Below are 57,671 nucleotides of genomic sequence, written 5' to 3' on the forward strand. Positions count from 1 at the left end.
CTTTGAGTACATCGAAGTTGATTACAACAAGACAAGAAGGCATAGTGCTATTGGCTATCTCAGCCCAGAGAACTTTGAATTAAAAAATAGTGCTTAGCAAAGTGTCCACTTTTAGTGGTACGGATCAAATGATCATAAAGGTGAAAAAAAGCACATGCTTGAGTTTGATTAAACCCAAACCAAAACCAGTTCGCAGTCGCGAGGATGCCGCAAAGCAAAGCAACAATGCCCCGGCAAGCAACGCATTTCCAATGCCATTGAGTGCCTGTTTGATAGCGACAAAGAGTACACTGCCGCTTTCCATGCCAAGACCAAAGGCATAAGTCAGCACCACCAATGGTGCGCCAATTACAAGCCAGTATAAGCCTGCAGCAAGCACTAAGTTGGTGCGTAGTCGCCAAACCAAAAGGCTGACTAACCAAGCTTCCAACGAAAAAATTAGCCAAGCGTATGGGTGCCCCCACAGCCATAAGGTGTAGCTAGCACCAATGACACCGACTACGAGGGCAATGATAGGGCTGAAAAGTAACCCTGCAAGCAGCGCAAACACCGAAGAAAAGACAAAGTCTACGCCGAAAAACAGCGGCAACGCGAAATAGCTACCAAGCCAGGAAAGGAAGCTCAGCACACCGACGCAAATAACCTTTTGAGCGCTAGTCAATTGCATCCGATTTGCCGTAACGCTGTTAGCGGCCATGCTTAGGCTCCAACGGCTTAAATCCAGTTTGAACAGTAAATTTTAACCTAGCATAACCTATTTTTAACCTTCGGCAAGTACTGATAATTAAAGTTAAATTTACTCACCAAAAGCCGAGATACCAGTCTGAGCACGTCCTAAAATTAATGCGTGCACATCATGAGTGCCTTCATAGGTATTCACCGCCTCTAGGTTCATCACATGGCGAATCACATGATACTCGTCACTGATACCGTTACCGCCATGCATGTCACGCGCTTGACGCGCAATGTCGAGTGCTTTACCACATGAGTTACGCTTGATCATCGACACAGTTTCAACTGGGAGCTGATCTGCGTCCATCAATCGCCCAGCTCGCAGGCACGCCTGTAAACCTAAACTAATCTCTGTCTGCATATCCGCCAGCTTGCGCTGTACCAATTGCGTGGCAGCTAATGGGCGATTAAATTGCTTACGATCCAAGGTATATTGACGCGCCGCGTGCCAACAAAATTCAGCCGCGCCCAAGGCGCCCCAGGCAATCCCGTAGCGGGCTTTATTTAGACAACTAAACGGGCCTTTTAAACCGCTCACATTCGGTAACAAGGCGTCTTCTGTGACGGCCACGTCTTGCAGCATAATTTGCCCGGTGATTGACGCACGCAGCGCAAACTTCCCCTCGATTTTCGGCGCCGTCAGGCCAGGCATACCACGTTCAAGTATGAAGCCACGAATCTCGCCATCAAGTTTTGCCCACACTACAAATACATCGGCAATGGGCGAGTTCGTTATCCAGGTTTTGCTGCCGTTCAGGACGAAACCAGTATCAGTGCGCTTTGCGCTGGTACGCATAGCAGCCGGGTCAGAGCCCGCATCAGGCTCAGTTAAGCCAAAGCAACCTACCCATTCGCCGCTGGCAAGCTTGGGCAAGTAGCGTTGACGCTGCTGCTCACTGCCAAATTGATAAATCGGGTACATCACTAGGCTAGATTGCACGCTCATGGCGCTGCGATAACCACTGTCAACGCGCTCAATTTCACGCGCAATCAGACCATAGCTCACCGCATTAACCCCAGCACAACCATACGTTTCGGGTAACGTGGCGCCGAGTAAACCGAGCGCGCCTAACTCACGCATAATCTCGCGGTCAAACACCTCATTACGGTTTGCATGCAGAATTCGTGGCATCAATTTTGATTGGCAATACTGCGCAGTCGTCTTTGCAATCATCGCCTCTTCATCGGTTAGCTGTGCATGCAACCCCAGTGGGTCTTGCCAGTCAAATTGAACCCGTGCCATACATTCTCCCGTCATGTCGATGGATCTAAACGTGTTAAATATCCTGCATCTAAACCAAGCATGCTGTCACCTGAGTGTAACTGAAATGGCGTTCGCAAAACACTGACCTAGCGCAACTTAACCTCAGGCACCTAAACGTTTAAATTTTATGTAAAACCGGTGCTCCAGTGCGACATAGTTGATTGCTTTATAAGGGCTTTTAATCGTACCCTCGAAATTACTATTCGTTCTTTACGTTTAACTTTGAACGTACCTCGGCGTGCCACGGGTAGTGCAGGCTGATGAAGCGCGATACACTATGGCCTAAGTCACTCAGGTTGCTCGCCAATTATCCAGACAAGGAGTTGTTGTGTTGAAATTAAATCGTTGGGTGCTGTCATGTAGCGCAATCTTGGTTATTACTGCATGCTCGAAACAACCTGAACCAATAAGTTTTGAGCCTGAGCCCAATGAGACCCGTACATATCGGGTCGAATCCGACGTTTTGTTTAGCATGCAATCTGGGCGCAGCACCAGCTCTGAGCGCATTCGCAGCATGATGCTCACCGACTACCATGTGGGCGACACACTAGATCCACTACAACTCAGTATTATTCCCCGTTTTATGCACCTTGATTATCGCCAAGGCAGCTTCTCAAGTAGCGATGAACCTGATTACGGCAGTGAAGCGATTCGCGAAGTGATTAGCCAAGGCTTTACCCTTGAGTTGGACGCTGAACGTCAAGTGAAACAATTTGAGATTAATTACGACGTTGAGGGCGACGATAATTTGCGCGACAGCCGCCAAATTGACCAACTACTCGACTTATTTAAAGACGAATTTGTGCGCCCGGGTATTAGTCATGGCTTAATGTTGGAGCAAGGATCTGAATTAACCGTTGCGGGCAATGACGAAATGCCAGACATAACCTTGAGAGTCACCAGAATTACCGACACCCAAGCCTATGTCACGATGCAAGGCGAATCAGACGATATCCGCGCATTTGGTTTACTCGTGCTGGATAAAGCCTCGGGCTGGGTTGACCGTGCAGTGGTCATTAGTGACATCCGAGCCGTTGAAGGCAACCAAAATGCAAGCGTTCGCGCTGTCATGACCATGCTCAGCGCAGATTGGTCTTTTGACATTAACATGGATCACCTTAGTGACTACGAGTCTGGCGAATTGCCCGCTTTTGAGGGCTTCCGCCGACCCAACTCTGGTATGGATGGCAGCAAAGTATTTCCGTCCACCGATGGGTACATTGAAGAGTTTGATGAGTTTACTTTTTTAGCTTACGAACACGCAGGTGTAGAGGTTAACGATGTTGGACGCATCCAATTTAACGATGCCAAGGCATACACCGTTGATGGTGAAGCCCTCGATTTAGACCTTCAACTTGGTTTGGTAGGCACCTACGAATATGACAATGACAAATCTATGAGTATGGCCCGTGTGCTCCCGTTAGGCTGGCATGCCGTGCATGAAAAACTTGAGCAATTGGCATATATTGAAGTCAGCGCGGAGCGCTATGCGTATCAGGACAACATTGTCAGTATCGCGGTGCGTGACCATGAAACCGAAGTCACTTACGGCGATGCGCGGGCAAGCCTGGCCCCCACCGACGAGGAAGGTATCTATGCGTTGACCTTGCTACAAGGTGAACGTACCCACTTTGATTATTCCATAGCCACTGAAGCGCCGGTATTTTTCAGCTATTTAGCCTACAAAGACGGTCCCGAATGGCTGGAAGTTGCTGAGCAGCGTGTGCTTAGCATTGTGGAGCATGGCAGCTACCCGACCTATTACTATGTAGATTTGCGTGAAAATAAGCCGCGCTCAATTGAGCTACTGGCACTTACCGCTGAAGCATCACCGTCTGACGAGCCCGTAACTCTGCGTTTTTATCACCCCGACGCGGTACAACAAAACCCACGTGCGGCCGCACCACAGCGCCAATCATTATACGCGTCCGCGGAAGAAGCCCAGATGCGACAATATACGCAGCTGAATATGGACAGCTTTGAGTATACCCCGCGAGCACCGGATGAACTTGCATTTGAACCCTTTAGTCAAGCGCGGGCATTCTTAACCTTAAGCCCTGAGCAAGCCGGGTTATGTGAGTTACAGCAATCGCACGATGACATTCAACTGCAAGAGGTTACTAACCCGCCCGGCTTAAGTTTGTCACCTGGTCGACTTAACGATCCTGTGATTTTACAAGCGCGTACTGAGGACACAACGCGGGAATATTTTTACTCTGAGACACTCGAGATAACCCTTGAGTGCCCTACTCAATGGACGTGGGAAGCACTTACCTGGCAACCTGAAGAGCAGCCATGGCTGGTAAGCCTGAGCCAACTACCAGGGGTGTCAGCTGAGATGCCGGTACGTGAGTTACTGCGCCGGTTTGCATTTTTGTCTGCAACACCCGATGACAGTTCCGGCGAAACCATCCGAGCGCTGAGTTTGGGTATAGTGCCCCCGAATCCTGACGCCCTGCCCCAATATCGACATCCGTACTTAAGCGCTCAGGTAGCTGATTATTTGTATGAAGGTGAATACCTGCGTGTGGCTGGAAACGTGGCTACTATCATGCAGCTGGTTGCAGAGGGTGATTACACAACGGTGGCAATCAGCCATGAATTTCCGCCCCTACCCGATTTAGACACTACCTTTGAAGCCGCTCGCCAAGCCAAGGAGGCAGAGTAATGAATAACCTGCAAAAGCGTTACCTACCCTTGGCTTTGCTGACCATATCCTTATTCAGTGTATCGGCTTTAGCGACCAGCAATGGCGAACAAGACGATGAATCTATACGGTGGCTGAATGCCCAGTATTGCGAAGTAGACGAATCAGATGCTGAATATTACCTTGCGGCGTATCAAGCCATCGAGGGTGGCTATGGCGTTATCGTGCATTACGCCGACACCCAAACACCGCGTTTGCACGCACAAGCACGTAGCTTAGACTTATGTACGCCTGAATTCTTTGGCGCGTATCGCAGTTTTCGACGTGATCAGCAAGTGCTTGAGCAAGGCGAGTTTGACGAGCAAAGCCGACGCCAAGGTTGGGTGACTGTGTATGACACCAATGGTCAACTACAACGCCGTATTCCCTATCAAGATAATCAAGTAGAAGGCATTTATTCAACCTATGTCGACGGCGTGCTGGTGCGTGAGCAGAGCGTACAAGCTGGGCGCCGCCATGGTGTTAGCCGTGATTTCTTTGCTAATGGCGAGACACAGCGAAAGATTGAATTTTATCAAGGTTCGCGCCACGGCGAAGTCAAACACTGGAATGAAGACGGCGATGTTCTTCTCCACTCGCATTACCAACATGGTAAACGCCATGGTGCCGAAACACGTTATTTCAGCGAACCCCAGTACCGCGGTGAAGTTAGCTTTAGCGCACGTTATGAGGATGGCGTGCCCGTTAGTAATGAGCGGGATTACCATGCACCAGGCCAACTGCGCCAAGAGCGCATCTATGGCGACAACGGTAAGGTGACACAAGAAACACGCTTCAATCAAGACGGCGCTATTACTTATCAAATGCAGCCAGTTGATACCCCACACGGGGCTGGTAAAGAAATTAAAGAATTTAATGCCGATGGGCAGTTGACCCGCCATACCTTAGAAAGTAACGAAGTGAACTGGAACCTGCGCCAACGTTACAACGACGAAGGCGAATTGATTGAGCGTTTAGAGCGCAAAAATAATCGTACGCAAGGCGCTTTTGTGCGTTCGAGCTGGGGCGGAGAAATGCAGTATGGTCACTATGAAAACGGCGAGTTACATGGTGAATTCTATAGCGAGAATAGCTCCGGTGAACGCCTGACTGAAGGACAATACGAACACGGCAAGAAGGTAGGTGCTTGGACAGAGCGCGATACCCGCCAGACCGTGACCAGCGAATATAACGCCGAAGGTGAGTTACATGGCGTGCGCGAAGTGCATTCGCCTGAAGGCAACCTAATTACCCGTGAAACCTATGCCAATGGCGAATTGCATGGCGAGTACGTGCGCTACCAAGGCGATACTATAGTCAATCAAGGTCATTATGAACAAGGCCAGCGCCAAGGCGAATGGATATTTTCCCAGTTCAATTCACGTGAACGGATTGAAATGGGTGAATTTAAAGATAACCGTCGTGTCGGCGTATGGCGAACTTTGAATCGGCATGGTCATGTGGTGCACATCAACCAATTTGATGACCAGAGCCGTCCGCACGGTCGCCAAATTGATTTTCAAGACACTGGCGCCATCCAACTACTGACTGAATATAAGCACGGCATGATGCATGGCGTGCGGATGTATTTTATGTATGGCGAACCTGTGCACGCCGAGCGTTTTGAAGACGGCGATCTTGTTGAAGATTTAGGCGAACCGGACGAATGGGCCATGAGCGAGCACTTAAGTTATTTAAAACACGGCTTATGACAGTTATAATGCGCCCACCAAAGCACTCCATGAAATAGACCTTATAAGCTTAAGTGCCCTACATTCAAATACTTAAGCTTGGTCAAATGGTAAAGGCATAGCGCATGACATACTCTTTTTTTGATTTCCTCCAATTAATCGGCTCATTGGGTATTTTCATTTTCGGGATGAAAATATTCAGTGAAGGCCTCCAAAAAATGGCAGGAAGCCGTTTAAAAGGCATTTTAAGCGGCATGACTCGCAACCGCTTAACCGGCGTAGTCACCGGATTTGCCACCACCGCCATCACTCAGTCCTCGACCACAACCACGGTGATGGCAGTTAGCTTTGTCAACGCCGGCTTACTGACCTTTGTGCAGTCGACTGGGGTTATCATGGGGGCCAATATTGGTACCACCATCACCGCGTGGATGGTGTCCATTTTTGGGTTTAAATTCCAAATTACCCCGATTGCACTTGCCGTGATTGGTATTTTCTTTGCGTTTCTATTTTCCAAAAATACGCGCCTGCGCAACATTGCCGAAGCAATGGTCGGTTTCGGGATCATCTTTATCGGCCTTGAATTCATTAAAGGTGCGGTACCTGATATCAACACCAATCCGGAAATGTTTGCGTTTTTAGACAGCTTTACGGATTTTGGTTATCTGTCACTACTATTGTTTGTGCTGGTCGGCACCGTATTAACACTGCTGACCCAGTCATCCTCAGCAGCCACCGCGATTACCTTAGTCATGCTGTTTGAAGGATGGATTTCATTCCCGATTGCGGCGGCGATGATTTTAGGTGAAAACATTGGTACCACGGTGACCGCGAATATTGCGGCGCTCGTGGGTAACGTGCATGCCAAACGCGCAGCCCGTTTCCACTTTTTCTTCAATGTGATTGGCGTGATTTGGATGCTGGTACTAATCTATCCGTTCCTGCACGCTATGGACTTCGCGATTCAATACTTCACTAACAGTCCAGTATCGGTGATGGAAGACCCGGACAATAGCCGCTCTAACGCTACCTTAGCGATTTCCTTATTCCACACCACCTTTAACCTGTTGAACGTGGTTTTATTGTTCGCCTTTGTGCCTTACCTGGTGCGCTTTGTCGAACGCATTCAGCCCGACCGTGGTGGCGAAGACGACGAATATCACCTGCGCCACATCAGTGCGGGCCCAATGACGTCGCCTGGCTTTTCTGTCGAGCAAGCCAACAAAGAAATTCAGCACTTCGTTGGCGTGGTTGAAAAAATGCATGAGTCGGTCAATGAACTGCTCTTCGACCCTGAAGCCAAGAGCGATAAGCTACTCGAAAAAATAGCCAAAGCTGAGGAAGCAACTGACGAACTGGAAATGGAAATTTCCGATTATCTGGTGCGTGTCAGCGAGCACACCAACCTCGAACATTCAATGACGGAGCGTATCCGCTTCATGCAAACGATGATCAATGATCTCGAGCGCATTGCTGACATTTACTATCAAATTTCCAAGTTAGCGGAGAAAATGACCGAGTCACGCGCTAGCTGGCCTGAAGATGCGGCCGGAGAGATGGAGCAAATGCTGAAGGTTGTGCATGATGCGATTATGACGATGAAGCATAACACCGCATTATCACCTGAGCGCGTTAAGCTGGATCGTGCAATTGAGTGTGAAAATGCCATCGACCGCACCCGTGATGCGTTTAGAGACAACCATTATGCGCGTCTGGAAAGCGGCAACTACCCTGCACGCGCGGGTGTGACTTTCATGGACATGTTAAACCGTCTGGAGCGTATCGGCGACCATATCATGAACGTCAATGAATCCGCTGCTGGCAAGCGTTTAAAAGCCATGCGTATTGACGAAGATTAAGCGCTAGCTGAAGCAAGTGTGCGCCGAAAAGCTCGACCTCTGGTCGGGCTTTTTTATTTAAGAAATCGAAAAAAATCACCCAAAACTGGACATTTACTTTGCTATCCATATGCTTGAGGCTGTTACTTTTTATTAACGAGTGAATGTCCTATGCGGGCCAAGCAGCACCCCATCCGTTTCTTTATGCGTGTTAGCACAGTCTTATGGCTCGGGTTGGCTATTCTGATTACCTCGGCAACAGCAGCGGAGGTGAATTCACCAACCCGCAGTCCAGTTGTGGAACAGCCCCACCTGGACGCCCAATTGCTGACTGAGCATAGCACTGTGGCCGCAGGCGAGTCGTTTTGGGTCTCGGTTAAACTGGTGCCTGAGCAAGGCTGGCATACCTACTGGATAAACCCCGGTGATTCTGGGCTCGCCACGCAAATTGAATGGCAACTGCCTGATGGCGTTGAAGTGGGGCCTATCGTTTGGCCCACGGCGGAAAAGTACCGCATTGGGCCGTTGGCAAACTATGGCTTTGAAGGCCCAACTTATCTATTACAACGCATCCACATTGCTGCTGACTATAGCCACGACAGTCTTGAGCTATCCAATCGAGTCGATTGGCTGGTGTGCGAAGAATACTGTATTCCGGGCCATGCCGAGTTAAGCCTTCAGCTGCCGCTGGCTAACGAATCTGTGGTCGCTACCGACAATCAAGATAGCTTTGCCCAAGCCCGTAACAATCTGCCGGAGCCCGTTGAATGGCCGATTTTTTATGACGTTGACGGCAACACAGTCACCTTTATGGTGGAGCATGCCGACGCAGTGGCGATGGCAAATGACGGCGATTTCTATCTGTTCGCTGGCGCCGGTGAACTCGTCGAGCACGCAGAGCAGGGCCAGGTTGAGATATCCGATAACACCCTAATTGTACAACGCACGCGCAACGCCTATTACTACGGCGTCGATGGTGATTTCCCGGTTCAGTTGGTGAATTCGGAGCGCGCGGTTGAATTACGCGCGCGCCCGGTGGCCGAAAGTGGCATGCCAAGCGATAGCCGTCAAAGCAGCACTGGCTCGCCGCGCTTAGCCTTGGTATTAACCTTTGCGTTTCTGGGTGGTTTAATTTTAAACCTGATGCCATGCGTGTTTCCCGTACTGTCACTCAAAGCACTTGCGGTCGCGAACCATGCTGAACGCCGCCTTGCTGACAGCTTATGGTATAGCCTAGGTGTCATTGCTACCTTTGTTGCGATTGCTGCCCTACTCCTTGCGTTGCGCGCAAGCGGTGCTGCGTTAGGCTGGGGATTCCAGTTGCAAAGCCCTTGGTTGATAGCCCTCCTCGCATTATTATTTACGGCGATCGGCTTAAATTTAAGTGGGCTTTATCAAATGGCTACAAGTGTCAGCCGTCTCGGTAATATGGCATCCGGTTCGGCTCAATCAGGCGCTCGTCAAAGCTTTGCCACTGGGGTTTTGGCGGTGGTGATTGCCAGCCCCTGCACTGCGCCCTTCATGGGCGTTGCCCTGGGCTTCGCAATTGTGCAACCAGCGCCAATCGCGCTGCTGGTATTCGCGGTGCTGGGGCTTGGCCTAGCCTTCCCTTTCTTGCTGCTTGGTGTCATTCCAGGGGCAGCGCGCATTCTACCTAAGCCTGGCGCTTGGATGGACAGCTTTAAGCAGTGGATGGCAATTCCCATGTATTTGACCGTGGTTTGGTTGCTTTGGGTATTTACCCGTCAAGCTGGGGCGAACGCGCAGGCTATGCTGTTAGTTGCGCTGGTACTGATGGCTGCCAGCCTATGGCTGTATGGACGTCAACAAATGGGGTCGGGAAAGGCCGTTATCAACCGCATCGTATTACTGGTCATGTTATTACTAACCGCTGCAAGTGGCTATGCGGCAATCGCATTACAAACCACATCAGGCACGTCAGCAGCGCAAGCACAAAACCAGCATTGGCAAGCTTGGTCACCAGATAGCCTACACTCGGCACGCGAACAAGGCCCTGTGTTTGTTAACATGACAGCAGACTGGTGTATCACTTGCCTGGCAAATGAGCGAGTGGCATTGAACACTGACAGCACACGAACCCTTTTTAACGACTACAATATAACCTACTTAAAAGGTGACTGGACCTTACAAGACCCAGCCATCACCGAGTATTTAGCACAATATGGACGCAACGGTGTGCCGCTGTATGTAATCTACTGGCCCGGCGAAGACCCCCAAGTGCTACCGCAGATTTTAACTAACAACTTGGTGCGCGAACGCATCCAGTTACTCGCAGATCCCGTTTAAGGAGAACTTGTATGTTCACACGTAAATTAATCAAACGCCCAGTCGTTGCTGCTGTATTGGCTGCCTGCGCGTTCACGTTGACCGCTCAGGCGGCTGAAATCGGTCAAGCAGCCCCTGATTTTCGTGTGGTGGATACCGCTGGTAATTACCACACATTGAGCGACTTTTCTGGTCAAACTGTGGTGCTGGAGTGGACCAATCACGACTGTCCTTTTGTGGTTAAGCATTATGCCACCAACAATATGCAAAGCCTGCAGCAAGAAATGACCGCAGAAGACGTTGCTTGGTTAACTGTGATTTCGTCCTACCCAGGCACTCAGGGCCATGTTAGCCCAGAGCAAGCAGACGAGCTGACGCGCAGCCGCGGTGCTGCACCAACTGCCGTGCTGCTTGACGAACAAGGGGATATGGGTCGTGCGTACTCTGCCCGTGTAACGCCGCACATGTATGTTATCGATGGTGACGGTGTGTTGCGTTATGCTGGTGGTATCGACTCAATTGCCAGCGCCAATCATGCCGACGTTGAGCGTGCTGACCCATACTTTGCGAATGCCGCGCGTGCGGTATTGGCAGGTGAAGAGGTTGAGCGCAGTGTCACTCGTCCATACGGCTGTACAATTAAGTACTCTGACGCCGACTAACCGCAAGGCGTTGATAAAAAAAGGATGCCTTGGCATCCTTTTTTATTGCGCTCGATTTAATCATCATCAGGTAAGGTGACATTCAGCTCCAGCACCGACAAGTTGTCGTCAGTGTGCTCCAGGGTAATATTCACCATACTCGGGTCAGTATTAACGTACTTGGCTAACACCTGCAAAATATCGTTTTTCAGCTGCGGCAGGTAAGCAGGTAAGGCATCGCCTTGGCGCCGACGCTCAGCCACAATAATTTGCAGCCGCTCCTTTGCGGTTGACGCGGTGGACGGCTTACTGGTGCGAAAAAAATCTAATAATGACACTGCGCTACCCCCCGAATAAGCGTTTCAAGAAACCTTTCTTCTCCGCTTGCACAAAGCGCAGAGGACGTTCTTCACCAAGTAAGCGCGCTATCGTATCTTGATAGGCTAAGCCGGCATCGGCCTCGCTATCAAATACCACTGGCACGCCTTTATTCGAAGCATTCAACACCGCGCTGCTTTCAGGAATAACGCCCAATAAAGGAATACTTAAAATCTCCAGCACGTCCTCGACACTCAGCATTTCACCATCGACAACACGCTGTGGGTTGTATCGGGTCAGCAACAAATGTTGGCGTACAGGCTCCAAACCTTGTTCCGCACGGCGTGACTTGGCGTCTAATATGCCCAGGATACGATCCGAATCTCGCACCGACGATACTTCTGGGTTGGTGGTCACAATGGCTTCATCAGCAAAGTACAAGGCCATCAACGCACCATGTTCAATACCCGCAGGTGAATCGCAAATAATGTACTCAAAACCTTGCTCTTTGAGCTCAGTTAACACCGCTTCCACCCCGTCAAAGGTCAGCGCGTCTTTATCGCGGGTTTGCGATGCCGGCAAAATATATAAGTTCTCACAGCGCTTGTCTTTGATCAGCGCTTGCTTCAAGGTGGCCTCTTTGTTTAATACATTAACAAAGTCATACACCACACGGCGTTCACAGCCCAAAATTAAATCTAAATTACGCAGTCCAATATCAAAATCGATAACCGCTGTTTTCTTACCTTGCAATGCCAAGCCTGAGGCAATCGCCGCACTTGACGTCGTCTTTCCGACCCCACCTTTGCCCGAGGTCACCACTATGATGCGAGCCATGATTGTTGTCCTATTTTGTTATTGTTAAATTTGTAAGGTTTCAATTTGTAACGCGTCTTGCGACCTGCTGATTAACGCAGGCTGCTGCCAATAGTCTGGCTCAATTTGGTCACTTAACCAATAGCTACCAGCGATAGAACATAGTTCAGCTTGCAAGTTGTGACAAATGATATGTGCTTCAGTGTCGCCCTGAGCACCCGCTATTGCCCTACCCCGTAACGCACCATAGACTTGCACCGAGCCATCCGCGATAACTTCAGCGCCGTTACTTACCGCGCCCAATACGATCAAATCGCGGTCGCGCGCATAAATTTGCTGGCCTGAACGCACGGGTGTTTTAACTACCATAGCACTTTGACGTGCTGGCGTCTGCGCGTCCTTATTGGCATGACTGCTGGGTGCTTGTGATGGTGTTGGCTGGCTAGTCGCAGCGCCACCTTGCATGGTTGCGAGCCCCGCGCCATGAATTTGAGCTTTTAACGCCTCATGTTGCCAACCAGTGACCCCAACAATGCGCATATCAAGGGCTTCAATGCCACGCTTTAACGTTTCAAAGTCGACTTGATGCTCACTGCCGTCCAATTGAACGACCAAAGGCGCGTAACGAAAAAAGTTAGGTGCCTGAGCAATTTTCGCCGCAAGATATTCAATGGCTTGCTCGGCATCTCGATTGTCTAACTGTAGAACCGACAGGGTAAAACTGCTTCCTTTGAGCGATGGTTGGCTGCTCATGCTTTAATCATCTCCAAACGATGCTTGGCAGTGCGCCAAGCAGACAAACATGGTGGACAATCGCGCCCAGTTTGAAAAGCTTAAGTATGCAAAAACATTGCAAAAACAATGCAAAGGGAACGCTTGACACGTTGCAGCTTAGCATAGCTGCAACGAGTAGGCAGAAGATATGTAAAAGATACCGCGTGTTTGCTGGTTTATACAGCAGTCACCGGATTAAAAAGTAGCAGATGTGGCGATTGAATTAACGTTTTTGCGTTGTAGCTCTCGTCGTCGCTCTTAAAGGAATGCGCAGCCGCGCGCACAAACCTGAACCAGGTGCGTTATTTAGTTCGAGTACGCCATGGTGGACACACGCAGCCTGTGATGCAATCGCCAAGCCTAAACCAACACCCCCCGTGTCACGCCCACGGGCTTGGTCAGAACGATAAAAAGGCTGTGAAATACGCTCCAGATCTTGTGCTTCCACGCCAGGACCGTCATCGCATACTTCAAATATCGCCATGCCTTGTTGCTCATACACGTGTAAGCTGACTTCTGACTTGGCATATTTGAATGCATTACGGACTAAGTTCTCCAGTGCCATCACGCACAAGCGGCGATTCAGCATCAAGGGCTGAGACAGCTCAATATGCTGTGAATACGTCAAGTTCAGCGCGTCTGCTTCAAAGCGCGCGTCATCTTCAAGCTCAACGAGTAGCGATTGAACATCTAGCGGCTCGAGCCCATAGTCAAATGGACGCGACTTGATTTCCGCCAATTGCAATAGCTGCTTGATCAGCTCATCTAACTTCTCCACCTCACTTTCAGCACGGTCGATATAGTTATCAATTTGCTCAGGCCCGGCAGAGCGCGCTAAAGCAAGCGCCATTTGCAAGCGGCTTAAGGGGGTTTTTAATTCATGGGAGATATCGGCACTCAAACGGTGCTGGCTTTTAATCAGTGAATCAAGCTGGTCAGCCATGCGGTCAAAGTTGTCGTATAGGGTCCCGAACTCATCATGTCGAAAATGCGGGCCAATGCGATAATCCATCTTGCCACACGCCAGCGAAGCAAAGCCGTCGGTAATCCGTTGCAGCGGTTTAACGATACTGCGATAAAACAGTAAACTCATGGTTAGGGTCGCAAGCAGTGCCAGCCCTAATGGGAACCAAGCGGGCAAACTACGAATCCTGTCAATTAAGCGCGGGTAACGTTCACGCCAAAATAACACCAACACATCACTGCCATCCGCTTGGGTCACCAACTGCGGACCCGTAATCACATGGTGCGAAGTCAACACATCAATTGGGCCTAATTGCCAATCATGGGCACTTAGGAACTCTTGACCAGCTTGGGGCAACTCGCTGGTACTGGCGATCAGCGCCCCATCTAAGCCATACACCGCCCAATCCATAAAGCGGTCATCACGCGACTTGGTGATGTATTCATCGGACGTATTCAGATACTCCACCAGCAAATTCGCCACCGCAGCTATCGACTCGCGGTCTTTGCGGGGCAAACTGCGTTGCTCGGGCGCCACTGGAAACGTGTATGCCGCAACAGACGCAACTAAGTAAGAAATAAATAAGGTAAGCCAGAACCAGCCCAAGATTTTAAAGCCGAGTGTTCCAACGCGTAACTTGTCTAGCATGTTAAACAGTACCCTTTGCCGCGAATCGCACGGATTTGCACGCGTTCGCTCAGTTGCGCGATCTTTTTGCGGATTTTACTCATATGGGTATCTATACTGCGATCAAAGGGGGTTAGACGCCGCCCCAGGCACTCAATCGAAAGCTGCTCTTTGCTGACCACCTCGCCTTGGTTCTGCGCAAGCTTGAGTAGCAACGCATATTCCATCCCCGTCAGCGACACCGGCATGTCCTGATGCAATAAGGTTCGAGAGGCTAGATTAAAGCTCAAGTCAGCAACCACCAAATGCGCCAGTTCATCGTGCTGTGTGTCCACCTTATGCTGTGCTCCGCCAAGTAATTGAGAGCGGCGCAATAACGCTTTCACGCGCGCCAACAACTCGCGGTGATTAAACGGCTTTTCTAGATAGTCATCAGCGCCTAATTCAAGGCCGACTATTTTATCAAGATCGCCGCCGCGCGCGGAAATAATAATCACCGGCGTCGCCGCATGCTTGCGCAATGAACGCAGTACTTCGAGACCGTCGATACCTGGCAACATGATATCCAGTAACACTAAATCGAAATTTTGCTGGGTTAACAGATGAATCGCCCGCCGCCCGTCGGTGCAGCAGGTGACGTCAAATTGATTTATACGCAAATACTCGCTAACTAACTCAGCCAGTTCTTTGTCGTCTTCTACAAGCAATAATTTGGTCATGAGCGGATGCTGACACCGTTAGTGAATAAAAAGAACAGCTTTTGCATAACTTAACGTTTCTCTACGTTGGGCACTTTATAATTCCATTCCTTGTTTGTCTATGCGTATCAATCTGCTGCACAACTGTGGAAAAGGAGTGACCCATGACCGTCCAACATGCACCATCGCAAGTATCCAGAGGTGGCCGCCCGAGTCAGCGCCAAGCTATTTTGCAGCGCGCCATTGAGTTAGCTAAAACCTCCGGGCCTGAGAGCTTTACCCTTGATAGCCTATGCGAGTACGCCAAGATTTCAAAAGGTGGCATTTTATATCATTTCCCAAGTGTGCCACATTTAGTCAGCCAAATGTTTAACCTATATTTGACTGAGCTCGGGGTTAGTGAGAGCACGCGAAAAACCGCCGCGTACCCTCGGTTAAGCTTGATGGAAGCCACCGCGCTGCTCAATGATGCCCCGTTAGAGGCAAACTTTGAACGTTTGGTTGTGCATACCCTGTTTGCCAACCCAGAACAACTACCGTTTGCCGAGCCACTGCGTCGTGCCTACCAGAACGCTGATTCAGCGACGATACAAGCGTTTGAGCAGGCCTGTGGCGCACGTCTGTTGCGGGTTATGTATCCCTAACCTTGTTACTGGGCAGGCGTCATTAGCAAAGGCTATCGCCACCATCGAGAAAAACCTGGCAAACTGCACTGACAGTCATGCACCGAGGGTCTAGCCTTATATGCACGTTTAATGATGCATAGATGAGAGAAGGAGTAGACATGAAAGTCGCAGTATTTGGTGCAAACGGGCAAATTGGACAACACGTTGTTGAGCTTTTGCAGCAACACCCGCAGCACAAAGCCGTCGCCTTGGTGCGTAAAGAAAAGCAGCTTGCGGTGCTTAACAAGCAAGGTATCGACGCACGCTTAATCGATTTGAGTGCGCAAGTTGATGAAATCTCGAAAGCACTGGTAGGTATTGATGCGGTGGTATTTAGCGCAGGTTCAGGTGGCGACACCGATGGTGACATGACACTGCGGATTGACTTAGACGGTGCTGTGAAAGCCATGGAAGCGGCGGAATTGGCTGGGGCAAAACGCTTTATCATGGTCAGCGCATTGCAAGCCCACAATCGTGAATTCTGGCACCCTGATTTAGTGCCCTACTACGCAGCAAAACATTATGCCGACCGCGAATTATTACGCTCAAACCTGGATTACACCATTATTCGACCGGGTTTATTAACCAACAATGCGAGTACGGGTAACATTCACGCAAACGGCCAAATTACCGAGGGTGAAATTCCCCGCGAAGACGTGGCTAAAGTGATTGTGACAGCAATAGATAAGCCCAACACCATTGGTAAAGCCTTTGATATGGTGTCGGGCGATACGCCTATCGAGCAAGCTATTGAAGCGTTGTAAACCTGATTTATACGCCTAAAAGCAATCACCAGGCACGCGTACAAAGCCTTCCATTAGTACGCGTGCACTGCGGCTCATAATTGCCTTACTGACCTGCCATTGTTCGTTGTCGAATCGCGCCTCAGCGCCCACTTTTAACGTGCCTGACGGATGCCCGAAAGTGACAAACTTACGTGCCTCGCCACCGGCCGCTTGGTTGACCAGCGTTCCTGGAATTGCCGCGGCGGTGCCGATAGCGACGGCGGCTGTGCCCATCATCGCGTGGTGCAACTTACCCATCGATAAGGCTCGTACCAAGACATCAATGCTGCTTGCCTCAACCTGCTTACCACTGGAAGCAAGGTAACTTTGTGGTGGCGCCACAAAAGCGACTTTCGGCGTATGCTGACGGCTTTCAGCTTCATCTAGATGTGTAATCAAACCCATCTTCAAGGCTCCGTGAGCACGAATACGCTCAAACATCAGTAATGCGTCCGGGTCGGAGTTAATCGCCTCCTGCAACTCGGTGCCATTATAATTGACTGCGTCAGCACGAATAAACACGGTTGGAATACCAGCATTAATCATCGTCGCTTGCAAGCGCCCAACGCCGGGCACCTCAAGCTCATCAATCAAATTGCCAGTCGGGAACATCGAACCCTCTGCACCCTCTTCGTCTGCTGCGGGGTCAAGAAATTCTACGGTGATTTCCGCCGCCGGAAAGGTCACGCCATCCAACTCGAAATCACCAGTTTCCTGCACCTCGCCATCACGCATGGGCACGCGGGCAATAATGGTTTTACCAATATTCGCTTGCCAAATACGCACTTCGCAAACACCATCATGGGGAATTTTATCTGCCGCAACTAGACCATTCGCAATCGCAAATGGTCCAACGGCTGCCGATAAATTTCCGCAGTTGCCCGACCAATCCACAAAGGGCCGATCAATCGACACTTGACCGAACAAGTAGTCGACGTCGTGATCTGCCTGCGTGGACGGGCTTACAATGACGGTCTTGCTGGTGCTTGATGTCGCCCCACCCATACCATCGGTATGTTTTGCATAAGGGTCTGGGCTACCAATTACGCGCAATAACAAATTATCCCGCGCACTACCAGGTTGCTGCGCCGCCTCAGGTAGGTCCTGTAGGCGGAAAAACACCCCCTTACTGGTGCCACCACGCATGTAGGTGGCGGCAATTTTTATCTGTGCTGCATGTGTCATTCAAAATACCCTTTTCAATTCGCACTTATGCCTGGGTCGACTCAAGGAAGTCTTTCGCAAAGCGCTGCAATACACCCCCTGCACTATAAATACTGACTTCTTCCTGGGTATCCAGCCGACATGTCACAGGGACTTCAACCGTTTCACCATTCCTGCGGTGAATATGCAAAGTTAAGGTCGCACCTGGGGAAGTCTCGCCTACCACGTCAAAGGTTTCAGTACCGTCAATAGCGAGCGTTGTGCGCGTAGTGCCGGGCTTAAACTCAAGTGGCATTACACCCATGCCAATCAGATTGGTGCGGTGAATTCGCTCAAAGCCCTCAGCAACAATGGCTTCCACACCCGCTAAACGCACGCCTTTCGCTGCCCAGTCGCGCGACGAACCTTGACCATAATCAGCGCCGGCAATAATGATAAGCGGCTGCTTACGCTGCATGTAAGTTTCAATCGCTTCCCACATGCGTACGGTTTTGCCTTCTGGCTCAACACGAGCTAATGAACCTTGCTGAGTTTTACCATGGCTGTCTTTCACCATTTCATTAAATAGCTTCGGGTTCGCCAAGGTTGCGCGTTGTGCAGTTAAGTGGTCACCCCGGTGGGTCGCGTAGGAGTTAAAATCCTCTTCCGGCACGCCCATGCTGGCTAGATACTCACCTGCGGCACTATCAAGCAAAATCGCATTCGACGGAGACAGGTGGTCGGTGGTGATGTTGTCGCCCAGCACCGCCAGTGGACGCATGCCTTTAAGGGATGGCGCACTGGCTAACGCACCTTCCCAGTATGGTGGGCGGCGAATGTAGGTACTTTGTGGACGCCAGTCATACAAGGGGTCATTTTTCTCGCCATAGTCCACGCTTAAATTAAACATCGGCTCATAGATAGTGCGGAATTGCTCAGGCTTCACCGCTTGCTTCACAATCGCATCGATTTCTTCGTCACTTGGCCAAATATCTTTGAGGGTAATCGGTGTCCCATCCGGCATATGCCCAAGAGCATCCTTCTCAATATCAAAACGAATGCTACCAGCGATTGCGTAGGCCACAACCAAAGGCGGCGACGCCAAGAAAGCTTGTTTGGCGTATGGATGAATGCGGCCATCAAAGTTGCGGTTACCACTTAACACGGCGGTTGAATACAGGTCACGCTCAATAATTTCTTGCTGAATTGCAGGGTCTAACCGCCCGCTCATACCGTTACACGTGGTACAGGCAAAACCGACTAATCCGAAACCTAAAGCTTCCAATTCGTGCATTAGGTCTGCATCTTCCAGATACATTTTCACCGTTTTCGAACCCGGTGCTAAAGAGCTTTTAACCCAAGGCTTACGGGTCAAACCTAGCTTGTTCGCATTGCGCGCGATCAAACCTGCAGCCACCATATTGCGTGGGTTACTGGTATTGGTACAACTAGTGATTGCCGCGATAATGACCGCTCCATCAGGCATTTGGCCATCGACTTGCTGATACTGCCCAGCGATACCACGCTCACTTAACTGTGAAGCGGGTAATAATGCGTGGGGGTTGGAAGGCCCGGCTAAGTTTCTTTGCACGGAGGACAAATCAAAACGTAACACGCGCTCGTATTCAGCCTTTTGCATGTCTGTCGCCCACAGCCCAGTCGCTTTAGCGTAGTTCTCTACTAACTCAATTTGTTCGTCGGCGCGGCCGGTCAGCTTTAAGTAATCGATGGTTTGCTCATCGATATAGAACATAGCTGCGGTGGCACCGTATTCTGGGGTCATATTTGAAATCGTAGCACGGTCGCCCACACTTAACGCATCTGCACCCTCGCCATAAAATTCAAGGTATGCACCCACCACGCGCTCGCGGCGCAAAAATTCGGTAATCGCCAGCACCAAGTCAGTCCCGGTGATGCCTGGCTGTAAACGCCCAGTTAGCTCTACGCCAACCATATCAGGTAGGCGCATGTAGGACGCACGGCCTAACATCACGCTTTCGGCTTCTAAGCCGCCGACACCGACTGAAATAACCCCTAGAGCATCCACCATCGGCGTATGCGAATCGGTACCCACACAGGTATCAGGGAAAGCCACGCCGTCGCGTACCTGCACGACTGGGGACATTTTCTCTAAGTTAATCTGGTGCATAATGCCGTTGCCTGGAGGAATCACATCGACATTTTTAAATGCAGTTTTAGTCCAATTGATAAAATGGAAACGGTCGTCGTTACGGCGATCTTCTATCTGGCGGTTTTTCTCAAACGCGTCCTTTTCAAAACCCGCATGCTCAACCGCTAAAGAATGGTCGACAATCAACTGGGTCGGCACCACGGGATTAACTTTGGCAGGGTCACCACCCTGCTCAGCAATCGCGTCACGTAAGCCAGCTAAGTCAACTAGAGCAGTTTGGCCCAGAATATCGTGGCATACCACACGCGCTGGATACCAAGGGAAATCAAGATCGCGTTTGCGCAGTACGATTTGACGCAAGCAATCGTCCAGCATATCTGGATCGCAGCGGCGCACCAGCTGCTCCGCCAGCACTTTCGACGTGTAGGGTAGCGTGTCGTAACTACCGGGTTGAATGTCTTCTACCGCGGCACGGGTGTCATAATAATATAGGTTAGTACCCGGTAAAGTTGTGCGATATTGGCTATTCATGGGAATCACCTGAAATTGAAGAGTTGGGCAAAAAAGCGAAAAAGAAAGCGACAAAATAAGGGGTATGCCTTTGCATACCCCATTTGCATTAACGTGAATTAGCGCTCAGACAGTGCTGGCACTGGACGCGCCTCAGGTCCGGTATAATCGGCGCTTGGGCGGATAATACGGTTGTTGGCACGTTGTTCTTTCACGTGCGCAGTCCAGCCAGTCACCCGTGACATCACAAATATTGGGGTAAACAACTTAGTTGGAATACCCATATAGTGATACGCCGAGGCATGGAAGAAGTCTGCGTTCGGGAATAATTTCTTTTCCCGCCACATCACGTCTTCACAACGCACTGACACGTCATATAAGCGGCTATCACCAAATTCGTCGGCTAACTTCTTCGACCATGCTTTGATAATATCGTTACGTGGGTCGAATTCACGATAAATAGCGTGACCGAAGCCCATAATTTTCTCTTTACGCTCCAGCATCCCCATTAAGGTTTGCTCAGCGTCTTCTGGCGATTCCATATTTTCAATCAAGTCCATCGCCGCTTCATTCGCACCACCGTGCAATGGACCACGCAATGAGCCAATTGCACCAGTGACACATGAGTGGATATCTGACAAGGTTGACGCACATACACGCGCCGTGAAAGTCGACGCATTAAACTCATGCTCAGCATATAAAATTAACGAGGTGTTCATCACCGCCGCATGCAGCTCTGACGGCGCTTTGTCATGCAACATGTGCAGGAAGTGCGCGCCAATTGAGTCATCGTTGGTTTCGGTTTCAATGCGCACACCGTCGTGACTGTAGCGATACCAATACATAATAATGCTCGGGAACACCGCTAGCATGCGCTCAATATTGCGATCGGCTTCGCTGAAATCAGACTCGGTTTCCAGGTTACCCAAGAATGAACAACCTGTGCGCAGCACGTCCATTGGATGGGCTTCAGCAGGAATTCGCTCAAGTACGTCTTTCAGCGGCTGTGGTAAACCACGCATGGACTTTAAACGCGTGCGGTATTCAGTGAGCTGCGACTCTTTGGGTAATTCACCGTAGGCCAGTAGATACGCCACTTCTTCGAAACTTACTTTTTCGGCTAACTCTTTAATGTCGTAACCATAGTAGGTTAATCCTGAGCCTGTTTTACCTACTGTACATAAAGCGGTTTGTCCTGCGACTTGGCCACGAAGACCTGCACCTGTTAATGCTTTCTCTGCCATGATTGATTCCTCAAAATTTTTTAACGTTAGAATTCGTTGCTACCCGTTGGGGGTATTACTCGCTATTTATTGCTAAAAAGTGCGTCTAACTTTTCTTCAAACGCATGGTAGTTCAGAAAATCATATAATTCCGCGCGCGTTTGCATCTGCTCCACGACGTCTTTTTGATCGCCTCGCTCTAAAATATTCTGATACACGTTAAGCGCAGCTTTGTTCATCGCACGAAATGCGCTAAGCGGGTACAGTACCAACTCGACACCCACGTCTGCCAGTTCTTGTTTATTGAATAACGGGGTTGCGCCAAACTCAGTGATGTTGGCAAGCACAGGTACATTCAATGCATTGGTAAATGCCTGGTATTGCTCAAGGGTATGCACTGCTTCTGCGAAAATAGCGTCAGCACCTGCTTCAACACACGCCTGCGCGCGTGCAATCGCAGCGTCTAAGCCTTCTTGTTGCAACGCATCGGTACGCGCCATAATGAAGAACTGTTCGTCAATACGCGCATCCACGGCTGCTTTGACCCGATCAACCATCTCACCTTGAGACACGATCTCTTTATTTGGGCGGTGTCCACAACGCTTTTGCGCAACTTGATCTTCAATATGAAAACCTGCCGCGCCAGCACGGGTCATCTCTTTCACCGTACGCGCAATATTAAACGCCCCACCCCAACCTGTATCGGCATCCACCAATAAAGGTAAGTCAGTGGCGGCGGTAATACGGCGAATATCTTCACAGACATCGTTTAATGATGTCATGCCTAAGTCTGGTAAACCAAACGATGCGTTGGCTACCCCAGCACCCGATAAATAGAGCGCCTTGTGACCCACCCGCTCGGCCATCATTGCGGTATACGCATTGATGGTGCCAACGACTTGCAATGGATTCTCACTTTTAATCGCAGCGCGGAATTTAGCCCCAGGGCTGTTAGCATGACTCATGTGTAATACCTCTTTATAAAACGTAGCTTAAATTGGTTGAATTAACGCGTTTGCTGCAACTGCAGCGCAATATTTTGACGAGATGCACCAATATGGCGGCGCATCAATAGGTCGGCAAGTTCGCCGTCGCGATTGGCAATGGCGTGAATAATCGCTTTGTGTTCATCGAAGGCGCGCGACACACGTGGGCCATTCATGCCTAATTGAACGCGGTACATACGGACTAAAAAGTATAGTTCGTCGCACAAAATATTAATCAGATACGGGTTTTTACTACCTAAAATAATCCGATAGTGAAAATCTAAGTCGCCCGCTTCCTGATAATAGCTTTCACCTTCACGCACGCGCTGTGTGCGTAAGTGCTCGTCAAGCAACGCCTGCAGCTCCTGAATTTCATCATCCGCCATGTACTGCGCTGCCAAGCGACATGCCAAGCCTTCAAGTTCTTCACGCAACTGATAGAGCGAAATCAACTTTTCCGGCGTCAATGTGACCACTCGCGCACCGGCATTCGGTATGCGCTCAATTAAGTGACAACGCTCAAGACGTGCCAGCGCTTCACGTAGTGGCGCACGGCTGACCGCAAAGCGACGCGCTAACTCAGGCTCACTTATTTTGCTTCCTGCGGGTATCTCGCCCTCAACAATGGCTTCTTGAATCGCCAATAACAGCCGATCAGACGCTGTGACCGAAGGTCGTAATAGTAGTTGAGATGCAAGCATGGCAGCCCTTCAATTGTCGACACTTTTAAAATATACCGCCATCATAAAGCAAAAAAAGAGGTGTTTGAACACCTCTTTTTTAAAATTGTCGACAATTCACCTGTAAGCTTACTTTAAATCGCGAATTAAGCTGCGACCTTGAGTATGGCTTGGGTGCGGTATACCTAAGTAATCTGCTACCGTCGGCGCAACGTCAATTAACTTCGATGCCGGCGCTCGGCGCGTATCGAAGCCACCGCCATAGGCGCAGGTCACGGTTTGCATATAAGGGTCGGTAGACGCCAGTGAATGCCAACCCAGCGGGCTGGTTTCTGCTACGACTTCGTCGCCACGCGTGGTGCGCGAGCTACGATAGCCATAGGCTTCTGCCCAGTACACGTCACCGCCTGCTGCACCGCCGATGCCTAATTCAGGGTGCTGATCAGCACGATACACCCGCGTGACCACAGCCTCACCTTGGTCATCGGTTGCTGCAGACAAGGCCGCCATCACCTCGTCAATTACCGCGTCTTTATCTTCAGGGGCGACAATCCCCCCCCGCCAATCCGTGGTATTTATCGTCACCCAGTGGCCGGTTGGCGCGACTGCTTTACTGCGGCTTAAGTCCACCATGCCGTTTTCATCCAGCACCTGCAGGCCCGCTTGTTGTAATACGATATTCGGGCGGAATTCTAACCAACTACCACGCATACCATGGTCACCCGCCACAAATGTCGCCGCATTCGCTTCGCCTGCCAAGGCTTGTAAGTGCTGCACTCGAATATCGACTAATTGCCAAGCTTGGTTACGTAATTCGAGCAATTGAGCCGCTAAATTCTCACTGTAGCCGGGCCACTGTGGGTCAAAATAAGTCAACAAGCTATGGTCTATCGAATCACCTAGTGGGAAATAGTCGACCAGTAAATCAACCTGCTGTTGTTGCCAAAAAAAGCTACTGCCTTTATTAAATACCCGAGTTAATAACTCGGCGGTCTCTAAATATCTCAGTTCTGCAGTACCGTCGCCACCTTGCATACGGGTACGGCCAAAGCCTCCGCTGGTGTATACACGGGTCGCTGAATTGCCAAACCAACCTTGGACATAATCATCATACGCCTGCTGCACGTCGGCATGATTGGTCTGCATAATATGCATCGGGGTTAGGTACAACATAAACTCGTCACCACTTGACGCAAGTTCGAACACGCGTGCGCGCACAAAAGTACGCCCACTGTCAGTGTTGACGGTCAACGGGTCTGAGAAGTAGCGGGCCAATTCACGATCAGCAAAGTCCTCTGTTTCAGCATCCTGAAGCTTGGCAATAACCGCTTGTTCAATATCTGGGGTGGTGGCGATCGCGATATGATCGTAGCGGCTGCTGCCAAAGATCAAACCGTGCAAGGTGCCTGCGCGGGTATCAATGGTGAACGCGCGTGGCTCCATGGTGACGCCTAACGCGCCAAGACCGCGCCAGGTATCAAGGCTTTGCCAAGTGACGTCGTCTGCTGAAAGTACCAAGTGATTTTCAATTTGCTCGTTGTAGCCATTCATCACCTGAACATTGGCTAAGTCATAACCCGCGTTGACTCGCTCGTAGTCGCGCTGCTGTTGTGCTGTGCGCTCACCTGTGGTGGCTGGAAAGCCTGCACGTCCAGGCCCTTGAGTAGCATGGTGGCCACCCACGCTACGGCCAGCGTAACCAGCGGTGATCCAAATTGGTTCGGCACTCAGGTTGGCAGAGTCAAAGCCTGAAATAGTCGCCATCGCAGTATGCTGATCACGAGGTAATACATGGACTGCATTGGCAGTAATATTATTGATATTACCGTACGTACCAGTCCAAATCGCGGCATGCCCCGCAGCAGTCACCGATGGAAACATCGGCTGCGCGTATTCAGTACATGCGCCCGTGTCAAACACACTAAATAAACCCGGTGCTTGCTGCGCATTTAGATGCTGGCGCAAAATGGACTCGTTGAGTGAATCAATGCTGACTAGAATAGCGCGCTCTGCGCTTGGTTGAGGCTGGCTGGCGCACGCGGTTAATACCGCGAGAGCACTCAAAGTCATGGCGAACTTGGGCGATTTCAACATCTAAATACCTAAATTAACGGAACTGAAAACTCCGCTACTGTAGCAGATTTTTATGACACCCCGAAGTCAGTCGCCGCATATAGTTGCGATTAGTCGCGACACTTTTATTTTTGCCCGCAATCCAAGTATGCTGTGTCGTTATATTCCAACACGTCACTTTCAGCTGAGGACATTCAATGCAGTACCTTCACACTATGGTTCGGGTCAGCGACTTGGACGCATCATTAAAATTTTATTGCCAAGGCTTAGGCTTACAAGAAGTACGCCGCAAAGAGGTACCAAAGGGCCGTTTTACTTTGGTTTTTTTAGCTGCGCCCGAGAGTCCGGATGCAGAGTTAGAGCTGACTTATAATTGGGATCCTGAAACCTATGATGGTGGGCGCAATTTTGGTCATCTGGCTTTTCGTGTCGACGATATTTATGCGACCTGTGAGCATCTTAGCGCAATGGGCGTCACTATTAACCGTCCGCCGCGTGACGGCCATATGGCATTTGTGCGCTCCCCGGACGGCATTTCAATTGAATTATTGCAGCGTGGTGATGCATTGCCAGCACAAGAACCCTGGCAATCCATGGAAAATACTGGCAGCTGGTAGAACGTTTAATTTAGAACACTTAATTTAGAACACTTAATTTAGAACAATAAAAGCGATGCTATTTTGCGCTACCGTGGTCAACATCATCATTTGTTACCACGGAGCGCTGTATGAATATCAACCAACGAGCTTATCTTCCTCAATCTGCTTATTCCAACCAGTATATTCTTGCTGAAATAAAGCCAACTTCCGATTTTTATCAGGCATTTGGTGGTCATTCAAACTGCTATGAAACCTTACAGCGCCTATTCTTTCGTCTTGCGGAAGACGCAGGGCTTAGTCACGTGTACTTTATTGCTAACGATAAATTGCCTGTAGTGCGTTATTACCGTGAATACCTGTGCTTTCAAACCGAACGTCAAATGCTTATTTTTTATCATCCGCAATTTCATGAGGCTCAGAATGCCTACTTTAAACATGACTACGCGGCGAAAAAAATTCGACTGCTATTCTTAGCCGCTGGTGAGGGTATTCGCGCCAACAGTGCCGACTTTCATAAGCGCGTGCAGCGCCTGTTAACCAAATTTAAGGCCGAGTTACCCGACAGCCCGATTGATCTGAAAGTACGTGACCATCAGCACTTATCCTATCTATTGTTCAGTCGCGATAAAGGGGATAGAGCCACATTCGCACACAAGCTTAGAGCCCTAAGTGCACGTTATGAACGTCGCCACTGTCACCTGCCCCAGCCCTATCGTGAAATGAACTATGTGACAGCGACATTGCCACTCAGCCGCCAATTAAAACGTACCTTGCAGTTGCAAGGTCACAACTACCAAGCACTCTATGACCGACTTGCAAACACCGTGTTTGCAGCGTGTGAGCAACAACAAGTGTTGCGCTGTGCGATAGTCGCGAACGGTAAAACCCCCTTGGTGCGGCACCAGCATGTGGACAGCACCCAAAGTAATAGCGAGCTGCAAAAAGTGAGTTTCGACCCGGTTTCCGATGCGATTCAACGTGAGTGTTTTATTGATGCCGACCATTTGGCGGAAAACATTCATTTGATTATGGTGGCTGGGGAAGCCGATGAAATTGATCGTGGTTATGCACGCTTTATGAATCGCGTGACTCAAGCGCTTACGGACATTGCCGAAGCACTTGAATTACGCGCTAGCCATGACGATATAGTGGTGCGTTTCTACCAACACATCAGTTATGTGAGTTAGCCTTTATCATTCGCTGGCCGCTGTTCAGTGATGTGCTCAATATGACGCTCAATACCGAGCTCATTTTTAAAGTGCACATCAATCTGATTGAAGGCAATTTCAATGCCTGCGGCCTTAAAGCGTTTATCAATTTCGCGGTTCACTGCGTCAATGGTTGGATTTCTGTCACCCAACGCATTGACGTGTACACGAAGTTCATGGTCCAGTGTCGATGCACCAAAAGCGAGGAATAACGCCATCGGCGCTGGCTCATCTAAAATACGCGGTTCGTCTTTGGCGATTTGAAGCAAAATGTCGCGGGTTTTTTCAAGGTCAGAGCCGTAGGCAACGCCAACTCGAACGGTGATCCGAGTAATTGTATTACTCAGCGTCCAGTTAACGAACTGACCGGTAATAAACTGGCGGTTTGGCACCAAAATGTCACGTCTGTCAAAGTCGGTAATGACCGTAGCGCGAATACGTATTTGTGAGACTCGCCCTGACAGATCGTTCAGAGTAATCACATCGCCCACCCGTACTGGGCGTTCGAACAGCAAAATAAGCCCGGAAATAAAATTACCAAAGATTTCCTGTAAGCCAAAGCCAAGGCCGACGGTTAAACCCGCGGCCAGCCACTGTAATTGATCCCAGCGCACACCTAATGCCGCTAAAAAGGCAATAATCGAAATACTAATCAGAATATAATTAACCAGTGACGTGACGGCGTAAGCGGTACCTACCTGGAGCTTGAGGCGCGACAGTACTGTCATCTCCAACAGCCCAGGCAGGTTGCGTACCAAAATGAAGCCGATCAACGCAATCGTTGCTGCGGTCAAAATACCACCAAGGCTTAATGCCCCAGCCTCTCCATCAGCCGCCGACCACAGGAAACGTGTATTGAGGTAATCCAATGCTGTGGTTGCTTCTGACCAAATGCTGTACAGAATAAACGCGAACAGCACCATCAGGCCAAAACGAGCCAAGCGTTGAGATTGCGCTTTCGCCTGGCTTGCTTCTGCCGCCGCTGTCGCCAGTTGACGTTCGATGTCGTGGGTTTGGGCTGCACTGTCGCCGGCTTCAATGTCGGTCAATGGTAAGCCTTGCTCTGAACTTGAGCTTTGTACCTCATCTTCGCCCAACACCCGTGTGGTTGTAGTGCTCATAATGCGTACACGCTGCGCTTCTTGCATTTGCTCATAAGCAAAATCGAGACCACGCTGCACCCCTGATTCAGTCAGCATCCATAATGTAATGACATAGAAAGTCGCCAGATAGTAGCCGCTTAGCATCAGTGCCGTATAAAAGTATCCGGACATGACAATGAGCAATAGTGTCGAAGGCAACAGCAACAAGGCAATTCCGACCAGTCGATGGGTGAGCTTAGAACCATATAGTGGCGGTAGCTTATGAAATAGACTGATGATCAACCCAATCAGGTACAAGCTGGCTAGCGCCAACAATAATTGACCAAGCACATCATTGCCAATTTGAGTGGTCTGCTGACCACTGACTGCGAGAATAAAACTTAACGGCACCAACACAATACCGAGCCAAAATATAAACGTATGCAATGATTTGCATTGACTCGGCTGCCAACGGAAATAGAGCTGTGCAAAACCCTCAGGGCGCAAAATTCGTAGCAACAAGCTCACCACAAACAACGCACCAGCGACGGCATTGAGCGCGCGGTCAAGGTCAATGCCCTGTCCTACCGGTGCATTAATAAACTGTGCCGCAATTAATATCAGCAGTGACGTGGGTAGCGCCTTGAGCGCATGTAAACCCAATGCACTTGGAATCAACCAAGGTGACGATGCTCGGTTTGACTGCACATCCGCATCATAAAGCGCAAGGCGGGTATCAATAGCTTTGCGCTTTAGCATCACCAAGACCAACAAAATCACCCATACCGCCATTAAAAAGGTCAACTGCACACTAAGCTGCCCGCGTAGTTGGCTAAGGGCCTGTACGATACGCTGAATTTGATCCCTGGCTTGATTAGGAAACGTGACTGCCCACTGGCCGTCAAACGCACGATTACTTGGGGTCCAGAATAAGTACTCAGCTAAAATGGCTTCGAATTCTTGCATGCCACGGGTCAACAAGGTTTGCACTTGCATAAATTCAACCAGTAGGTTGATGCGCAGCTCTAACCCGTCGACCTGCTGTTGCAAGCTTTCCCGCTGATTGCTACTTAAGCTTTCATCACGCAGTTGACGTTGAGCGTGAAATAAATCCAAGCGCAATTGCGCAAGTACTTCCTCAAAGTCCTGGGTGCGAACTTGCTGCACATTGGCACGTGCCTCTTGCAAAATCAGGTGCAGCATTCGGCTGCCTTGCAACACCTCATATTGCGCATCCAAATCACTACGCTCTTGTTCCAACTGCTCCAACTCGCCTTGTAACACCGCTAAGCGGCTTTCCAGGCGCTCTACGCCAATCTCCGTCTGGGCATTCGCTGGTGAGACAATAGCGCTCAAAAGCAGCAGGCTTAATGCAACAAAAAAAAGGTAAACCGAGTGTCCTTGTGAGCGTAAAAACGAATTGAGCATGCACGTGTATCCAGTGGTTAGAAGTTTGTCGGGTAGCGCATTGGTACCCATGACGTCCGATAATTGGACGTCATACAATGTGTTAATTATACATACTGTACGCAGTGTAGCACTTTAAGTTTGCGTCAAAAGGTCTATGCTAGCTTAATCATTGCGAGGAGTTGATATGCCACTACCCTATTCTCACGCCTGCGAAAATAACAAAGACCCTATATTACAGGTGCTAAAAGAGATTCTTCAACCTGGTCAAAAAGTCCTTGAAATTGGCGCTGGCACCGGCCAGCACGCCGAATACTTTGCCGCTCAGTTACCTGAAATTGAATGGCAAGCCAGTGACCGAGCCGAGCACTTAGATGGGTTGCAGCGCCGCTTTGCACAAGCTGGATTAAGCAATTTAGCGGACCCCATTGAACTGGACATTAACCGACAGCAATTGCCTCGTTGCCAATTTGATCTCGTGTACACCGCCAACACGTTACATATTATGAGCTGGCCAACGGTTGAGCGACTATTTAACGGGTTAAGAAAGGTACTTGCGGACAACGGCAAACTTATTATCTACGGTCCGTTCAACTATGCAGGTACCTATACCAGCGGTAGTAATGAACTATTTGACCAGTCGCTGCGCAGTCGCAACGCGCATATGGGCATCCGTGATATTGAAAAAGTGCAGCGCTTAGCAGATCAGGCTGGCTTTAATTGCCTCCAAGACTATCAAATGCCAGCCAATAACCGCTTACTCTACTTTTTTGCGCGTTAAGCCGTTAAGCCGTTAAGCCGTTAAGGATAAGCTAGGTAGGCGTATGCCACATGAAACGCGGTTTCCTGAAACTTTTTCAAACCAGTATCCGCGAAGTCGACTGGCATCGGATTACGTTTGATCTTTTCTTTTTGCTCAGTGCCACTGAGCACACTGACATCCACGCTTTCAATCAGCTGTAAAGCGGCTTCAATTTTGAAACCAACTGCGGCGCCTGCAAATTTACCTTTTTGCGGACGCTCTTTAATCACAACGTGCTCAACCTTGTAGTCCTGAAAAAACTTTTGCATGGTAAATTGAAATCGGCGGATTGACTCTGCGTCCTGATCCTTTACCAACTGAAAGCGCACCTGGCGGCAATCCGGCAAATCAAATAGCCCGTCTTTTTTACTTAGCAAGCAAATGATGGCTTCATTACTCTTTATCTCTACGCCACATACGCGCATGGTGTGCTCCTTACTCGCGTTTATTAACATCGCGTTTTTTCAAATCACGTTTGTACAAATTATTTGGCAGTATATCATGAGCGCTGCACTGAACACTTGCATAAAGTGTCTCTAGTTTACGATAACCACGGAAAAGTTGCCCTACCATGTCACACACTCTTACGCCTGTAACGTCCAGCGAATGTCCATGCGGCGGCTATCGCCAGCTCACACACTACCAAGCATGCTGCCAGCCCTACCACATGGGACAATTAGCCGCGAACCCGGAGGTATTGATGCGGGCGCGGTATAGCGCTTTTGCGCTCCAGCGCACGGATTTCATTCAACGGACTTGGGCCGCTGAAACCTGCCCTGCCGACTTAACCGGCGACAGCGACACCCAGTGGGTCGCACTCAAGGTTATTTCCAGTCAGGTCAACCCACCGCCCCGCCAGCATACAGGTAGCGTGCATTTTAAGGCCACTTGTCTGGACACTGAAGGCCGTCAACACTGCCTGGAAGAACGTTCGCGATTTATTAAGCGCCAAGGTGAATGGTTTTACCTCGACGGTAAAACCAAATTTACTGAGGTGGCAGCATCCCTTTGAGCAGTGCTTCCCCCTCGACTTGGCTCATGTACCTTGGCACCGCATAAGTAAAACGCGCTTCATTGCGGGCTGCTGTTACAATGGCTGGAATATCAGCGAGCTCAAGCTGTTGCACACAGCTAGGAATGGAAAACTTCTGATTCAAATAGTCAATTCGTTCAATTAAGGCTTGAGCCAACGCGGTATCGCTGCTGCCTTCAGCATATTGTTCCAAACCCATCACCCGAGCAAGCTGCGCCATACGAGTGGTACACGCAGGCATACTAAAGCGCAACACATGCGGCATCACGATGGCATTCGCTAGCCCATGGGGAATGTGGTAACGCGCACCTAAACTATGGGCGATGGCATGTATATAGCCAACCCCCGCTTGAGTAAACGCTTGTCCCGCCAAGAATGCTGCATGTGCCATCTGAACGCGTGCTTGCTCATGGGCATCGCAAGCATAGGCCTTGGGCAACCAGGTATGAATTAAACGCGCGGCTTGTAGCGCTTTTTCGTCACTGCGCGCCAACGCGTTACGCGACACATAGGCTTCTATCGCATGGGTTAATGCATCCATACCTGTAGCGGCTGTAATCGCAGGCGGTAAATTCAAGCTTAATTGCGGGTCAAGCACCGCGACCTTAGGCATTAAACGCAGGTCGATACAGGCAAGTTTACGTGCACGTAGCGGTTCAGTTACCACGGCGGCAATGGTGGCTTCCGACCCGGTGCCTGCCGTCGTGGGCACGGCATATAAAGGCAGCATGCCACGGCGCACTTTAAATAAACCGACTAGTTTCGTGACCGCCACGGGGTTCAACGCACAAGCACCGATCAATTTTGCTGCGTCAATGACCGAGCCGCCGCCAATTGCGACAATCGCTTGGGCACTGTGTTGTTGCGCGGCCCGAGTACCCGCCTCAATCACAGACACTGTGGGGTCAGGGCAGACATCGGCAAACACATCCACGGCAATGCCCTGTTGTTGACAACTCACTAACCAGTCATTGGCAAAGCCAAGCTGAACAATAGTGGCGTCAGTAACAAGTAGCACTCGGCTCACACCATCGGACTGTAACTGAGCGGGAAGCGACGCGAGTGCGTTAGGCGCACTGATCAACTTAGGCCAGCGCATTGGCAGTAACGCAGTGACACCTTTGAACGCCAACATATACGCCTGTAACGGCCAATAACGAGCGTTTGCTAACACCATGTGCGAATGCCTTTATCGACAAATTGATTAAATTTTAGCGACCTTAGCAGCTTTCTGTCTTATTGGCGATGCCCTGCTATGCTTATGCCGTTAGTCAATTGATTTCGCAGTAATATCATAAGGTGAATTTGGGCATGGCCAAGTCGGTAGAGAATAAGTTTTTCCTATTAATTTTAGGTGTGGTCACGGCAGGCTTTCTGCTTATCTTGGCGCCGTTCTGGGGCGCTATATTCTGGGCAATTGCACTCACTGTTTTGTTTTATCCGATGTATCACTGGATCAACCAAAAGCTGGGAGATAAGCCCAATATATCTTCTATTCTGACCATCATAGTGGCAATTTTATTGGTGGTGATTCCGCTGGCTATTTTAACCTGGCATATCGTCAATTATGCCACTGACATCTACCAAGCGTATGATGACGGTGACCTAAGTGCTAAAGTATTGCGTGACGAAATCGAAGACAGATTCCCGCAATTACCCCAATACTTAGAGCGCTTTGATATTAGCTTTGATGATCTCGGTGATCGCTTGTCTGGTGCTATCTCATCGTCATCCCAGTATATCGCCCAGGAAGCCATGAATATCGGTGCCAGCACCATGCACTTTATGATTAGTATGGTACTGATGCTGTATCTAAGTTTTTTCTTTTTCCGTGACGGTCACCGCACTGCCGATATCGTCGTCAAAGCCATTCCGTTAGGTGAAAACCGTGAAAACGAGCTATCCAAACGCTTCGTCAAAGTGACCCGCGCAACCATGAAGAGCACCTTCATTGTGGCTGCAGTTGAGGGAACCTTAGGCGGTATTATTCTGGCTATTCTTGGCGTCCCAGGTGCGGTCATGTGGGGTTTTGCAATGGGCATTCTGTCGTTAATTCCAGTCGTGGGTGCCTTTTTAATTTGGGGTCCGATTGCCATTTACTTATTCGCAGTCGGCGACGTGTGGCAGGCGGTGGTGTTAGTGGCGTTCGGTTCAATCGTGATTGGACTGATAGACAATTTCTTGCGTCCTATTCTGGTCGGTCGCGATGTACGCCTACCCGATTGGTTAATTCTGCTATCAATTCTCGGTGGCTTGGCTATTTTTGGCGTGCACGGTTTTGTCATCGGCCCAATTCTTACCGCCTTATTTGTCACTTTATGGGACATTTTCCGTCAGGATTTTGAAACTGAGTCGTCATAGCTGCTTTTATCTTAGATTTGTTATATTGTAACTCGGTCGCCCGCGGGCGGCCGTGACTTTCTAACAGCTAACCCAACCTATGAGACGACGACAATGAGAAAACTCATGCTGGTGCTCAGTATTGTGTTGCTTCCGTTGAGCCAAGTGTTCGCGGACGATAACCAGTATTTGACACAGGAACTGATTTGGAAAATTGAACGCATTGGTGCGCCTGTGATCGCACCCCAAGGTGGCCATATTGTGGCACCTGTAACTCGCTACAACATGGACACCGACCAAGCTGAAACCCGGCTCTGGTTATTTAACGCTGACGGCAGCGTGCAGCGCCCTTTAACGGCTGACGGCCAGCGTGCCAGCAACGCAGTGTTTAACAGTGACGGCACCCAACTAGCATTCATTAGCCAGCGTGGTAGTGACAGCGCTGGTCAAATTTACGTGCTACCGATGGACGGCCCTGGCGAAGCAAATCGCATCACCGATGTTCCAACCGGTGTCAGCGGCCTTAAGTGGGTGGGCGAACGTTTCTATTTCATTAGTAACATTTGGCCCGGACTTGAGTGGGACGAGCAAAAAGAACGCCTGCAACAGCAGCGTGATACCCATGTATCCGCACACAAGTGGACCCGCCTTCCCTATTCAAGCTTTGACCGTTACTTAGATGAAGAACGTCAGGCACACGTCTTCAGCGTGGCTCAGGACGGCGGCGATATTACCCGTATTACTGAACGTTTCGAGCGTGAATTACCACGTTCAAGTCAAGGTACTGGCAGCTATGATATTTCGCCTAACGGTGAGTGGATTGCGTTCATGTCAGACTCTGCGCCAGTAGGCTCTGAAAACGCTATCAACGACATTTTCTTAGCCCGCATTGACGGCAGCAACGCACGTAATATTACAGAAGCCAACGATGGCAGTGACAGCAACCCAATGTTTAGCCCTGACGGCCGCACCTTGGCATTCACTCAACAGCGGATTGTTGGCTTTTACGCAGATACCGCCAACATCGTGCTACACAATTTAAGCAACCACCAGCAAGACGTGATCACCGAAGCATGGGATCGCAGCGCTTCTGGCTTAGTCTGGACGCCTGACAGTCGCGGTTTCTACGGTAGTATTGATGATGCTGGCACCGTACGTGTTTACCACGTCAATGCCGCGAACGGCAATGTACGTGCAGTCACTGCAGAAACCAACGTTGGCGGCTTAAGTATCGCGAACGATGGTACTTTAGTGGCAACCAATGAAAGCTTCCTCTACCCAGCCCGACTGGTGCGTATCAACCCTGAAAATGGCGACATGCAGCGTTTAGATACGATTAACGATGCATTACTTGCAGACGTTGAGCTTGGCACCTATGAGTCGGTGACTTACACCGGTCACGACGGTCAAGAAATCCAAATGTGGGTGCATTACCCGCCAGGCTTCGACAGCAGTAAAGAATACCCTTTGTTCTTGTTAATTCATGGTGGGCCGCACAGCGCTATTACTGACGGCTTCCATTACCGTTGGAACGCACAAACTTTTGCATCCTGGGGTTATGTCACTGCGTGGCACAATTTCCACGGTTCAAGTGGATTTGGTCAAGACTTTGTCGATGCGATTAATCCAGACTGGATTACTGCGCCTTATGCCGACACTATCGCCGCAGCACAGTGGTTTAAAGACAAAGACTACATTGATAACGAGCGCTTGTTCGCTGGTGGTGCTAGCTATGGAGGTTACCTAAGCACTATTTTACTTGGCCGCGAGCACCCATTTAATGCGTTACTGATCCATGCGCCTGTGTACAACATGTATTCGCAAATGTCGGCTGACTTCGCAGTGCACGCAGAGCGTTTCGGCCATTACTGGGACAACGATATTTATCAGCAAATTTCCCCCCATTACTTTGCCGAGAACTTTAATACCCCTGCTTTGTTAAGCCACGGTTTAACTGACTTACGGGTACCAGTTGGGCAAAGTTTTGAGCTATTCCGGACGTTGCAAGCGCGCGGTGTAGAGTCAGAGCTGATTTACTTCCCTGATGAGAACCACTGGATCCTTAAGCCAAACAACTCTGTGTACTGGTATAACCAAGTACAACAATGGGTTGAGCGTTGGACCCCTCCGGGCCCGCGCTAATTAAGCCAGTCCCGTAACCACGAAAAAACCCGCCGATTGGCGGGTTTTTTATGAGGCGACGGCAGGCAAAGCCTGCCCTCACTGAGATTAAAGCGACGCTAGCGCTTCATTCAATACCGCACATGGACGCATGGCCTGTGCCACCTTGTCCGCGTTTGGTTGATAGTAACCACCAATGTCTACCGCCTTACCTTGAACTTGGTTAAGCTCATCAATGATTGCCTGCTCATTACTAGTCAACGCTTCGGCTAATTTCGCAAAGCGTGCTTTTAATTCCGCATCATCGTTTTGATTCGCTAACGCTTCTGCCCAGTACATAGCTAAGTAGAAATGGCTACCACGGTTGTCAATTTCACCTGCACGGCGCGACGGCGACTTGTTGTTCTCGAGGAACTTCGCAGTCGCTGCGTCTAAAGTATCTGCCAACACCTGTGCACGTGGGTTATTGGCCGCACGGCTTAAATGCTCCAACGACGCGGCTAGGGCTAAGAACTCACCAAGCGAGTCCCAACGTAAGTGGTTTTCTTCAACGAACTGCTGCACGTGCTTAGGTGCTGAACCACCCGCGCCGGTTTCAAACAAACCACCACCGTTCATCAAAGGTACAATAGACAGCATTTTTGCTGACGTATTGAGCTCTAAGATCGGGAACAAGTCAGTTAGGTAGTCACGTAACACGTTACCCGTTACCGAAATAGTGTCTTTGCCGTCTTTTAAGCGCTGTAAAGAATGCTTAGTCGCATCGACAGGGTTCATAATTTGAATATCTAAACCATCGGTGTCGTGGTCTTTTAAGTACTCGTTCACCTTAACGATCAACTCGCGGTCATGGGCACGGTTTTCATCTAACCAGAATACCGCTGGCATGCCGCTCAAGCGCGAACGGTTTACTGCCAATTTCACCCAATCGCGAATAGGCGCATCTTTTACCTGACACATACGCCAGATATCGCCTTTCTCAACCGTGTGTTTGAAAATCACGTCACCGCCACGATTTTGCACTTCCACCACGCCATCGGCCTGGATTTCAAAGGTTTTATCGTGCGAACCGTATTCTTCTGCTTTTTGCGCCATCAAACCAACGTTTGGCACCGTGCCCATAGTGGCCGGGTCGAACGCGCCGTGCTGCTTACAAAAATCAATCGTTGCTTGGTAAACACCCGCATAGCAGCGATCTGGAATCATCGCTTTGGTATCCGCTTGGGTGTTTTCTGGGGTCCACATTTTGCCTGAGTCACGGATCATTGCAGGCATAGACGCATCGATAATGATGTCGCTTGGGACGTGTAAGTTAGTGATGCCTTTATCTGAATTCACCATCGCCAACTTCGGATTCTGCTCGTACACCGCTTGCATGTCGGCTTTGATTGCATCCGCTTTATCCGCTGGCAGTTTATCTAACTTCGCGTATAAGTCGCCGATACCATTGGTAGCGTCAAAACCGATTTGCTTGATTTCATCCGCATATTTGTTCAATACGTCTTGATAATACACATCAACCGCATGACCGAACATGATCGGGTCAGACACTTTCATCATGGTTGCTTTCAAATGCAATGACAGCAACACGCCTTCTTCTTTCGCCGCCTTAGTCGACTGCTCAAAGAACGCTTTAAGTTGACGCTTGTTCATGACCGCGGCATCGACAACTTCACCCGCTTTAACTTTCACTGACTCTTTTAAAACGGTTTGCTCGTTACCGTGGTTAAGTACGATTTTAAGCTCGTCTTCTCCAGCAAAGGTTTTCGATTGCTCGCTGGCATAAAAGTCGCCGTCGGTCATATGAGCAACATGGGTTTTTGAGTCACTGCTCCAAGCACCCATTTTGTGTGGGTGCTTTTTGACGTAATTTTTAACCGCTGCAGGTGCGCGACGATCAGAGTTACCTTCACGTAAGACCGGGTTCACCGCAGAGCCTTTAACTTTGTCGTAGCGCGCTTTGATGTCGCGCTCTTCATCATTTTTTGGCTCAAATGGGTAATCAGGCAATGCATAGCCTTGCTGCTGCAACTCTTTAATCGTGGCAGTCAGCTGTGGAATTGAAGCACTGATGTTAGGTAATTTGATGATGTTGGCTTCAGGCGTTTTCGCTAATTCGCCAAGCTCAGCCAACGCATCGGCAATGCGCTGCTCTTCTTTCAGGTACTCAGGGAATACCGCGATAATACGACCCGCAAGTGAAATGTCACGAGTTTCTACCGAAACGCCCGCAGCTTTGGTGAAAGCTTGGATGATTGGCAATAAAGAATAAGTCGCCAGGCGCGGCGCTTCATCAGTTTCGGTATAAATAATCTTTGATTTATCAGACATAGTCATTCCTATTTATCAAACTTGCGTACAAAACCATGACAATGGCGCTGCTAACATGGCTACTACCTGTCTCAAGCACCATCCCGCATTCAAAATCGGTGTGGTAAAACGGCCCGAATTATAGCATTTAGGCCCTATTTCGCCTAGTCGGTCACGCAGCTTGGCAGCCAGCATGGAGTAAAGCCTAGACACCATCTACTACCAAAGTAGATAAGGGCAGCTATACTGAAATTCAAGCCCCAGCAATGATTTATCCGTGTATCTGGGCACTCGTCGAGCGCTTGCTCGGTTCTTTAAAGCATGCAACTATGCTTGCATAGATAAATATTGATGGGGTTTTGCGTATGACTACGCCGGCTAGCTCCCAGCCAACATCTGAGGCGACCACCAACGCCAAAACAGCGGTTGCTAAGCGTATCGTGGTGGTGCATAACCCAACGCCTAACGTGCGCCGCCATTTGCTATTTAAGCGCTTATTAAAAGCCTTGCCCGAGGGTGTCTATATGCTGGCGACCACGGGCGATTACTCAAGTGACTTAAAAACACTGAAAAATGCCTGCCAGAACGCCGACCTACTGATTGCCGTTGGCGGCGATGGCACATTGAACTTAGCGGTCAATGCAGTGGCTTATACCGATACCGTGCTCGGCGTGGTGCCCGCTGGTAGCGGCAATGACTTTGCACGTATCTGGGTAGCGGGGCTAAGCGCCGATGACGTGATTAAAACCGCTTTGCACGGCGAGACCATCCAAATTGATTTAGGCCAAGCCAACGAACGGTATTTTTTAAACAATGCTGGTATTGGCTTTGATGCTGAGTTGATTAAACGTTTACGGCATAAAACCTGGCCACGGAAGTTCACTTACATGTCACGCGCATTGCAGTTACTCCCCGGATATCGTAGCCAGCCGATTGTGCTTGATGACCCGAGCCAAAGTGTGAATGCGGGTACCGCGCGCAAATCCTTTATGTTGAGTATCGGTAATGGCCGTTATTTTGGTGCGGGCCTGCCCATTACCCCCCACGCTCGCGTCAACGACGGGCTGCTGGCTTTTACCCACATTAAAGAGAATAACCGCGCCACGACGCTGCGCAGCCTGACGCAAATGCTGGTCCAAAAACACCTTAATGCCAAGCATGTGCAAGCGGGTCAAATTGAACAACTACGTGTTAAAAGCACCGGTATTCCAGTGCAGGTGGACGGTGAATATTTGGGCTATAGCCCAGTGGATATCAAGGTCTGTCCTGGGGCACTTAAAATAAATAAACTTTAAGGCGTATACTGATTAGCTACAAAAAAGCGCTGCTCGGTTAACCCAGCAGCGCTTTCGCTTTTTACGACTGTTTAATCCCTTAATCCAGGCTTTCTACGCCCATATTAAACAAGGTAAAGCTCAAAACATCAGCCGCTTGGTCGATAATCATCGACGTTGGCATACCCGCGCCGTGCCCTGCATTCACATCAATACGGATCAGTTGCGGATTTTGGCCGCCGTCTTTAGCTTGCAGTTCTGCCGCAAACTTAAACGAGTGCGCTGGCACCACCCGATCGTCATGATCCGCAGTGGTAATCATGGTCGCTGGGTAATTCACACCCTCTTCGACATTGTGCAACGGCGAATAACCGAGCAGATATTCAAACATCTCTTCGCTTTGTGCCGACGTGCCGTAATCATGGGCCCAGCCAGCACCCGCCGTAAAGGTATGATAACGCAGCATATCCAACACGCCGACCGCAGGAATTGCAACCTGCGCCAGCTCTGGACGTTGAGTCATGACCGCCCCAACTAACAACCCACCGTTAGAGCCGCCGCGTAAAGCCAGCTTCTCACTTGAGGTGTAGTTGTTGTCGATCAGGTATTCCGCCGCAGCAATAAAATCGTCAAACACATTTTGCTTATTCTGTTGAATACCTGCTTCATGCCACGCACGGCCATACTCACCGCCACCACGAATATTTGGCACCGCGTAAATACCGCCCAAATCCATCCATACCGCATTGGTAACGCTAAACGACGGGGTCAAACTGACGTTAAAACCGCCGTAGCCATATAGAATGGTTGGGTTGCTGCCATCACGCTCAATGTCATTGCGATAGCTAATAATCATTGGAATTTGCGTGCCGTCTTGAGAGGTATAAAACACTTGCTCGCTGACGTAGTTGTCAGGATCAAAATCAACGCTGGGCGAGAAGTACAGCTCGGTGTCACCAGTGTCAGGGTTAAATGCAAACGTACTCGCTGGGGTGACGTAATTGGTGAATGAGAAATACAAGGTATCAGCGTCGTCTTTACCAGAGAAGCCACCGGCACTGCCTACGCCGGGTAATTCGATGTCGCGCACCTTGTTACCAGCAAAGTCATATTGCTCAATTTTTGATACCGCATCGACCATGTAGCGCGCAAAAATATAGCCTGCGCCACGACTCACATTCAATACGTTGTCGGTTTCAGCAATTAAGTCCTGCCAATTGTCACTGCTTGGCGCACTGGCATCAACCTGAACTAAACGGTTATTCGGCGCGTCTTTATTGGTCTGGATAAACAGCGTACTGCCATCGTTGGTTAATAACCCCACGTTGCTGTCCTCGTTATCGACCACGGTCACGAGCTCAGACTCATCTGCCTCTAAATCGACAATAAACAGCTTATTGCCTGAGGTGGTGTTGGCCGCGGATATCGCTAAGAAACGCCCATCATCGGTGACGCGACCACTGACGTAACGATGCTTCTGCTCATCACTACCCCCGAATACCAAGGTATCTTCTGCTTGGGGGGTATTCAAAGCGTGGTAATACAACATATGCTGGTCAGTGAGTTCGGACAAGCGGCTACCATCAGGGGTGTTGTATTTTGAGTAGTAAACGCCTTCGTTGCCACGCCAGCTAATACCGCTGAACTTCACATCCACCAGCGGGTCTCCGACGAATTCCATGGTCTCGGTGTCGATAATATAAATGGTACGCCAGTCACTACCACCAGCGCTGGTCGCATACGCAGCTAATGAACCGTCAGGGGAAAAGCTAAGTCCTGCGAGCGAGGTCGTGCCATCTTCACTAAATTCATTCGGGTCTAAAAATACTTCTGGTTCACCGTCGCCCTGCTGGCGGTACACGATAAAATGGTTTTGTAAGCCATCATTACGGTAAAAGTAGGTGTAATCGCCTTCTTCAAAAGGCGCGCCGACGCGCTCAAAGTTCCACGCTTGGGCAATGCGCTCACGGATGTCGTCACGAAACTCAATTTGACCAAGGTAATCAAAGGTAAGCTCGTTTTGCGCACTCACCCAAGCCGCTGTTTCTTCGCTACGGTCATCTTCAAGCCAGCGAAAAGGGTCGGCGACTTGTTGGTCAAAATAGGTATCGACGGTATCACCGCGACGGGTTTCTGGATAACTAACGACTGACATAGTAGACCCTTGACTCGTTGACTCTGATGTCACTTGACTGCTTTGGGTTTGGGTATCATTGGCGGGCGAACAGGCGGCTATCACCGCGACCGCGACTAGGGTAATCACTGGCTTATACATGAGCTTCCTCGTTGCATGTGTTGTTGTTTTACGTCGGTGCGCATATTGGCGAACTTGTTATATGTATCACAGCTTACGCAAGATGTTGACTGCAATACGTCAAAACGAGACATTTTGGCGATTTGCGCAGGTAACAACTGGGCGAACCATTGGCTAAATGGTAAAGTAAGCACACTTTCATTTAGTGTATGACAACCTTATGACTCAACCATCCACGATTGCTCGCTCCTTATCTAAGAACCTGATCATTCTGGCCGCCGCTAGCTTAAGCCTGAGCGCTTGTACCTTCCAAAGCACTGACTCTGATGCGTATCTTGCCCAACTCAGCTGTGACGCTGGGCAACCTTGGTCTGTCGATAGCGAAACCGCGGCACAAAAGCAGACGGCCGTGGTGGGACAAATCAGTGCGGTATTTCGTCAACCTCAGCAACTCGGTGGCGTATTTATTCAAAGCCAAGTTCGCGATGACGCGTACCCTACGCATACGCAGGCGCTGTTTATTGCCCTCGACGACAGTCAGCTGGATGACGCTCAGTTAGGCGATACGATTGCTGCCAGCGGTCTCCTTAGTGAGTACCAAGGCGGTTGGCAACTTAGCGCGCAGTATGCAATTACCTGCGATTCTGCCAGTAGCGCCAATGCGCTGTTGCATTATGATCTTGAACTCCCCCTTGCTAGCCTCGATAGCCTGGACAACTGGATACACCAACCGGTGCGAGTCAATCAGCCGCTGTATATCGTAGAGCATTTCCAGCTCGCCCGCTTCGGTCAACTGGCCCTAGCCCCAAGCTTAACCTCAAGCCCAACGCAGGTTGCTATGCCAGGCGACGCGGCACGTGACGTGATGGCGCACAACGCGTTGGCAAAAATTATTTTGGACGATGGCTCACTAGCGCGCAACCCAGAGCACGTGCCCTACCCAGCCCCTGGGTTAAGTATGCAAAACCCGCTACGCCGTGGTGACAAAGTGCAACCTTTTACCGGCATTTTGGTGAAGATGGGTGATAACTACCATATTCATCCAACCCAAACGATTCATATTGATACCCATAATCCGCGCCCTGGAGCAGACGATATAGACCGCCGAGGCGACACCCGCGTGGTCGCATTCAATGTACTGAATTATTTTAACGGTGATGGCCAGGGCGGCGACTTCCCGACACCACGTGGCGCTGAAAACATACAGGAATTTGAACGTCAGGAAGCAAAGTTGGTGGCAACCATGCTGGCACTTGATGCCGACGTGTTTGCGTTAATGGAAATGGAGAATGACGGCTATGGTGCTGACAGCGCCATTGCGACGTTGACCGCAGCCCTAAACCAAGCGTATAGCCAAGCTGGTAAGGCTGGGCAGTTTAGCTTCGTTGACCCAGGCGTAGAGCGTGTGGGTGGCGATGCGATTACTTTAGGCTATATCTACCGTAGCGACACCTTAGCCACGGTGGGCGACGCTCAATACAGTGACGACCCTATATTCGCTTGGGGCAGTCGCCCCCCGTTCGCGCAAAGCTTCCGCAACCGCAATACGGATGGTCATTTCACTTTAATCGCCAACCACTTTAAATCTAAAGGCAGTTGCCCCCAAGACGATTCGTTAAATGCTAACCAAGGTGATGGTCAAGGCTGTTGGAATGCGTTGCGCACCGAAAGTGCCGAGCAACTGGTCTCGTGGGCGGAGAACTATTCTTATCCACGTATCCTACTGGGCGATTTTAACGCCTATCGCATGGAAGATCCTATTCGTGCCTTTGAAAACGCTGGTTACACCAATTTAGCCGCTAAATTTCAACCTCATGGATACTCCTACGTGTTTCGTGGCGATAGCGGTAGCTTAGACCATGCCCTTGCAGACTCAGCGCTTCTCGCCGCGGTGCAGTATACGGATTATTGGTCAATTAATGCCGATGAGCCGGTGGCATTTGAATATCCGCTTGCGGATAAAAGCGCGCATCAGCAACAAGCATGGTTTGCCCCTGAACCGTACCGTTCATCTGACCATGATCCGATTTGGATAGATCTTGACTCAAACCTATTACCGAAGGGAACCCAATAATGACCGACCCACTTGTTATTGCCTGTCCGGAATGCCACAAGAGCAACCGCATTCCAGCGGATAAGATTGGTCAACATCCAAGCTGTGGCGCGTGTAAAGCGCGCCTAATTCGCGGCCTACCTTTCGAGTTAACCGTTGATACTATCCGCCCCCATCTGCAAGCAGATATGCCATTAGTGATTGATTTTTGGGCTGCGTGGTGCGGACCGTGCCAGCAATTTTCGCGCGTCTATGAAATGGTCGCTGCACCGTTCGCTGAACGTGCGCGCTTCGGCTCTGTTAATACTGAGCAACAGCCTACGCTGGCGCAGAGCTTCCAAATTCGTAGCTTGCCAACCCTGGCGGTGTTCTATCGCGGTCAGGAAATAGCTCGCACTCAAGGCGCTATGCCGCCCCAGCACTTTCATCGTTGGCTCGACGAGGTACTAGCAGATACCCCCTTCTCTGCCCCAAGTTAAAGTCAGGTAAGTGCTCACAAGATACTGATATACAAGCTATGCTTATATTATCGAGCGAACGATAATGTAAGCATGGAGAGTTTGTATGAATATACCAGGCTATGTGGCACGTAATGCACGTAAATACCCTCAGCAACAAGCCGTTGTTGAGCCGAATGCCCGTCACACATGGGCGCAACTAGACCAGCGGGTCAATCAACTGGCGAATTACTTGCACGATGAACATGGCATCGAGGCAGGTCATCGCGTCGCGCTATTCCTGCCCAATAACTTCGCGTTTATTGTCAGTTATTTTGCGGTGCAACGTTTAGGCGCGGTGGTGGTTCCTATTAGCGTACGCTTAGCCACACCGCAGTTACAGACAATTCTAGACGACTGTGGGGCGGACTTAGTGATTACCTGCGAAGCCACCGGCACCGCCGTGCAGCCTTTGTATGAAGACGATACGTCGGCTATATGGCTAGACAATATTGACGATTTGCTAAACGGTTTAGACAGCGACAGTATCGATATCACCATAGATAATGACGATGCCTGCACGCTGGTGTATACCATAGATACTAACGGCGAACCCCGAGGCGTATTATTCAACCACTCGGCATTGCAAGTGGTCGGCACTATGTTTGCGATGGAAATGAGTTACACGCCGCAAAGTCGCTTATTAAGCCTGATGCCATACAGTCACGCGGCCGCGTTACATTACAACCTGGTCGCAGGTACTCTGGTAGGGTGTACGCACATTGTCGCTCCCGACTTTAGCCCTCACACGCTGTTTGACTTAGCCGAAAACGAGCGCGCTACCCACTTTTTTGGCTCAGCGGATACCTACGCATTGAGCGCCCAGCATCCTGATATTCAAACCTGTGATTTAAAGAGCGTAACGCATTGGATATACGCCGCGGGATCGCTAAGTGCTGCTCACTTAGAGGCCCTCCAACCCGCTTTCAAAACCGGGCAGTGGTACGGTGTATTTGGCTTAACTGAATCAGGCCCCAGTGGTTGCATCCTGCTGCCCTACGAGCATGCAGCGAAAGCTGGCTCATTAGGCAAGCGCGCGATGTTCAATACTGAAGTGCGTGTGGTCAATGACGAAGGTGATCTCGCTGAAATTAGTCAACCCGGCGAACTGCAAATCACCGGTGAAGGCATTATGCTGGGCTATTGGCAAAATCCAGATGCCACTGACGATATCTTAACCCAGGATGGTTGGTTAAAAACCGGAGAAATAGCCGTACGTGACGCAGAGGGCTATTTTTGGTTAAATCACTAGCCCACCTTGTGCAAGCTGACAACGGCGCCGGCTGACTCTAATCAGCCGGTTCCTGCGCGGATTTCTTGCCGCTATGGTGTGTGCGTCGTGCCAGCAGCCAATACGTCACACCCAATGCAATAATCACCAAGCCCATCGCCGCTAAATAAGCCGCATCCACCGCTTCGACATCCAGCACTATCACTTTTCGTGCAATCGCCATCAGCGCGGTGGCAACGACCAATTGTACTGGCAATGTGGAAGTGCCTAAGTAAAGCCGAATATTGATAAATATTTCAATCGCAATCAGCACCACCATAAATGAGCTAAACAAACTAAACATGTCCGACACGCCAATCAAAAAGCGTGGCTCTTCAAATACTTTTTCGATAATCACAAAGACTACATCAATAGTCCCCCAGATAATCACCAGCACCATCAGGCACGATAGAAACTTCACCGACCAGCGAATTACATGATGCAGAAAATTGATGGTTTTATCGTCATGATGCTCAGGCAACTGATCATGAATAATGCGCTCGTTGGTATTTTCCTCGTGTTGAATGCGATGCTTAACCACGGCTAACCCCCTGTTTTTTAATAAGCCTTGTTAAACCTATGCAACAACTTGCGTTTGCGCAAATATTCTCATCGGCTAAAGTCGTATGGTGACGACAAGGCGTAACTGAGACACTAGGGTCAACACGATGAGGTGACTATGCCCAAACAACCAGCGAAGCAGCCGGTAGAAACCCAACAACTCGATTGGTCTAAGATATTAAAATCTGGCCAGCGTATTTTTATTGGTAGCCATGCCGCGGTGCCGATCGCTTTAATCGACGATTTGGTGGCGAATTCAAAAGGCTTGCATGACATTGAAGTCGTCCAAGTATTTACTTTAGCCGATAACTACTGGGCCAAGCCTGAGTACAAGCAGCTATTTAAGGTCAATACCTTTTATATCAGTGGTGGTACTATCCGCGATGCCGTCAACGAAGGTCGGGCTGACTACACCCCAGCGTTTTCTTCAGATATTCCCAACTTATTTAATCAAGACATTCTGCCGATTGATGTTGCGCTGATCATGCTCGCCCCTGGTGATAAATATGGCTATCACTCAATGGGCGTGTCCGTAGATATTGTGTCTGCGGCAGCCAAGGCCGCACGCGTTGTCGTGGCGCAAATTAACCCCGCGATGCCCGTCACTTACGGACAATCATTTTTGCACCGCAATCAACTAGATTACTTGTGGTCTCATGAAAGCCCTATTCCCACGGCGGTAACATCAGAGCCCGAGGGCAGTAAAATTATTGAGCGGATTGGTCAGTATATTGCGCTCTTGGTAGACGATGGCGCGACCCTACAAATAGGCAGTGGCAAAATCAGTTCAGCAGCCTTGCGCTATTTGAAGAATCACCGTGATTTAGGCGTGCACAGCGAAATGATCACGGACGATATTATGCAATTGATGCTGGATGGGGTCATCAACAACCGCAAAAAGACCTTTCACCCCAACAAAATTGTCACCAGTTTCTGTGTCGGGTCCCAAGCACTCTATGATTTTGTCGCGCATAATCCTCATATCGGCTTCTACCCCAGCGAATATGTTAATTCTCCGGCGAATATTGCACGTAACGACCACATGATCAGTATCAACAGCGCTATCGAGGTCGACCTGACCGGACAAGTGGTGTCTGACTCCATCGGTTCGCAATTTTATAGCGGTATTGGCGGCCAAGTCGATTTCTCGCGCGGTGCCAGCATGAGCCATGGCGGTAAACCAATTATTGCAATGCCCTCCACTGCCAAAGACGGCACCATTTCAAGAATTGTCCCCTTTATCCGTGAAGGTGCTGGCGTGATCACTACACGCGGTCATGTGCACTACGTGGTCACAGAATTTGGCGTCGCGTCTTTACGCGGCAAAAGTGTGCGCGAGCGCGCATTGGAACTTATCCGCGTGGCCCATCCAAAATTCCGTGAAGGCCTACTGAAAGATGTACGCAAACATTACTGGGTGCCCCATTACCAACAGCAAACCCCAGTCGATGTGCCTGAGCTTGGTGATGTAGGCTTCAAAGAGCTAACGATCCAAGGCCATGAATATGATTTGCGGCCACTGTATCCATCGGACGAGCGGCGTTTACAGGAGTTCTTTTATTCCCACACCAAAGAAACCCTGCAATTACGCTATAACGCAGTGCCCACCCAAATGAGTCGGGAGAAATCCTGTACTTTGGTCAGTGTCGATCAATCCAAAGACTTAGCGCTGTGTATCGTGCGCCAGAAAGGCAGTGCCGCACAGATTCAAGCGGTGGGTCGTTATTACCTTATTCCACAACATAATAGCTGCGAGGTGGCCTTTGTAACCCGTGAAGTGGTACAAGGGTATGGCATGGCGACTACCTTACTGGCTGAAATGATCCGCATCGCAGGTTTACGCGGCTTAAATAGCATGCAAGCGGTGGTTCGCAACGACAACAGCGCAATGTTGAACGTGTTCGAGCGCGCCGGTTTTGTGCGTCAACCCGCAGATGAGCCGGGCGAAGTGTATTTACGCCTCGATTTAACCGCATCCGGTGCAAAGAAGGAGCCTTAGTTTGGCGATTAGGTTATTCACCCACCCCGACTGTGATTTACACAACCCTGATCCTGAGCACCCTGAGTGCCCAGCACGCATTGCTGCCATTACCGACCAGTTGATTCGTTCCGGGCTTGATTATGTGCTGCGTCAGCAAGTCGCAGACCCAGCCTCGCTGGAGGCCGTGTATCGGGCCCACAGCCGCATATATGTGGATGAATTAATTGCTAAAACGCCATCAGAGGGACATATCTGGCTCGACCCTGATACGCCGATGACCGCAGCGAGTATGCGCGCAGCACTTGCCGCTGCTGGCGCTGGTATTGCAGCGGTCAACGGTGTCATGCAAAGTGATGATCGCCAAGCTTTCTGCGCGGTGCGGCCGCCAGGACATCACGCCACCTACGACCAAGCCATGGGTTTTTGCTTGCTTAATAATGTTGCTATCGCAGCCACGCATGCGCTGCATCAGTTTGATCTACAACGCATCGCTATTATCGACTTCGACGTCCATCACGGTAATGGCACCGAAGATATATTCCAGCATGACGAGAGGGTTCTGTTTTGCTCATCTTTTCAATCGCAACTGTATCCGTTTAGCGACGAGCATAGTCATCGCAAAGGAATTATCAAAACCGCCCTACCCGCTGGCAGCAAAAGCTTAGCCTGGCGTGAAGCGGTGTATCACAGCTGGTTGCCAGCGCTGAATGAGTTTAAACCCGAGCTGATACTCGTTTCCGCAGGCTTTGACGGTCATAGTGAAGAAGAATTAGCGCAGTTTTTCTTGGTCGAAGATGATTACTTTTGGATAAGTGAAAAGCTGAAACGGATTGCAGATACCCATGCGAGTGGACGCATTGTGTCGATATTAGAGGGTGGCTATAGCTTAAGTGCGTTAGGGCGCAGCGTGGTCGCGCATTTGAAAGGCTTGCTCTAACCCTGTGCTAGAGCAAGCCCAAGCATTACAGGTCGTTTAACTGACCCAATAACTGCTGGATGCGAGAGCGCTGTTGGGCGTAGGTATCTTCTTTTTCTAATTGCTCTAGCTGCAAGTTCTCATATTGCTCACGCAACTCTAATACTTCAGCCTTCAATTCGCGATTTTGTTCAATCAAGCGCGTTACGGCATGCTCTAACTCGTTGATCATATTTTCCGGCATATTGTCTTGATTCGATGACTCGCTGGCGGCACTGCTGTGCATTGTTTCGGTTTGTTGTTCGTTTTCAGCTGTATAATTGTCTGACATGGGTGATCGTTCCTTGTTACTGCTTAGGGGTATAACATAACCGCTGTTACACCAGCGGTGGCATACAAAAGCGGCACAATACGCAAAGGTATGCTGAAATACCAGTGTAAAAGCGCAAAATTATGGTCAATGCCGCAAAAATAGTGGGATTACTCGCACCCAGCGCTGATTTGCGTATCGACCCAAACCAGACGATGATCAGAGCTGGCACCACGACTTGCCACTAAGGCATAACCAGGCGCACCCTTAGGTGGCCAGAACACACCTGCGTCAATGACCTCTAAACCACAGCGTGACGGAATCACATAATCTGCGCGCATACGCCAGCTCGCGGTGTGAGCGGCAACATGCGCCAGTTCACGCTCACCGCGCTGAACTAGGTCCTGGGAATGGGCGACCGCCCCCTCGCTAGTGGGCGTTATATCGCCTTGCACGTAGTCACTGGCAAGTAAATTCGCAATACCGTCACGCCGTGCGTCACCCTCATCTGGTGATGCGTTCAAATCGCCCATAATCACAAAGCGCGTCGCTGGGGCTAAACCGCCGTGCACACCGACATCGTCATACATGTAGTCCGCGCCTTGAATATAGTCGAGCCAAAAACGAATCTCGTCAAAATTACGATGACCGTTGCGGTTCTCTGGGCCATCAAACACCGGCGGGGTTGGGTGGCTAGCCAACACATGCACACGCTGTGTACCGACCCATACCGGCACATCCCAGTGGGATTTAGAACTGAGTGGAAATTGTGCCCACGCCTCTGGGCTATACCATAAATCGCCATCCGCAGTGCGAGTCACCGAATAGCCAGGCATATCGCGCCATAGAAAATGCTGGAAGGTACGAATATTGGGAATATCAATTGGGTACTTTGACAACAGCAGCATACCGTATTGCCCTGGGTATTTACCAAAGCCCCAAGCATCAGCGCCTGTCCCCGTCGCTTCACCGCTACGATCTAAATCGAACGGGCTGGGCTGGCCAGTATTGACTGGCGCATAATAATAGTGCGGATAATCTATTGTTGCTTGACCGCCTTGGGGCTGTTGCAAATAATTGCGAATAAATGCTTCAACGCCCTGTGCCGGGTCGTCAATATAGTCAAATTCAGTGAGCAAAATAATATCAGGGCGTGTGCGCTGAATAATTTCTGCAATATGGCGAATTTGCGGTTCGTCGCCTGTCGCCAAGCGCTCAATGAGAACCTGTTGATCGCCCCGCTCTCCTTCAGCCAGGTAGTTATCCGCTTCCATGCTGACATTAAATGTGGCCAAGCGCAGCGCAACTTGGGAAGCGTCCGCCTCAGGCTGGGCGCTACTGCAGGCCGCGGTTAACATAACGCACGTCGCCAGCAGGCCAACACGGCGAAAACCAAAAAGTTTGAAACCCATTTAGGTACCTTCCAAGTAAGGTTAAGAAATAAGGCCACGGTAGTCGTGCTCTAATTGGTCGAATGAGAAGCCGCCGAGGAAGCGATTGAGACTCAACCAGGTTGCAAGGCCACGCAAATCTTTGAAATGCGGTGGCACGTAGGTGGGGTCAGCAACCACCCCAATGTCATGTAATTCACTCAAAGTCGCGAAGTCGTCAATCGCAATTTTACCGCACAGCAACAACGGCAAACGGTCAATTTTACCGCGCTGAATAGCGACTTGTATCAAGTTGTACACCAGCACAAAGCCCTTGATATAGGCTAAGTCTTTAGTGAACGGTAGACCATCTGGCGTGCTGCCACGGAACACACGCTGGGTCAGAGTAAACGCTTCATCCTGATTCATGCCGTGCGCCAAGTTCTGACGATACACTTCAATAAAGTCAGCGCCCTGTGCCGCCATCGCGACCGCATCAATACGGCGCACAAGCTTATCCAGCCGCCGCGGCGTCGAGCGCATGGTGATAATTTCCGTCAATACCGCGAGCCCTTCTTGGGTGATGGTAGCGCTTGGAATACCTTTACTTAAACAGGTTAAGTACGGTTGCTTAAGCCCATTTTGGGTGGTCCCTACGTGAATCCAGCCCTCGTGCACTTCCAGAATGTCTAATTCACGCTGTGAGAATTTCACCCCTTGGTTGAGCTTGATGCGGTCGCTTCCCGCACTGGCGTCACTGACAATGCCATCTGACAACATCACTTGTACCTGTAACTCCGACATGCTGGCATCAAGTTGACGCTGTAACTGTGCCACAGCATCGCTGGCGTCGATGTCTTTTGCTTCTTCAGGTAGCGCATCCGTGCTAAGTAGCCCGGATAATGGCTGCCGCAACATACGTGCAAGTTCCGTTAAGCTCGGCTCACCGGCATGAAAAACATCATCCGGGTGACCATATAGCTCAACCGACAGCTCATGAAATTCCGGCGTCCCGCGACTTTCTATCATGCGCACCACGTCGCGATACTCACGACATGCACGACTCATCAGCACAGTAATTGGGCTCAACTGCCCAAGTTCACGCACGATATCACGTTGTAATTGCGACAGCGCCTGACGTAGTTCTTTGGGGTCAAAACCTAGCGCTTTAGCCTGATAGGTTTGCGCATCGATTTGCGGCAATTTCTGCGCTTTATTGCGAAAAAATTCTTCGCGCACACTGCGGTCCCAGTTAATCGCATCCAGCACTCGAATTGGCGCTTGCAACTGAACTAAACGGTCGGACAAGCGGCGAGCGCTATCCAATAAATGCTGTTCTACCATCTGGGCCTCTCTGGGGCTAATAAGTCGCAGCGAATGAAGGATGGTTCGCTATTATCTCGACTCTTAATATTAGATTTAATTACTATAGCTGAACTAAAAACACCACCTCTGCGTACTATTCGTTCTAATAAGCGAGATTATTGTTTACGAGCGAGCGTTGTATTCGAATGTATGTTGTTTTCAAACGAATAATGACGTGTCATTAATTTTTCGATTTTAATCCATATACCAGTTTCAAACCATAGCTAGGATGCTTGCAGTTTGTTTGTATTGTTGCCACTTACTCTGGCAAAAGCATATAAGGTTTATCAATGTACGACTATAACTTCCGCCCGATGGCCTACAAAATTGCGCATTCGGTCAACGCTTTGCTGTTTTTTATGGCGCTCGCATTGGCTGCATGGCACCAAACTTGGTGGGCAGCCTTACTGGTTGGTGTCCCTGCGCTGATGATGCCCATCGTATTACAACGCCTGTTAGGCGATCATGTGCTGGCGCGCGCAGCATTTGGTGTCAGCTTTATGTTGTTCTCAGCGCTGCATATTCATCAAAGTATGGGTATGACCGAAATTCACTTCGGTATTTTCGTACTGCTGGCAATTCTGATTGCATTTCGCGACTACATAGTGATTCTGACCGCAGCCGCTGTCATTGCTGTGCATCACTTATTATTTATGTACTTGCAACATAACCAAGCTGGCGTGTATTTAGTGCCACAAAGCGACACCACCCTTAGTATTGTTGCCATTCATGCCGCGTACGTTGTGGTGGAGGCTGCCGTACTGGTATTGATTTGCCGCAATAGCTTAAAAGAAGCCAGTGTCGGCCAAGCATTTTATGACGTGACCAAATCGATGCTGCGCGGCGATGGTAAAATCGATCTTAGCCAACGTTGCAACGACACGGGTGCCAAGGTCACCCGCCAATTTAACCATGTAATGGACAAAATTCAGCAAGCGGTAGCACAAATTGAAAGCGCAGTAACAGATATGCGTGCGGACGCCCATCAACTGTCGACGGACGGGCGTACGCTACACGCTGGTATCGAACAGAAGATGAATGAAGTAGAACGCATTGCCACAGCGACCGAACAAATGTCTGGCAGTATCGAGCACACATCGGCACTTGCTCAGCAAGCAACTGTGAGCTCTGAAGGAGCGACCGAATCTGCACTACAAGGTCAGCAAGCCGTTGCCAAAGCACAACACTGTGTCACGGCCCTCAACCAAGGTTTAAGTGACGCGAAAACTAGCGTGGCTGACTTGGCGAAATCAGTGGTCGATATTGAAAGCATTTTAGAGGTCATCGACAAGGTTGCAGAGCAAACTAACTTATTAGCCCTGAATGCTGCAATCGAAGCTGCGCGCGCTGGCGAACAGGGTCGTGGTTTTGCGGTGGTCGCCGATGAAGTGCGCAAACTGGCATCACAAACGCGTGGGTCGACAGAGCAAATTCATAGTAGCATCCAGCGCTTGGTGAATGTCAGTCAATCGTCGGTGGCGCGGGTGGACGACTGTCTGGGTTTTGCCGAAGACAGTTTGGCGGCGGTCAGCCATAGTGATGAACTATTAAACCGTATTGTTGAGCATAACGCCCAAGTAAGCCAAGCCCTCAATACCATTGCTGGGGCAATTGAAGAGCAAGCGAATGCAAGCAAAGACGTTGCTCACAGCGCCCAAGCGTTGCACCAGATAGAGAAAGAACAAATTCAGCAAAGTAAGCAGGTGGTTGCACGAGCGGGCTCCGTTGAAGCAACCAGTGATCTATTGGATCGTGAGGCCGATCGATTTGCAGCCTAAGCGCGACTTGCCGCCCACTGGTGGTGAAAAAAAGCGTCATCTTTGGGCTGAGTTGCTGTTTTTAACCTGGCTGCTTGGCAGTGCTCTTGGTTTGTATTACCTCACCTTTAAAGACTACGGTGAGTTCGACCCCGAGCAGTTATGGCTCGGTTGGCAAGCACCCACTGATATAGGCCAGCGCTTAGATTTAGCCGCTGATGCAAACCAGGTGACACTGGTGAGTGTGCGCGAAGGCGGCTGCGGTTGTAACAGCTATGTGGATGCACATTTGCAACAGCATGCGTCAGTTAATGTGGTTGAACATACTCCTGCACAGCTCAGTCAGCTTGGTTTTGTAGTGCCTGCATCGCCGATGGCGATGGTATTTTACGGCCAGCAGTTAGTGTACGCAGGGCCCTTTGCCAGTGGCCCGTTCTGTGCCACTGACAACAGCTTGATCGATGATATCGTCAACCAGAATGTGCGCTTAGCCGGCACTTTCCTCAACGGCCTTATCAAAGCATGTCGCTGCACTTAATATAATTTTAGCTTTGGTAGTTGCTTCGTGCAGTGCGCACCTTACGTAGATAGTTACGGGTCTCAGCAAACGGATGGGCAGTAATTAAGTGCTGATATACTTGCTCTGGGGTCATGCCATTGATACGTCGAATCGCCGCATCGCGGTCACTGGAAAAAGCGCGAAACACATTCCCAGAACCGCCATTGTAGGCGCTAATGGCGGCGAACTGACGACTCTGCGGATTGGTAATTCTACTTAGGTACACGTCATCTAACAGGTGTAAATATGCACTGCCAATGTCAATATTAAAGTCCGGTACAAACAATTGATCGCGGCTTGGCTCACCCTCAATGCGTTTAATTCGTTCAAACACATCGCGGCCTGCGGTATTTGGCACTATTTGCATTAGCCCTAACGCATTGGCACGGCTGACTGCATAGGGGTTGAATGAACTTTCGACTTCGATCACCGCATAAATTAAGTCCGGCGCAATTTGATATTGACGTGAATAACGCAGTACGGAATCAGAAAACTGTAAGCTGCGCAAATGCAGATGATCTGCTACCAACGCCGTTCTTACCGAACGAATCGTGCGTCCTTCACTGCGTCGAGTTTGGAGCGCCGTATCAATTAAATGGCGAGCAAATCGTTGTGCTCGCCACTCATACCGAATCGCCTGATTGTCATGGTCTAACACTTGGTTATATAAAAACGGTTGTTCACCCAATTGCGGGGTGGAATCGGTGAAGACGTCTTCGAGCGTCAGGTTTTTCGGCGTCAGAAGCGCGATAACCAATGCTTGTTCGAGTTGCTCTAGGGGCGCGTCAGTAGCGACCGTTTCCACTTGCAAATAACCTTGCTCAAAATCAACAATGGCACGCGCTTGGTAGTCGTTGCTGTATTTAACCAGCCGCTTGTCTGAAGTTACTTCCTCTTCATCCTCACCCCAAACGCCTTCAAGCACGCGGCCCAGCAAGTCAATCAGCTCATCTAGGTTCCCAATATCGCGAAAGATGCCGGTGCCCGCAAAGGGTTCAAACTTTTCCTCTAAAATGACTTTCGCCTGTTCGCCCAGGCCGCTGCGATCAGCAATAGTGCGCCAATCTTCAGCGGTTAGCGAGCAGCTACTCAGGCCGAAGCAGCTCATTAACACCACGCTCAAGCGGGTTAATTGACGGCGCGATTGGCTCACGACTTGAGTCATCTACTAGGTTATCCTTTCGCTAAAACCGCTTCAGTGCTGGCATCGAATTGAGTATCAGACTCGCCACGCATGCGCTTTAACACGTCAACGGCAATCTTCTTACCACGCTCGACGCCTGGCTGGTCAAATGAATTTAACTGCCAAATCACGCCTTGAGTAAACACTTTATGCTCATAGGCAGCAATTAAGGCGCCAAAGGTTTCAGGCGTAAGTTCGTCGATTGCCAACAAATTGGAAGGGTGACCACCGGGGTAACAATCGCGCGGGCTATCGCCTTGGTAGCCAAAGGCCATCAAGCGACGATGAGCCAGACAGTTAGCGACTGACAAATCTTGCTGCGCAGCCAGCGCGTCCTGCACACTTTCGGTAAATTTGGCAGCTTCGCGTCGCTTGACTAATACGAAATCGGCGCTGAAAGCGTCATAGCCTTGATGCAGATGCTGGAAAAATGCATGTTGACCGTTCGGCCCAAACCCGCCCCAAATAATTGGTCCTGTAGGGTAGTCAATCGTCTTGCCATCATGGTCACACTGCTTACCATTGCTTTCCATATCCAGCTGCTGCAAATAGCTTGGTAAGTGGCGAAAACGCCCGTCGTAGGGCAAAATCGCGAGGTTATTAATGCCTCTAATTTCGCGGTTATACACCCCCGTCAGTGCCATAATCAGCGGAATATTGTCTTGCATCTGCGCATGCAAAAAGTGCTCATCCATTGCCTTTGCACCTGCAAGCAGCCGCTCAAACACGCGCACGCCACAGGTGGTCGCTATCGCAAACCCAATCGACGACCACATGGAAAAGCGCCCACCCACTGCCTGACTAAACGTCAGTTGATGCGCAGCTGGGATACCGTAATCGGTCATCGCTTGCGGGCTCGCCGACAACCCAACTACATGGGCATTCAGCCAATCTTGCGTTTGCTTACCGGCTTTATTAAAAGCGGGCTGAATCCATTCAATCACGGTATCAATATTGGCGAAGGTATCAATGGTGCCAAACGATTTAGACGCAACAATGAACAGCGTGGTTTCTGGGTTCACCACTGGCAGTACTGCATACAACTGGCCGCCATCCATGGAGGATACAAAATGGGTTCGAACCTCATGCTGCTGCACGTCACTGGCAAACTCAGCCAATGCGAAGCTGGTCATTAATGGGCCTAGATCAGAGCCACCTACCCCAACATTGACGATATCTGTAATCGGCTTTCCGGTGGCGCCCAACCAATTGCCACTGCGAACTTTGCGCACTAAGTTGGCAAACTTTGAGTTCTTTAAATCTTTAACGACTGAATCACGACCACGGCTCAATACATGCGCGACTTTACGACCTTCAGTTTTGTTTTCAAACTCGCCGTTCATCAGCTGTTCACGTAGTTCGGCAAAATTCGATGGTAAACGTTTGCTCGCGAACTGTTCCAACTCAGCGATTGATAAATTTTGATACGACCAATCAAGTTTAAGTCCATCAAGGCTGGCAAGTTGCAATGCCAGCTCAGATTCCGTGCGCATATATATTCCTTAAGTCATCAATTTTTATAGCTTTTACGATGTTTTAAAATTACCACAGATTGGCATGGTCTACACTGAGTAGACCCACAGAATGTGACTATTTGACTAACTTTAATTCAGATACAAGGTGAAGACTATGAAAATTGCTGTGTTAGCCACTGGTGTGGCCCTTGCTTTAACCGCCTTAAACCCAGTCAATGCGACCAATCAGCACCCGCAGAACGGGTTTCATTTGCACAGCCCCGATGTCGAATCTGATGGGCAAATCGACGCGGCATTTGAGTTCGACGGGTTTGGCTGCTCAGGCCAGAACCGTTCACCCCAATTAGTCTGGGAAAACGCGCCCGCCAACGCGCGTAGCTTTGCTATAAGCGTGCATGACCCTGATGCACCCA

The 57,671-nt window shown here is 49.9% G+C and carries 47 protein-coding genes (1 of these 47 running past the window's edge); 23 read left to right on the plus strand and 24 right to left on the minus strand.

Annotated elements, in window-relative coordinates; all coding sequences use genetic code 11:
• Positions 1-97, plus strand: a 97-nt coding sequence (locus tag CWE07_RS14645; protein WP_338022191.1) for an IS3 family transposase, incomplete at its 5' end; no start/stop codon positions are given.
• Between the two features lie 27 nt (positions 98-124).
• On the opposite strand, the gene CWE07_RS11920 is transcribed toward CWE07_RS14645, so the two are convergent.
• Entirely contained in the window at positions 125-697 is a 573-nt protein-coding gene (locus tag CWE07_RS11920) for a LytS/YhcK type 5TM receptor domain-containing protein (RefSeq protein WP_126819008.1), read from the minus strand.
• Positions 698-796: 99 nt separating this feature from the next.
• Positions 797-1,975, minus strand: a complete 1,179-nt coding sequence (locus CWE07_RS11925; protein WP_111570170.1) for an acyl-CoA dehydrogenase — start codon at positions 1,973-1,975, stop codon at positions 797-799.
• Positions 1,976-2,324: 349 nt separating this feature from the next.
• On the opposite strand from CWE07_RS11925, the gene CWE07_RS11930 reads away from it, so the two are divergent.
• From CWE07_RS11930 to CWE07_RS11950, 5 genes are all read left to right on the plus strand, one after another.
• A complete protein-coding gene (locus CWE07_RS11930; protein ID WP_111570169.1) occupies positions 2,325-4,664 on the plus strand; it encodes a hypothetical protein in 2,340 nt (779 codons plus the stop codon).
• Entirely contained in the window at positions 4,664-6,394 is a 1,731-nt protein-coding gene (locus tag CWE07_RS11935) for a toxin-antitoxin system YwqK family antitoxin (RefSeq protein ID WP_111570168.1), read from the plus strand. The genes CWE07_RS11930 and CWE07_RS11935 overlap by 1 nt, the downstream gene beginning before the upstream one ends.
• Before the next feature lie 104 nt (positions 6,395-6,498).
• Entirely contained in the window at positions 6,499-8,232 is a 1,734-nt protein-coding gene (locus tag CWE07_RS11940) for a Na/Pi cotransporter family protein (protein ID WP_111570167.1), read from the plus strand.
• Positions 8,233-8,481: 249 nt separating this feature from the next.
• The gene (locus CWE07_RS11945) at positions 8,482-10,518 is read left to right on the plus strand and encodes a protein-disulfide reductase DsbD family protein (RefSeq protein WP_181452293.1); all 2,037 of its coding nucleotides are present in this window, start codon (positions 8,482-8,484) and stop codon (positions 10,516-10,518) included.
• 11 nt (positions 10,519-10,529) lie between these two features.
• The gene (locus CWE07_RS11950) at positions 10,530-11,159 is read left to right on the plus strand and encodes a redoxin domain-containing protein (RefSeq protein ID WP_111570165.1); all 630 of its coding nucleotides are present in this window, start codon (positions 10,530-10,532) and stop codon (positions 11,157-11,159) included.
• A gap of 56 nt (positions 11,160-11,215) precedes the next feature.
• Here CWE07_RS11950 and minE read toward each other — a convergent pair whose 3' ends face one another.
• The 5 genes from minE to CWE07_RS11975 form a co-directional block, all read right to left on the minus strand.
• Positions 11,216-11,476: a cell division topological specificity factor MinE gene (gene minE / locus CWE07_RS11955; RefSeq protein ID WP_111570164.1), complete on the minus strand. Its 261-nt coding sequence runs from the start codon at positions 11,474-11,476 to the stop codon at positions 11,216-11,218.
• A gap of 4 nt (positions 11,477-11,480) precedes the next feature.
• Positions 11,481-12,293: a septum site-determining protein MinD gene (gene minD, locus CWE07_RS11960; protein ID WP_111570163.1), complete on the minus strand. Its 813-nt coding sequence runs from the start codon at positions 12,291-12,293 to the stop codon at positions 11,481-11,483.
• A 24-nt stretch (positions 12,294-12,317) separates the two neighbouring features.
• Positions 12,318-13,025, minus strand: coding sequence for a septum site-determining protein MinC (gene minC / locus CWE07_RS11965; RefSeq protein WP_111570162.1), 708 nt, complete (start codon positions 13,023-13,025; stop codon positions 12,318-12,320).
• A gap of 244 nt (positions 13,026-13,269) precedes the next feature.
• The gene (locus tag CWE07_RS11970) at positions 13,270-14,658 is read right to left on the minus strand and encodes an ATP-binding protein (RefSeq protein WP_111570161.1); all 1,389 of its coding nucleotides are present in this window, start codon (positions 14,656-14,658) and stop codon (positions 13,270-13,272) included.
• The gene (locus tag CWE07_RS11975) at positions 14,652-15,356 is read right to left on the minus strand and encodes a response regulator transcription factor (RefSeq protein ID WP_111570160.1); all 705 of its coding nucleotides are present in this window, start codon (positions 15,354-15,356) and stop codon (positions 14,652-14,654) included. The genes CWE07_RS11970 and CWE07_RS11975 overlap by 7 nt, the downstream gene beginning before the upstream one ends.
• Positions 15,357-15,499: 143 nt before the next feature.
• On the opposite strand from CWE07_RS11975, the gene CWE07_RS11980 reads away from it, so the two are divergent.
• Together CWE07_RS11980 and CWE07_RS11985 are read left to right on the plus strand one after the other, a co-directional pair.
• Positions 15,500-15,979, plus strand: coding sequence for a TetR/AcrR family transcriptional regulator (locus CWE07_RS11980; protein ID WP_111570159.1), 480 nt, complete (start codon positions 15,500-15,502; stop codon positions 15,977-15,979).
• Positions 15,980-16,119: 140 nt separating this feature from the next.
• A complete protein-coding gene (locus tag CWE07_RS11985) occupies positions 16,120-16,764 on the plus strand; it encodes an SDR family oxidoreductase (protein ID WP_111570158.1) in 645 nt (214 codons plus the stop codon).
• Positions 16,765-16,779: 15 nt separating this feature from the next.
• On the opposite strand, the gene prpF is transcribed toward CWE07_RS11985, so the two are convergent.
• The 6 genes from prpF to CWE07_RS12015 all read right to left on the minus strand — a co-directional run bounded on the left by prpF (position 16,780) and on the right by CWE07_RS12015 (position 25,552).
• On the minus strand, positions 16,780-17,970 hold the full coding sequence (gene prpF / locus CWE07_RS11990; protein WP_111570157.1) for a 2-methylaconitate cis-trans isomerase PrpF: 1,191 nt from the start codon (positions 17,968-17,970) through the stop codon (positions 16,780-16,782).
• A gap of 25 nt (positions 17,971-17,995) precedes the next feature.
• On the minus strand, positions 17,996-20,590 hold the full coding sequence (gene acnD / locus CWE07_RS11995) for a Fe/S-dependent 2-methylisocitrate dehydratase AcnD (RefSeq protein ID WP_111570156.1): 2,595 nt from the start codon (positions 20,588-20,590) through the stop codon (positions 17,996-17,998).
• Positions 20,591-20,688: 98 nt separating this feature from the next.
• Positions 20,689-21,813, minus strand: coding sequence for a bifunctional 2-methylcitrate synthase/citrate synthase (prpC, locus tag CWE07_RS12000; RefSeq protein WP_111570155.1), 1,125 nt, complete (start codon positions 21,811-21,813; stop codon positions 20,689-20,691).
• Positions 21,814-21,875: 62 nt separating this feature from the next.
• Positions 21,876-22,757, minus strand: coding sequence for a methylisocitrate lyase (gene prpB / locus CWE07_RS12005; RefSeq protein WP_111570154.1), 882 nt, complete (start codon positions 22,755-22,757; stop codon positions 21,876-21,878).
• Positions 22,758-22,798: 41 nt separating this feature from the next.
• Complete coding sequence (locus tag CWE07_RS12010; RefSeq protein ID WP_111570153.1) at positions 22,799-23,479, minus strand: GntR family transcriptional regulator; 681 nt, start codon at positions 23,477-23,479, stop codon at positions 22,799-22,801.
• A 108-nt stretch (positions 23,480-23,587) separates the two neighbouring features.
• Complete coding sequence (locus CWE07_RS12015; protein ID WP_111570152.1) at positions 23,588-25,552, minus strand: alkaline phosphatase family protein; 1,965 nt, start codon at positions 25,550-25,552, stop codon at positions 23,588-23,590.
• Between the two features lie 176 nt (positions 25,553-25,728).
• Here CWE07_RS12015 and CWE07_RS12020 point away from each other — a divergent pair, with 176 nt between their 5' ends.
• Complete coding sequence (locus CWE07_RS12020) at positions 25,729-26,148, plus strand: VOC family protein (RefSeq protein WP_111570151.1); 420 nt, start codon at positions 25,729-25,731, stop codon at positions 26,146-26,148.
• Between the two features lie 110 nt (positions 26,149-26,258).
• Positions 26,259-27,317, plus strand: coding sequence for a DUF3083 family protein (locus CWE07_RS12025; protein ID WP_111570150.1), 1,059 nt, complete (start codon positions 26,259-26,261; stop codon positions 27,315-27,317).
• Here the strand turns inward: CWE07_RS12025 and CWE07_RS12030 are convergent.
• On the minus strand, positions 27,314-29,776 hold the full coding sequence (locus CWE07_RS12030; RefSeq protein ID WP_181452292.1) for a mechanosensitive ion channel domain-containing protein: 2,463 nt from the start codon (positions 29,774-29,776) through the stop codon (positions 27,314-27,316). The two genes, CWE07_RS12025 and CWE07_RS12030, sit on opposite strands and share 4 nt — an antisense overlap.
• A gap of 238 nt (positions 29,777-30,014) precedes the next feature.
• Between CWE07_RS12030 and CWE07_RS12035 the strand changes: the two genes are divergently transcribed.
• Complete coding sequence (locus tag CWE07_RS12035) at positions 30,015-30,608, plus strand: DUF938 domain-containing protein (protein ID WP_111570148.1); 594 nt, start codon at positions 30,015-30,017, stop codon at positions 30,606-30,608.
• Positions 30,609-30,628: 20 nt separating this feature from the next.
• Here the strand turns inward: CWE07_RS12035 and CWE07_RS12040 are convergent, their stop codons facing one another.
• Complete coding sequence (locus CWE07_RS12040) at positions 30,629-31,054, minus strand: DUF3010 family protein (RefSeq protein ID WP_111570147.1); 426 nt, start codon at positions 31,052-31,054, stop codon at positions 30,629-30,631.
• Positions 31,055-31,200: 146 nt separating this feature from the next.
• Here CWE07_RS12040 and CWE07_RS12045 point away from each other — a divergent pair, with 146 nt between their 5' ends.
• Positions 31,201-31,641, plus strand: a complete 441-nt coding sequence (locus tag CWE07_RS12045) for a YchJ family protein (RefSeq protein ID WP_126819009.1) — start codon at positions 31,201-31,203, stop codon at positions 31,639-31,641.
• On the opposite strand, the gene CWE07_RS12050 is transcribed toward CWE07_RS12045, so the two are convergent.
• A complete protein-coding gene (locus CWE07_RS12050) occupies positions 31,616-32,839 on the minus strand; it encodes an iron-containing alcohol dehydrogenase (RefSeq protein ID WP_111570145.1) in 1,224 nt (407 codons plus the stop codon). The two genes, CWE07_RS12045 and CWE07_RS12050, sit on opposite strands and share 26 nt — an antisense overlap.
• Positions 32,840-32,973: 134 nt before the next feature.
• Between CWE07_RS12050 and CWE07_RS12055 the strand changes: the two genes are divergently transcribed.
• On the plus strand, positions 32,974-34,023 hold the full coding sequence (locus tag CWE07_RS12055) for an AI-2E family transporter (protein WP_111570144.1): 1,050 nt from the start codon (positions 32,974-32,976) through the stop codon (positions 34,021-34,023).
• Between the two features lie 93 nt (positions 34,024-34,116).
• Positions 34,117-36,144, plus strand: coding sequence for a dipeptidyl-peptidase 5 (locus CWE07_RS12060; protein WP_111570143.1), 2,028 nt, complete (start codon positions 34,117-34,119; stop codon positions 36,142-36,144).
• Positions 36,145-36,231: 87 nt separating this feature from the next.
• Here the strand turns inward: CWE07_RS12060 and CWE07_RS12065 are convergent, their stop codons facing one another.
• Positions 36,232-38,454 (minus strand): NADP-dependent isocitrate dehydrogenase, encoded by a 2,223-nt coding sequence (locus CWE07_RS12065; RefSeq protein WP_111570142.1) that lies wholly within the window; start codon positions 38,452-38,454, stop codon positions 36,232-36,234.
• A 344-nt stretch (positions 38,455-38,798) separates the two neighbouring features.
• On the opposite strand from CWE07_RS12065, the gene CWE07_RS12070 reads away from it, so the two are divergent.
• Positions 38,799-39,728 (plus strand): diacylglycerol/lipid kinase family protein, encoded by a 930-nt coding sequence (locus CWE07_RS12070; RefSeq protein WP_111570141.1) that lies wholly within the window; start codon positions 38,799-38,801, stop codon positions 39,726-39,728.
• Between the two features lie 79 nt (positions 39,729-39,807).
• On the opposite strand, the gene CWE07_RS12075 is transcribed toward CWE07_RS12070, so the two are convergent.
• Positions 39,808-41,982: a prolyl oligopeptidase family serine peptidase gene (locus tag CWE07_RS12075; RefSeq protein ID WP_111570140.1), complete on the minus strand. Its 2,175-nt coding sequence runs from the start codon at positions 41,980-41,982 to the stop codon at positions 39,808-39,810.
• Positions 41,983-42,181: 199 nt separating this feature from the next.
• On the opposite strand from CWE07_RS12075, the gene CWE07_RS12080 reads away from it, so the two are divergent.
• The 3 genes from CWE07_RS12080 to CWE07_RS12090 all read left to right on the plus strand — a co-directional run bounded on the left by CWE07_RS12080 (position 42,182) and on the right by CWE07_RS12090 (position 45,763).
• Positions 42,182-44,035, plus strand: a complete 1,854-nt coding sequence (locus tag CWE07_RS12080) for an ExeM/NucH family extracellular endonuclease (RefSeq protein ID WP_111570139.1) — start codon at positions 42,182-42,184, stop codon at positions 44,033-44,035.
• A complete protein-coding gene (trxC, locus tag CWE07_RS12085) occupies positions 44,035-44,493 on the plus strand; it encodes a thioredoxin TrxC (RefSeq protein ID WP_111570138.1) in 459 nt (152 codons plus the stop codon). Before CWE07_RS12080 ends, trxC begins: the two co-directional genes overlap by 1 nt.
• Before the next feature lie 85 nt (positions 44,494-44,578).
• Positions 44,579-45,763 carry a class I adenylate-forming enzyme family protein gene (locus CWE07_RS12090; RefSeq protein ID WP_111570137.1) on the plus strand — a complete coding sequence of 395 codons (1,185 nt, stop codon included), beginning with the start codon at positions 44,579-44,581 and terminating at the stop codon, positions 45,761-45,763.
• 37 nt (positions 45,764-45,800) lie between these two features.
• Here the strand turns inward: CWE07_RS12090 and CWE07_RS12095 are convergent, their stop codons facing one another.
• The gene (locus tag CWE07_RS12095) at positions 45,801-46,322 is read right to left on the minus strand and encodes a phosphate-starvation-inducible PsiE family protein (RefSeq protein WP_241974135.1); all 522 of its coding nucleotides are present in this window, start codon (positions 46,320-46,322) and stop codon (positions 45,801-45,803) included.
• Between the two features lie 138 nt (positions 46,323-46,460).
• On the opposite strand from CWE07_RS12095, the gene CWE07_RS12100 reads away from it, so the two are divergent.
• Positions 46,461-48,341, plus strand: coding sequence for a GNAT family N-acetyltransferase (locus CWE07_RS12100; RefSeq protein ID WP_111570136.1), 1,881 nt, complete (start codon positions 46,461-46,463; stop codon positions 48,339-48,341).
• A gap of 1 nt (position 48,342) precedes the next feature.
• Entirely contained in the window at positions 48,343-49,260 is a 918-nt protein-coding gene (locus CWE07_RS12105) for a histone deacetylase family protein (RefSeq protein WP_111570135.1), read from the plus strand.
• 25 nt (positions 49,261-49,285) lie between these two features.
• Here the strand turns inward: CWE07_RS12105 and CWE07_RS12110 are convergent, their stop codons facing one another.
• The 3 genes from CWE07_RS12110 to CWE07_RS12120 form a co-directional block, all read right to left on the minus strand.
• Complete coding sequence (locus CWE07_RS12110; protein WP_111570134.1) at positions 49,286-49,570, minus strand: hypothetical protein; 285 nt, start codon at positions 49,568-49,570, stop codon at positions 49,286-49,288.
• 149 nt (positions 49,571-49,719) lie between these two features.
• On the minus strand, positions 49,720-50,961 hold the full coding sequence (locus CWE07_RS12115) for an endonuclease/exonuclease/phosphatase family protein (protein WP_420836550.1): 1,242 nt from the start codon (positions 50,959-50,961) through the stop codon (positions 49,720-49,722).
• Positions 50,962-50,982: 21 nt separating this feature from the next.
• Positions 50,983-52,263 carry a flavohemoglobin expression-modulating QEGLA motif protein gene (locus CWE07_RS12120; RefSeq protein WP_111570133.1) on the minus strand — a complete coding sequence of 427 codons (1,281 nt, stop codon included), beginning with the start codon at positions 52,261-52,263 and terminating at the stop codon, positions 50,983-50,985.
• 311 nt (positions 52,264-52,574) lie between these two features.
• Here CWE07_RS12120 and CWE07_RS12125 point away from each other — a divergent pair, with 311 nt between their 5' ends.
• Entirely contained in the window at positions 52,575-54,062 is a 1,488-nt protein-coding gene (locus CWE07_RS12125) for a methyl-accepting chemotaxis protein (protein WP_111570132.1), read from the plus strand.
• A complete protein-coding gene (locus CWE07_RS12130; RefSeq protein ID WP_111570131.1) occupies positions 54,052-54,579 on the plus strand; it encodes a DUF6436 domain-containing protein in 528 nt (175 codons plus the stop codon). Before CWE07_RS12125 ends, CWE07_RS12130 begins: the two co-directional genes overlap by 11 nt.
• 7 nt (positions 54,580-54,586) lie before the next feature.
• On the opposite strand, the gene CWE07_RS12135 is transcribed toward CWE07_RS12130, so the two are convergent.
• On the minus strand, positions 54,587-55,765 hold the full coding sequence (locus tag CWE07_RS12135; RefSeq protein WP_111570130.1) for a murein transglycosylase domain-containing protein: 1,179 nt from the start codon (positions 55,763-55,765) through the stop codon (positions 54,587-54,589).
• An 8-nt stretch (positions 55,766-55,773) separates the two neighbouring features.
• Positions 55,774-57,276 carry a glucose-6-phosphate isomerase gene (pgi, locus tag CWE07_RS12140; protein ID WP_111570129.1) on the minus strand — a complete coding sequence of 501 codons (1,503 nt, stop codon included), beginning with the start codon at positions 57,274-57,276 and terminating at the stop codon, positions 55,774-55,776.
• 136 nt (positions 57,277-57,412) lie between these two features.
• Between pgi and CWE07_RS12145 the strand changes: the two genes are divergently transcribed.
• Positions 57,413-57,671: the start of a YbhB/YbcL family Raf kinase inhibitor-like protein gene (locus CWE07_RS12145; RefSeq protein WP_111570128.1), read on the plus strand. 323 nt of this gene lie beyond the right edge of the window; only the first 259 of its 582 coding nucleotides appear in the window; its start codon is at positions 57,413-57,415; the stop codon falls past the right edge of the window.

The sequence above is a fragment of the Aliidiomarina maris genome, from assembly GCF_003987335.1.
Classification (GTDB): domain Bacteria; phylum Pseudomonadota; class Gammaproteobacteria; order Enterobacterales; family Alteromonadaceae; genus Aliidiomarina; species Aliidiomarina maris.

What these genes read in the sequence shown, in the direction of transcription:
- CWE07_RS11925 (WP_111570170.1), bottom strand. Translation starts at nt 1,975, where the DNA reads ATGGCACGGGTTCAATTTGACTGGCAAGACCCACTGGGGTTGCATGCA.
- CWE07_RS11950 (WP_111570165.1), top strand. Translation starts at nt 10,530, where the DNA reads ATGTTCACACGTAAATTAATCAAACGCCCAGTCGTTGCTGCTGTATTG.
- CWE07_RS12020 (WP_111570151.1), top strand. Translation starts at nt 25,729, where the DNA reads ATGCAGTACCTTCACACTATGGTTCGGGTCAGCGACTTGGACGCATCA.
- CWE07_RS12065 (WP_111570142.1), bottom strand. Translation starts at nt 38,454, where the DNA reads ATGTCTGATAAATCAAAGATTATTTATACCGAAACTGATGAAGCGCCG.
- CWE07_RS12080 (WP_111570139.1), top strand. Translation starts at nt 42,182, where the DNA reads ATGACTCAACCATCCACGATTGCTCGCTCCTTATCTAAGAACCTGATC.
- CWE07_RS12070 (WP_111570141.1), top strand. Translation starts at nt 38,799, where the DNA reads ATGACTACGCCGGCTAGCTCCCAGCCAACATCTGAGGCGACCACCAAC.
- prpB (WP_111570154.1), bottom strand. Translation starts at nt 22,757, where the DNA reads ATGAGTCATGCTAACAGCCCTGGGGCTAAATTCCGCGCTGCGATTAAA.
- CWE07_RS12040 (WP_111570147.1), bottom strand. Translation starts at nt 31,054, where the DNA reads ATGCGCGTATGTGGCGTAGAGATAAAGAGTAATGAAGCCATCATTTGC.
- CWE07_RS12110 (WP_111570134.1), bottom strand. Translation starts at nt 49,570, where the DNA reads ATGTCAGACAATTATACAGCTGAAAACGAACAACAAACCGAAACAATG.
- CWE07_RS12045 (WP_126819009.1), top strand. Translation starts at nt 31,201, where the DNA reads ATGTCACACACTCTTACGCCTGTAACGTCCAGCGAATGTCCATGCGGC.
- prpC (WP_111570155.1), bottom strand. Translation starts at nt 21,813, where the DNA reads ATGGCAGAGAAAGCATTAACAGGTGCAGGTCTTCGTGGCCAAGTCGCA.
- CWE07_RS11940 (WP_111570167.1), top strand. Translation starts at nt 6,499, where the DNA reads ATGACATACTCTTTTTTTGATTTCCTCCAATTAATCGGCTCATTGGGT.
- CWE07_RS12090 (WP_111570137.1), top strand. Translation starts at nt 44,579, where the DNA reads ATGAATATACCAGGCTATGTGGCACGTAATGCACGTAAATACCCTCAG.
- CWE07_RS12125 (WP_111570132.1), top strand. Translation starts at nt 52,575, where the DNA reads ATGTACGACTATAACTTCCGCCCGATGGCCTACAAAATTGCGCATTCG.
- CWE07_RS12135 (WP_111570130.1), bottom strand. Translation starts at nt 55,765, where the DNA reads ATGACTCAAGTCGTGAGCCAATCGCGCCGTCAATTAACCCGCTTGAGC.
- CWE07_RS12010 (WP_111570153.1), bottom strand. Translation starts at nt 23,479, where the DNA reads ATGCTTGCATCTCAACTACTATTACGACCTTCGGTCACAGCGTCTGAT.
- CWE07_RS12050 (WP_111570145.1), bottom strand. Translation starts at nt 32,839, where the DNA reads ATGGTGTTAGCAAACGCTCGTTATTGGCCGTTACAGGCGTATATGTTG.
- CWE07_RS12060 (WP_111570143.1), top strand. Translation starts at nt 34,117, where the DNA reads ATGAGAAAACTCATGCTGGTGCTCAGTATTGTGTTGCTTCCGTTGAGC.
- CWE07_RS11935 (WP_111570168.1), top strand. Translation starts at nt 4,664, where the DNA reads ATGAATAACCTGCAAAAGCGTTACCTACCCTTGGCTTTGCTGACCATA.
- CWE07_RS12035 (WP_111570148.1), top strand. Translation starts at nt 30,015, where the DNA reads ATGCCACTACCCTATTCTCACGCCTGCGAAAATAACAAAGACCCTATA.
- CWE07_RS11980 (WP_111570159.1), top strand. Translation starts at nt 15,500, where the DNA reads ATGACCGTCCAACATGCACCATCGCAAGTATCCAGAGGTGGCCGCCCG.
- acnD (WP_111570156.1), bottom strand. Translation starts at nt 20,590, where the DNA reads ATGAATAGCCAATATCGCACAACTTTACCGGGTACTAACCTATATTAT.
- CWE07_RS12015 (WP_111570152.1), bottom strand. Translation starts at nt 25,552, where the DNA reads ATGTTGAAATCGCCCAAGTTCGCCATGACTTTGAGTGCTCTCGCGGTA.
- CWE07_RS11975 (WP_111570160.1), bottom strand. Translation starts at nt 15,356, where the DNA reads ATGACCAAATTATTGCTTGTAGAAGACGACAAAGAACTGGCTGAGTTA.
- CWE07_RS11920 (WP_126819008.1), bottom strand. Translation starts at nt 697, where the DNA reads ATGGCCGCTAACAGCGTTACGGCAAATCGGATGCAATTGACTAGCGCT.
- minD (WP_111570163.1), bottom strand. Translation starts at nt 12,293, where the DNA reads ATGGCTCGCATCATAGTGGTGACCTCGGGCAAAGGTGGGGTCGGAAAG.
- CWE07_RS12025 (WP_111570150.1), top strand. Translation starts at nt 26,259, where the DNA reads ATGAATATCAACCAACGAGCTTATCTTCCTCAATCTGCTTATTCCAAC.
- minC (WP_111570162.1), bottom strand. Translation starts at nt 13,025, where the DNA reads ATGAGCAGCCAACCATCGCTCAAAGGAAGCAGTTTTACCCTGTCGGTT.
- CWE07_RS12100 (WP_111570136.1), top strand. Translation starts at nt 46,461, where the DNA reads ATGCCCAAACAACCAGCGAAGCAGCCGGTAGAAACCCAACAACTCGAT.
- CWE07_RS12115 (WP_420836550.1), bottom strand. Translation starts at nt 50,961, where the DNA reads ATGGGTTTCAAACTTTTTGGTTTTCGCCGTGTTGGCCTGCTGGCGACG.
- CWE07_RS12120 (WP_111570133.1), bottom strand. Translation starts at nt 52,263, where the DNA reads ATGGTAGAACAGCATTTATTGGATAGCGCTCGCCGCTTGTCCGACCGT.
- CWE07_RS12075 (WP_111570140.1), bottom strand. Translation starts at nt 41,982, where the DNA reads ATGTATAAGCCAGTGATTACCCTAGTCGCGGTCGCGGTGATAGCCGCC.
- prpF (WP_111570157.1), bottom strand. Translation starts at nt 17,970, where the DNA reads ATGACACATGCAGCACAGATAAAAATTGCCGCCACCTACATGCGTGGT.
- CWE07_RS12055 (WP_111570144.1), top strand. Translation starts at nt 32,974, where the DNA reads ATGGCCAAGTCGGTAGAGAATAAGTTTTTCCTATTAATTTTAGGTGTG.
- trxC (WP_111570138.1), top strand. Translation starts at nt 44,035, where the DNA reads ATGACCGACCCACTTGTTATTGCCTGTCCGGAATGCCACAAGAGCAAC.
- pgi (WP_111570129.1), bottom strand. Translation starts at nt 57,276, where the DNA reads ATGCGCACGGAATCTGAGCTGGCATTGCAACTTGCCAGCCTTGATGGA.
- CWE07_RS11970 (WP_111570161.1), bottom strand. Translation starts at nt 14,658, where the DNA reads ATGCTAGACAAGTTACGCGTTGGAACACTCGGCTTTAAAATCTTGGGC.
- CWE07_RS11985 (WP_111570158.1), top strand. Translation starts at nt 16,120, where the DNA reads ATGAAAGTCGCAGTATTTGGTGCAAACGGGCAAATTGGACAACACGTT.